This is a genomic window from Pseudonocardia sp., assembly GCF_035305885.1.
Taxonomy (GTDB): domain Bacteria; phylum Actinomycetota; class Actinomycetes; order Mycobacteriales; family Pseudonocardiaceae; genus Pseudonocardia.
Window position 1 is genome coordinate 1 of record NZ_DATGOP010000083.1, and the last position, 55155, is coordinate 55155.

Sequence of the window (55155 nt, forward strand, 5' to 3'; positions counted from 1 at the left end):
GCACCTTGACCAGCATCGACGTCCACTTGTCGCCGATCCGGTCCAGCAGCTCGCGGGTCGGGCAGGCGGGGTCGAAGAGGTCCCCGGTCACCGCGGGGTGACCTGGTGAGGGCGAAGTGCCGTCTTGTAGCCGCACGTCCCACACCGGCGGCCCGGTCCACGGGGCGTCGAGCGCGGTCTTCCAGGCGTCGGTGGCCGCGGCCGCGTCGACGCGCGGGCCGAGCGCGGCGATCGCCTCACGGGTCTCGGCGTCGTAGACCCGCAGGGAGCCACCGCGGTGGAAGCAGTGCGCGCCCGCCGCCGGCCCACCGGACGCGTCGACGCCCCGCAGCGCCACGACGAACCCGGCGAGGTCACGGGCGAACACGACGAGGTCGCGGATCCGCTCGCGCGAACTCGGCCTGCCGTCGATCCAGCGCCGGACCGACCATGGCCACGGGTACCCGCAGCCCGGCGCGCCGAGGGCGAGCGGGACCGGGATCGGCAGCGGGAGCCGCGGCGCCAGCCGGGGCAGCCAGGTGTGCTCCTTCGCCACGCTCGCCGCGTACGCCTCCGCGCTCGGCAGGCGCACCGACATCGCCTCGCCGAGGCGGAACGTCCGGTTGTCCCAGCCCGGCTGGTCCACGGGCACAACCGGCAGCCCGGCCCAGTGCGGGAACTGCGCGGCGACGAGACGGGCGGCGAGGTCGGCGTCGATCGCGTCGCGGTGCATCGCGGGCGATCATGGCCCGGCCGGGGAGCCGCGGCGCGACCGGTTTCCACAGCGCCCGCACAGTGCCGCGAGATGCCGCGGACAGGGTGGTCCGGCAGGTTCGTGGGTGTCCGGGGCACGCCGCGCCCGAAACCGGGGGGCCGGGTCGCGGCCCGGGAGGGGACCCGCCGGGGCGTCGGGGGCACCGGCGGGTCCCTGGCCGGCGGATCACGGGATGGGCCGCGGCTGGGTTCGGCGGCGCAGCGCGTCGACGTGGGCGCGCAGACCGGCCTCGAGGTCGTAGCGGCGCTCGTAGCCGATGAGCTCGGCCAGCGCGCCGCCGCAGACCTGCGACGCCAGGCCCGCGACGTCCCGTTCGCCGTTCGCGACGACCTCGACGCGCGCCTCCGGGACGATCTCCTGCAGCAGGGCGGCGAACCCGCGCATCGTGGTGGCGTCGCCGCCGGTGTTGAAGAACCAGCGGTCGGGGAAGGCCGCCGCGTCCAGCTCGACGAGGCGGGCGAACTGCTCGGCGACGTCCTCCACGTGGACGAGGTTGATCCGGGCGTCGCCGCGGTCGACCGTGACCCGATCGCCGGCCACGGCCTTCTCGACGATCCCGTTGAGCCAGCCCGAGACGCCGCGGACGCCGCCCGGCCCGTAGACCGGGCTCGGGCGCAGCCCCGCGGTGAGCAGGCCGTGCGTCGTCCGGTAGATCCGCGCCAGCTGCTCGAGGTACAGCTTCCCGGCCCCGTAGAGCGGCATGCCCGGGGCGAGGCGGGTCGCGGCGTCCTCGCACAGCGGGAGCTCCTCCGGCGCGTACGCGTCGTCCGGGCCGTACACCGCGATCGAGCTCGCCAGCACCACGCGCTGCACCCCGAACAGCCGCGCGGCCTCCAGCACCGTCGCGGTGCCCTCCACGTTGAGCCGGCTGGCGGAGTAGGGCGAGCGGTTGCTCGCCTCGCCGAGGCTGTAGGCGAGGTGGACGACCGCGTCGACGCCCTCCAGCGCGGCGCCGACGTCGGCGAACGACAGCACATCGCCCCGCACCACGTCGACGGCGCCCGCCCGCGCTGCGGCCGCGGGGTCCGGTGCGACGTCGAACAGCCGGACGGCGTGCCCCCGTTCGGCGAGCTTGCGCCCGGTCAGGCTGCCGATGATGCCGGTTCCCCCGGTGACCAGGACCCGCATGCCTCCTCCTCGTCGTCCTCGAGCGGCGTCGTGCTCAGGCGGCCATGTCGGCCGTGAGCTGTCCGGCGTAGGTGCGGAAGTCGACCTCGAGGCGGTAGCGCTCCGACCCCACGAAGGACGCCCGCACCCAGCGGCGGTGCGCGGCGATCTCGCGCTCCATCGCCTGCGGGTCGGGCAGCTCGACCTCGCCGGTCAGCACGCGTGCGATCCACCGGCCCTGGATCTCGACGAGGGGGATCGTCGGGCCGACCGGCTGCACGAGCCCGGCGAAGAACAGGCCGGGCGCGTCGGGGTGCACGATGCGCCGGTACAGCCGCGCTCCCCGGTCCGCCGCGTCGACGAGCGCCTCGGGCAGGAAGGGGAACGACGGCTCGTAACCGGTCGCGTAGATGATGACGTCGGCGGCCGTGGAGGTGCCGTCCGTGAAGCGGACCTCGCGGCCGTCGAGCCGGGCGACGTCCGGCCGGATCCGGATCCAGTCGTAGGCGACGTAGGGCAGCAGCTCCTGGCCGATCGTCGCGTGCTCGCGGTGGATCGGGTGGCGAGGGCGGGGCACCCCGTACCGCTCCTGCGGGCCGTACGCGGCCCGGGCGACCACCTTGACGAGGTTGCGCGCGACGGGGGTGGGCAGGCGCAGCTTGCGGGTGAAGAAGGCGCTCCACCGGTCGGTCGGCACCCCGAACAGGAACTTGGGCAGGACCCAGGCGCTGCGCCGCGTGGACAGGTGCACCTGGCGGGCGACCCGCGCGAGGTCCACGGCGATGTCGCAGCCGGAGTTGCCCATGCCGACCACCACGACGGTCCGGCCGCTGAACGGCTCCGGGGTGCGGTAGTCGTGCGAGTGCAGCTCCTCGCCGGTGAACGTTCCGGGGAAGTTCGGCCGCCTGGGCACGGTGAGGTGGCCGTTGGCGACGATCACGGCGTCGTAGGTGCCGGTGCCGTGCCGGTCGGTCGTCACGGCCCACCGGTCGCCCACCCGCTCCACCGCGGTGACCTCGGTCGAGGTCTGCACGAGGTCGGCCACCCCGAACTCGGCCGCGTACCGCTCCAGGTACTCCAGCACCTGGCTCGCCCGCAGGTACGCGGGCCACTCGCGCGGCACCGGGAAGTCCGGGTACGCGAGGCTGCGGGAGCTGGTGTCGATCTGCAGCGACCGGTACGCCGACGAGGTGCCGCTGTCGTTGTCGTAGCGCCACAGGCCGCCGAGCGCCGACCCCTTCTCGAACCAGTCGAACGCGATCCCGCGCTGCCGCAGGCTCTTCGCCACGGTCACGCCCGAGGCGCCCGCGCCGATGATGCAGGCCTTCACCGACATCGCCCGACCTTCACCAATATTTCTACCGTCCGGTCGGTAGAATAGGCATCAATCAAAAAGCGCGTCAACCCGACTGCTAGGATCCGGTGCGTGACCAGCGGCGGAGCGGAGAACCCGCGGAGAGCGCAGATCATCGAGGTCGCCGCCGAGCTGTTCGACAGGCGCGGTTACCACGAGACGACGATGCAGGCGATCGCCGAGCGCGCGGGAATCCGCAAAGCGTCGCTGTACTACTACTTCCGCAGCAAGGAGGACATCCTCGTCGAGCTGCACGAGACCTTGATGACCATCGTCATCACGCGTCACACCGAGCGGCTCGAGGCCGGGCGGCTCGCGCCGCGGGAGCTGCTGCGGGAGATGATGCGCGACGTCATCGGCCTGATGGAGTCCCACCCGGGCTACCTGCGCATCTTCTTCGAGAGCTACCGGTCGCTCCCGCTCGACGTGCGCAGGTCGGTCTCCGCCCAGCGCTCCCGCTACCGCCGGATGGTCACCGACGTGATCGTCGCCGGGCAGGAGAGGGGCGAGTTCGCCGACGTCGACCCGGAGCTGGCGGCCATCGCCGTGCTGTCGCTGGTGAACTGGACCTACCAGTGGTTCCGCCGCAGCGGCCCGCTGACCGCGCACGAGGTGGCCGACGGCTTCTGGCGGATGCTGCTCGACGGGCTCGCGCCCCGCTGAGCCCGTCGAGCGGCGTGGTGGGGTACTGCGGCCCGGCCCGGGACCATCCCGCTCGCGCCTGCGCCGTCGGAGGCGGCCGAGCCGATCGACCCCTTGCCCCGCAGCCGACGGCGGTGCGGTTGTCCAGCGGCATCGTGCGGTCCCTTCGGCTCGTGGGTGACGGGAAGGCCGGACAGCTGCGCGGGCGGGAATCCGCATCGGTGACAGCACTCGCTGCGGGCCGGGCGACGGCCGGATCCGGATAGGGTGACCGCATGCTGCGGGGGCGGCGCGCCGAGCAGGAGCGGATCGAGGCCCTCCTGGCCGCGGCGCGGGAGGGGATCAGCGGGGCGCTGGTCATCCGCGGCGAGCCCGGGATCGGCAAGACGGCCCTGCTCGAGCACGCGGCGCAGCGGGCCGAGGGCATGCGGGTGCTGCGCGGCGCCGGCGTCGAGTCGGAGGCCGAGCTGCCCTTCGCCGGCCTGCACCTGCTCCTGCGTCCCGCCGCAGACGCGCTGGAGGCGCTCCCCGGACCGCAGCGGCGCGCGCTCGTCGGCGTGTTCGGCCTCGGCGAGCCGGGCACGGGCGACCGGTTCCTCGTCGGCGCCGCCGTGCTCTCGCTCCTGGGCCACCTGGCCGAGGCGCAGCCGGTGCTGTGCCTCGTGGACGACGCCCAGTGGATGGACCGGCCGTCGGTGGAGGCGCTGCTGTTCGCCGCGCGGCGGCTGGACCGCGAGGGCGTCGTCGTGCTGCCCGGCGCGCTCGGCATCGCCGCGCTCGCGCAGGTCCTGCTCGGCAGGCACCGCGAGGCGTGGGTCAGCGGCAGCGAGGCGATGGCGATCGGCCGCGACACCGGCCAGCCGCTGTGGGTGAGCTACGCGGCGGGCGCGCTGGCCTCCCTGGCCGCGGTGGAGGGCGACGAGGACCGGTGCCGCGAGCACGCCGAGCTCGCCGCCCTCGACGGGCGCGTCTGCGAAAGCGCGCTGTCGGGGAAGGCGTGGGCGCAGGCCGGGCTCGCGTTGCTGGACCTCGGCGCCGGGCGGGTCCAGGCCTGCCTCGACCGCCTCCAGGCCATGGCGCGCGGCCCGAGCCGGCACTTCGCGGCCGTCGTGCGGAGCGTGCCCACCGAGATCGAGGCGGCCGTCCGGTTGGGCCGGCTCGCCGACGCGCGGGAGCCGCTGGCGCTGTTCACCCGCTGGGCGCAGATCCAGCGCCGTCCGTGGATCGACGCGCTGCTCGCCCGCTGCCAGGCGCTCACGGCACCCGACGGCGAGGCCGAGCGGCACTTCGAGCGGGCGCTCGCCCTGCACGCGGCCGCGAGCAGGCCGTTCGAGCAGGCGCGGACCGCGCTGCTCTACGGCGAGTGGCTGCGCCGGGCCCGGCGCAAGTCGGAGGCGCGGGTGCAGCTCTCCGCGGCGCTCGCGGTGTTCGAGGAGATCGGGTCGCAGCCGTGGGCGGCTCGGGCCCGGGCCGAGCTGGGCGCGTCGGGGGCGCGCACGCCGCAGGCCGCGCCGTCGACCGCGTTCGGCAGGCTCACCCCGCAGGAGCTGCAGATCACCCAGCTCGCCGCGCAGGGCCTGTTCAACCAGGAGATCGCCGCGCAGCTGATCCTCAGCCCGCGCACGGTGGCCTACCACCTCTACAAGGCCTATCCGAAGCTCGGGATCAGCTCGCGCGGCGAGCTGGCGACCCTGTCGGGAGGAACGCGATGAGCCGGACCAGCGCCAAGGCGGGCCTGTTCACCGAGTCGGTGATCCGGGAGACGTTCCGGCTGGCCGCCGAGCACGGGGCGATCAACCTGGGGCAGGGCTACCCCGACTTCCCGTGCCCGCAGGAGCTCAAGGACGCCGCGTGCGCGGCGATCACGGGCGACGACAACCAGTACCCGATGACGTTCGGCACGCCGCAGCTGCGCGCCGCCATCGCCGAGAAGACCGCGCGCACCTACCCGGGCTGGACGATCGACCCGGACACCGAGCTGTGCGTGACCTGCGGGGCCACCGAGGCGCTGGTGGCGGTGGCGTTCGCGCTGCTCGACCCGGGCGACGAGGTCGTCATGTTCGAGCCCTGGTACGAGAACTACCAGCCGGACGCGATCCTCGCCGGCGCCGTGCCGCGCCTCGTGCGGATGCACGCGCCCGACTGGACGTTCGACGAGGCCGAGCTGCGCGCCGCGTTCGGCCCGCGCACCAAGGCCGTGTTCCTCTGCCACCCCAACAACCCGACCGGCAAGGTCTACGACGCCGACGAGCTCGCCCTCCTCGCCGAGCTGTGCCAGCGCTGGGACGCGGTGCTCGTGGTCGACTCGATCTACGAGCACATCCACTACCTCGGCCCCGGCGGCTACACCCCGCCCGCGCTCGTGCCCGGGCTCGAGGACCGCACGATCACGGTGAACGCGCTGTCGAAGACCTACGCCGTCACCGGCTGGCGGGTCGGGTGGACGGTGGCGCCGCCGGAGGTCACCTCGGCGATCCGCAAGGTGCACGACTTCCTCACGATCGCCGCGCCCGCCCCGATGCAGGCTGCGGGGGTCGCGGCCATGGGGCTGCCCGACTCCTACTACGCCGACCTCGCCGCGCGCTACCGCGAGCGGCGCGACCTGCTCTGCGGGGCGCTGGAGGACATCGGGTTCGACCTGCGCCGCCCGGACGGCTCGTACTACGTGCTGTGCGACATGTCCCCGCTGGACGAGAGCGGGGACGGGGTCGCCTTCGCCCGCAGGCTCATCACCGAGGTCGGCGTCTCCTGCGTGCCCGCGGTGTCGTTCTGGCGGCCGGAGCACGCTGCGGCCGGGCGCAGCATGATCCGGTTCGCGTTCCCCAAGCGGGCGGAGACGCTGCACGCCGCCGTCGACCGCCTGAAGGGCCTGGAGCGGCGGTAGGGCTCAGCCCTTCCCGCGCGGCATCGCCGTGCGCAGCAGGTCGACGGTCTTGGCGTACGTCTCCCGCACGGCGGCCGCCGTGGCCGCCGGGTCGCCGCCCGTCTCGATCGTGACCGGACCGAACGGGACCGCGGCGCGGGTGGTCGGCAGGTCCGGCACACCCCCGACCAGGTGGCCGGCCCCCGGGAACACGAGCAGCTCGGCGCCGTGCGGGTTGCCCTCCTCGACGATCGCGTCGAACGCCCGCTGCGCCTGGGCGGCGGACGGCCACATCCCGTCGGCGTCGCCCGCGGTGAACAGCACAGGGGCGGCGATCTGCTCGACGTGGATGCCGGCCACGGCGAGCCGCCACCGCGAGGCCGCGTCCACGGCCCGCGCGTAGGCGTCCGCCGTGATGACGGGCTGGTCCGGTGGCGCCGGGGCGCGGGCCGACGACGCGGACGACCCCGACGATGCGGACGACGCGGACGATCCCGACGACGCGGACGGCGAGGCGGACGCCAACGCGCTGCGGATGGCCGAGGTGCGCAGGAACGGAACGTCGGCGCCGCCGCGGGTCCACGACGACACCTGGGTGCCCGTGCCCGCCCCCGGCCAGACGACGTCGGACGGGCCGTGCGCGACCACCGCCGCGAACCGGAACGGCTCGGTCGAGGCGAGCAGCAGCGCGTACTCCGCGCCCCTGCCGACGCCGATCACCCCGACCTTGTCCCCGGACACCTCCGGCCGTTCGGCGAGCCACCGGGCGGCCGTGAGCCCGTACTCGACGGGGATGCGGCTGAGCGTCTCCGGCAGGCCCGGCAGGCCGAAGTAGGCGAGCCCGAGGACCACGTACCCCTCGGACGCGAGCAGCGCTGCGTACGCCGGGTCGGGCCGTCCGCCCTCGGCGCCGCCGAGCAGCACCACCCCGGGCCACACCCCCGAGCCGGGTGGGAGGTAGAGGTCGCCGACGAGGCCCTCCTCGGCGATGGGCAGGACCCGTCCCAGGGGTTCGCGCACCACGCGGCGCAGCGTGGTGCGCGCCACCGTGGTGCCCTCCCGGTCGACGCCGAGCTGCACGACCACGTCGTCGGCGTCCACCAGCGGGTACGGCGCCTGCTCGCCGTCGGCGAGGCGCATCGACCAGAACAGCCCGTGCGGGTCGACGCCGGTGTACGTGCCGCCGGTCGATTCCGCGGTGGACAGGTCCACCCCGCCCACCCCGTCGGTGATGAACTCGCCGGAGGACTCCCACACCTGGCCGTTGCGGTCGTAGGTGCGGGCCCAGACGCGGACCGGATCGCCGGCGGGGAGCCCCTCGACCGTCACCTGGACGGGTATCGATATGCTGACGCCGTCGGGTCGCGCCGTGATCTGCGGACCCGACTCGGTAGCGTGCGCCGAGCAGCCGGCGACCAACAGCGCCGCAGCGCAGGCCATGCCGATCGACGTCCGCATGCCCTGGATGCTATGCGGCAAGATCGCGCACGGCTCTCCAGCTCCCTCTGTCGAGTGACACCCGGGCCACCCCCGAGCCCGTCTTCATCAGCGCGCAGCGGCGTGCGATCCTTGTCGTGCACGTGGCCGCTTCCCCCGGCCGCCGGACCTGATCGCTGGAAGGGGGAAGCCGTGTACAAGCCGTGGTCGTCGAGCGTGAGCACGCCGCCACCGCCGCTGGACCGGCCGGTGTGGGTGCACCTCGACCGCCTCTACGGGCCTCCCGACTCCCCCGGCCCCATCGCCGACCCCGTGCCCGGTGGGCTCCTCGTGGCCACCGCGACGGTGCCCGGCCTGCTCAAGCGGTGGGCCCGCGCGGTCGACGGCCGCTGGTTCGGCCGGGTCAACTTCGCCGTCTGCGACGCCTACGGGGCCGTGGTGGCCGAGCACAACGCCGTGCTCGTCCCGGCGTCGGCGCTGTCCCCGCGGGACGAGGAGCCGCGCCGGTGAGGATCAGGAGTGCATCCAGCCGCCGTCCACCACCCAGTGCTGCCCGGTGCACGAGCGGCTGTCGTCGGCGGCGAGCCACAGCACGAGCCGCGCGACGTCGGCGGGTTCCAGCCGCTGGGGCACGGCCTGTGCCGCCGCGCGGTGGGCGTCCGCCTCCGGGTTCATCCAGTTCTCGAGCTGGCGCTGCGTCATGATCCAGCCGGGCAGCACGCAGTTGACGCGCACGCCGTCGGGCCCGAACTCGCGCGACAGCGACCGGGTGAGGCCCTCGACGCCGGCCTTCGCGGTCATGTAGGCGGTGAGGTCGAGCAGGTCGACGTGGGCGGAGATCGACCCCATGTTGATGATCGAGCCGCGGCCGGCCTTGCGCATCGCGGGGGCGACGGTCTGCGCCGCGAAGAACTGGTGGTCGAGGTTCACCCGCATCCGCTCGTCCCAGTAGGACGGCGTGATGTCCTCGACGCGGTGGCGGGTGTCGTTGCCCGCGTTGTTCACGAGCACCTGGATGTCGCCCAGCTCGGCGGCGATCTCGCCGATCACGCGACGGTAGGCGTCGAGGTCGCGGATGTCGCACTCGCGGAACAGCGGGCGCGGGTGCCCCCGCTCGGCCACGGCCGCGACGAGCTCCTCGGCCGCCTCGACCGCCACGTCGACGAACCCGACCCGGGAGCCCTGGGCGGCGAACTGGCTGACGAGCTCGGCGCCGATGCCGCTCGCGCCACCGCTGATCAGGACGACCGCGTCGCGCAGGCTGGGGTAGGTGGCGTACCGGGACTCGCTGGTCATGAGGGCAGTACAACAGCGCGGCCGGTCGCGCCCGCGCCGAGGGCGCGGTAGGCGTCGGCGACGCCGTCGAGCGCGTACCGCTCGCCCAGCAGCACGTCCAGCGGCAGCCGGCCCGCCAGGTAGAGGCCGAGGATGCGGGGCAGGTCCACCGGCGGGTTCGCCGAGCCGTACAGGCTGCCGATCACGCGCTTCTGCTGCTGCACCAGCTCGTTGATCGGGATCGCCGCCGTGGCGTCCACCGAGCCGAGCCCCACGGCGATGGCGGTGCCGCCGGGGCGCAGCACCGCGAACGCCTGGCGCAGCGTCTGCGGCAGCCCCACCGCGTCGACGGCGACCTCGGCGCCCCCGCCGGTCAGCTCCTGCACCTTCGCCGGCAGGTCCTCGGCCGACAGAGCCGAGGCGTCCACCGTCTCGGCGGCGCCGAGCCGGCGGGCCAGCTCCAGCTTGTCCGCGGCGACGTCGACCACGATCGGGACCGCGCCGACGAGCACGGCGCCCATCAGCGCGGACAGGCCCACCCCGCCCGCGCCGATCACGACGAGCGGTTTGCCCGCCACCTGGCCCGCGACGTTGACCACCGCGCCGACCCCGGTGATCACGGCGCAGCCGGTGACGGCTGCGATCTCGGGCGGCACCCCGTCGGGCACCTTGACGACGGCGCGCTGCGACACGACCGCGCGCTCGGCGAAGCAGGAGACGCCCAGGAAGTGGTGCAGCGGCCCGCCGTCGAGGTGCAGCCGGGACGTGCCGTCGAGCAGGCCGCCGCTGCGCGCCTGCACCCGCCCGTAGACGCACATGACCGGTCGCCCGGTGACGCAGTACTCGCAGTGCCCGCACCGCGGCCGCCACGTGAACGCCACGCGGTCGCCCACGGCCACGGCGTCGACGCCCGCGCCGACCCGTTCGACCACGCCGCTGCCCTCGTGCCCGAGCACGATCGGCAGCGGGCAGGGGATCGCGCCCTCCATGTAGTGCACCTCGGTGTGGCAGACGCCGGCCGCCTCCACGCGCACGAGCACCTCGCCGTCGTGCGGCTCCTCCAGCTCCACCTGCTCCACGCGCAGCGGCTCGCCCGCTGCCCGCAGCACCGCGGCTCGTACCTGCATCATCAGGCCCACGCCTCCTTCGTGACGCGCACATCCTGCCCGGTGCGGGCGCTCTCACCGATCGCGAGCGAGATCGCGTGGTCCTGGCAGCCCTGCGCCAGCGGGTACGGCGGCGGCCCCTCGTCACGGGCCCACGCGCCGGTGGCCTCGAGGATGGCGGCGACGGCGATGTCGTCCTCCGACAGGCGCGTCCCGCGGAACGGGTTGCGGTACAGCACCCGCCCGTCGAGCGAGACGTGGTCGAGGTCGTTGCCCTCGAGGTTGAGGTCGATCCCGGTGCGCCGGTGGACCAACCGCGACTCCACCGGCGTCGTCGGCTCGACCACGCGGACCACGCGGTCGTCCACCAGCTCCCCGACGGTGCCGCGCACGGCGATCCGGCGGGTGAGCACGGGGTTCCACCACTGGTTCTCGGTGAAGTCGTAGAGGCCGTGGCGGCCGCCGCCGAAGTCGAGGGTGGCGATCGTCCGCGTGCGCGGCTCGGGTGCGGCGGCGGGGCGCCACCCGTCGAAGCCGAGGGGATCGACCAGCGGCGCGGTGAAGGCGCGCGCCGAGACGACGACCTCCTCCATGTCCAGGCCGAGCAGGCCCCGGATCAGCGATACCGCGTGGTAGAGGTGCGTGGAGCAGACGTGCACCGCCGTCGGCTCCCCGATGACGCCCGCGCGCACCGCGGCCAGCCGGGCCGCGTGCCCGGGCATCAGCAGGTACTGCTCGGCCACCTGCACCAGCCCGCTGTCGCCCACGTCGGCCCACAGGGCGCGCAGGCCGTCGAGGTCGGGCGCGGGCGGCGTCTCGAGCAGCACCGGCACCCCGAGCGCGACCGCGGCGCGCGCGACGTCGGGCATCTGCGGCCACGGCACCGCCGCGGCGACGAAGTCGGGGCGCTCGCCCGCGAGCAGCTCGTCGAGGGTGCGCACCGCGGGCACCCCGAGGTCCGCGCGACCGGGGTCGCGGCTCACCACGCCCGTCGCGCGCAGCCGGTCCGGCGCCGCCGCGGCGAGCCGGAGGAAGAAGCGGCTCCGCTTGCCGCTGCCCACCACTGCGAACGTCGTCGGCGCCACCGGCCAACAGTCGTTCATGATCCGGCGCGGGCGCAAGCCCGATCGTGATGGCGGTCGTCACCGGACAGAACACGAAGCGCTCACGGTCGGTTGTGATCTAGGCAACACGGGGCGAAACGTCGACAACTCGGAGTAACTCGGGCGGGACGGCCTCGTTTGATCAATTACGCGGACCGTGACCGGACAGCCATGCCGTCATCCGGTCAGGACCGTCCCTGTCGGATCAGCTCTGTTTGGGTGACATGTCACAGCAAGCCGCGCCGCCCGAAGCGGCGCCGTCGCGGGGCGCCGGCCCCGGCCCGTCCCGGCGCGGGATCCTCTTCGGGGCGATCGCCGGGGTCGTCGTCGCGGCCGCCGTCGTGGTCGGGTTCACGTTCTTCGGCGGCGACGGGTCGGGCACCGATCCGTCGTCCATCGCCGCGGGCGAGGTGCCCACGGGCGACCTCCCCCCGAGCAACACGTTCACCGAACTGACCGGCGCCCCGGCCGACCCCGACCCGATGGGGACCACCGACGGGCTCGTCGTGCACCCGATCCGGGAGACGCCGGTGCGCGACGCTCCCGACGGGCGCCCGATCGCCCGCATGGAGACCACGCAGTTCGGCGACACCTGGCTCCCCGTGATCGCCGAGGAGCCGGGCTGGGTGCAGGTGCTGCTGCCCTCGAAGCCGTCCCAGACCAGCGGGTGGATCCGCGCGGACGACGTCCAGCGGGCCATCACCCCCTACCTGATCAGGGTCAACCTCGACGAGCGCACGCTGGTGCTCGAAGAGGAGGGGCGGGTCGTCGACGAGTGGTCGGTGGGGATCGGCGCGCCCGACACGCCCACCCCGACGGGACGCACCTTCCTGCTCGGGGCGTTCAGCAACCCGAACGAGACCTACTCGTCGGTGTTCCTCCCGCTCGGGGTGCACAGCCCGACGCTGGACAGCTTCGGCGGCGGCCCGGGAACCGTCGCCATCCACGCCTGGCCCGAGGCGAGCACGTTCGGCGAGGCCGAGAGCAACGGCTGCATCCGGGTCCCCAACGACGCACTGCAGGAGCTGGCCAAGGTCCCGCTTGGCACGCTCGTGATCATCGAATGAGGAATGAGGGGTTAGCACCACAGTGAAGACGAAGAGACTCGCCGGTGCGGCAGCGGTCGGGGCCGTCACCGCGGTGACGACCCTCCTGCTCGGCGCAACTCCCGCGCTCGCGGACGAGCCGAAGGGGGACAGCGCGTTCGCGCTCTCGGCCTCCGGGCTCATCGACATCAACCCGATCTCCCAGGTGAGGTCGGTGGACGGCAAGCTGGTCCACGACGAGCTGCTGTCCATCGGCGACGTCGCCGGCAAGCACGAGGACAAGATCTCCCTCGGGCTGCTCACCTCGGAAGCGGAGTCCCACCGCGCCGAGACCGTGGTGAAGGAGGTCAACCTCCTCAACATCCTGCGGGCCGACGTCATCCGCACGTGGTGCGACGACGGCGAGGGCGGGCTGGAGATCGTCAACGGGACCATCCTCGGCCAGAAGCTCCCCGACACCGCGGTGCCCGGCTACGACCTCGACCTCTCGCCGCTGGTGAAGCTGTCGCTGAACGACCAGAAGCGCAACACCGACGGCTCCCTCTCGGTCACGGGCCTCGAACTGACCGTGCTCCCCGGCGCCGAGGTCGCCGACCCGGACGAGAAGCTCGACGCCAAGGAGAAGGCGGCCCTGCCGGTCCTCGGTGACCTGCTGGGCAAGGACCTCCCGCTCGTCGACACCGTCGGTGGGCTCGTCAACGAGCTGGGCGGCCTGACCGGCGGCGAGTCCCTGCAGACGATCACCATCGGCAACGCCACCTGCCAGGAGGGCGGCTCCGCCTCCGGCGACGGTGACGACAAGGACGACAAGGACAAAGACAAGAAGGGCAGCAAGGACGACGACGGCGACGACGACGGTGACGACGATGGTGACGACGACGGCGACGACTCCGACGTCAAGGCCGACCGCGCCCCGGCGCCGTCCGTGGTGAAGGCGGCCCTGCCGGTCACCGGCTGACGCGCACCAGCAGTACATCCCGTACATCGCCGCAGCGGGCGGGAGCCGACCGGCTCCCGCCCGCTGTGCTGTGACCCGGGTTCGCCCGTCACCCCGGTTCGGGGAGCCGCCAGCTCATCGCGACGCACGTGCCCGCGGCCTGGCGCTGCACGTCGACGCGCTCGGCCAGCCCGGCGATGAGGATCAGGCCGCGGCCGCGCCAACCCGGCTCGCGCGGCACCTGCCAGCGGCCGTGGTCGCGCACGACGACCCGGATCTCCCCGTCGACGCACGCCGCGTCCAGCTCGGCCTCCCCGCCCCCGTCGGGGTAGGCGTGGTCGGCGACGTTCGCCAGCGCCTCGTGCGTGGCGAGCACGATGTCGTCGACGGCGTCGTCGGACAGCCCGAGCCGGGCGGCCCAGGTCGCCAACTGGGCGCGGATCTCCCGGAGGCGATGCGGGAGCGACGGCGCCGGGAGCCGCAGCCTCAACGGCCCCGGCCGGCGGGCGAGCGCAGGCATCCAGTAACTCCCGATCGCGGTCCTCGAGGCGCAGACGATCCCGAGATACCCCTTGCGGCGAACGCCGAACCGGATCGACCGGATCGGGTATGGATCCGGCCGCCGAGGCGTTTGTCGGTGTTGTGGATCGACGTGCCAGCGCCCCGGACCGGACGTGGCTGATCGCCGTCGCGGCCGCGATGTGGGGCACCGACGGGCTGTTGCGGCAACCCCTCGCCAGCGAGCTCCCCGCCGCGACCGTGGTCTTCTGGGAGCACCTGCTGATCGTCGCGGCCCTGCTGCCGTTCGCGCCGTCCGCCGTGCGGGCCTTCCGGGCCGCGAGCGGGCGGGAACGCGCCGCCCTGGTGCTCATCGGCGCCGGGGCCTCGGCGGTCGCGACCGCGCTCTTCACCCAGGCGTTCCGCTACGGGGACCCGGTCACCCCGCTCGTCCTGCAGAAGCTCCAGCCGGTGATCGCGGTCGTGGCGGCCGCGCTGCTGCTCGGCGAGCGGATGCGCCGTGGGTACTGGGTGTTCGCCGTGCCCGCGCTGGTCGGGGCGTGGCTGATGGCCTTCCCCGACCCGCTCGCGGCGGCGCCGCAGGCGGTCACCGCCGCCCTGCTCGCGGTCGCCGCGGCTGCGCTGTGGGCGGTCGGCACCGTGCTCGGCCGCATGGTCAGCGTGCGCATCGCGAGCCGGGACGTCACCGTGCTGCGGTTCGGCATCGGCCTGCCGGCGAGCGCGCTCGTCCTGCTCGCGCAGGGTGCGCCGGTCGCGGTGACGGTCGACCAGATCGGACCGCTCGTGCTGCTCGCGCTCGTGCCCGGCCTGCTCGGGCTCACGCTCTACTACATCGGCCTGCGGTCCACCGCGGCCGCGCGGGCCACGCTCGCCGAGCTCGCGTTCCCGGTCACCGCGGCGCTGATCGGGGTCGGCCTGCTCGGCACCCACCTGGAGCCGAGCCAGTGGTTCGGGCTGCTGGTCGTGGTCGCCTCCGTCACCGGCCTCGGGCTGCGCGAGCGTTCGCCCGAGCCGGTGGTGCGGGTCGACCCCGCGGCCGTCTGAGCCTCAGAGCCGGCCCGCGCGGAACGCCTCGATCATGCGGCGGTCCCGCTTCGTGGGCCGCCCGGCGCCCCGCTCCCGGCGGGCGACGGGGATCAGCGCCTCGGGCGGCGGCGGGGGCGTGCGGTCGATGTAGCAGGTGGCCGCGTCCGCGGCGCCGACCCGCTTCTCGATCACGCGCACGACCTCGACCACGCGCGTGCGGTCGTTCACCCGCGCCCGCACCTCGTCGCCCGGGTGCACGGGAGTGGCCGGCTTCGCGGGCCGGTCGTTCACCCGCACGTGCCCGCCCCGGCAGGCCGCGGCGGCGTCCGACCGGGTCTTGGTCAGCCGGACCGACCACAGCCAGCGGTCCAGTCGCGTCGACTCCACGCCCCCGATGATGGACTACCGGCCGAAGCTGAACGAGACCTCGCCGAGCTCGCCGAAGTCGGCGCGCACCTCGTCGCCCGGCCCGACCGGCACGGGGGCGGTCGTCGTGCCGGTGGTGACGAGCTCGCCCGCCCGCAGCCCGCGCCCGTGGCGGTGCAGGTCCTCGGCGATCCAGGCGAGGGCGTTGCGCGGGTCGCCCAGGACGTTGCCGCCGCTGCCCGTCGCGGCCCGCTCCCCGTTGATCCACACGGAGGTCTCCCAGGTGGCGAGGTCGTGCTCGGCCCACCCCGGCACCTCGGGGCCGAGCACGAACCGGCCCGTGCACGCGCAGTCGGCGAGCAGCTGCGGGGCGCCGACCGTCTCGAAGTGCGTGAACCGGGAATCGGGCACCTCGACGGCGAGGTGCAGGCCGTCGACGGCGGCGAGGACCTCGTCCGGCCCGGCGCCGGGGGGAACGTCGGCGCCCATCAGGTAGGCGAACTCCGCTTCGACGACCCGCATGTGCATGTCGTCACTGGCGAGCACGTCGCCCGGGTCGTGCCGGAACCGTTCGAACAGCGGGCCCGGCAGCGGCCCGCTCACCCCGATGTGGGCCTGGCCCGCCGGCGTCGTCGCCGCGATCTTCCAGCCGTAGGACCGCCCGGCGTGCGCGCCCATCGCGAGCTGCGCGGCGAACCCCTCCGCGTCGTCGCGCGGGCGGATCTCCTCGGGGAGGGCGACGATCCGCTCGCCGGAGGTCCATGCCGCCCACAACGCCTCGGCCGCGCGGGCGGCGCGCTTCTCATCCGACATGGTCGTCATCCTGCACGCCGCACCGCATGCGCGCCGATCGACCGCCTGCCTAGTCCAGCAGGCGCCGCGCCACGTTGGTGGTGACCAGGTCGAGCAGCTCGTCGGCCCGCCCGGCCAGGATGGTGCGGATGGCGTAGAGCGAGAACCCCTTCGCCTGCTCGAGGGTGATCGCCGGCGGGATCGACAGCTCCTGGCGGGCGGTGACGACGTCGACCACGGCCGGGCCGTCGTGGGCGAACGCCTCGGTCAGCGCCTTCTCCAGGTCACCGGGTTCGGTCACCCGCCGTCCGAACACCCCCATCGACGTCGCGACGGCCGCGAAGTCCGGGTTGACCAGGTCGGTGCCGAAGTTGACGATCCCGGCCGCCTTCATCTCCAACTCGACGAAGTTGAGCGACGAGTTGTTGAACACGACCAGCTTCACCGGCAACCGGTTCTGGACCAGCGTCGTGAGCTCGCCGAACAGCATGGTCAGGCCGCCGTCACCGGCGAGGGCGACCACCTGCCTGCCCGGGAACGCGGTCTGCGCGCCGATGGCGTGCGGCAGCGCGTTCGCCATGGTGCCGTGGTTGAAGGACCCGATCAGCCGGCGTCGGCCGTTCATGGTCAGGTACCGCGCGGCCCACACCACCGGCGAGCCGACGTCGCAGGTGAACACCGCGTCGTCGGACGCCAGCCGGTCGACGAGCCCGGCGACGTACTCCGGGCGGATCGGCGTGCGGTCGCGGTCGTTGGCGGCGAGCGAGTCGAGCGACGCCCGGGTCCTGCGGTAGTGCCGCAGCGACCGGTCGAGGTGCTCGCGGTCGTGCTTGGGCTGCAACAACGGCTGCAGCGCCGTGAGCGTGTCCTTCACGGTGCCGCGCAGCCCGAGGTCGATGGGGGTGCGCCGGCCCAGGTGCCGGCCCCGGATGTCGACCTGGATGACGGTGGCGTCGTCGGGGTAGAACTGCCGGTACGGGAAGTCGGTGCCCAGCATCAGCAGCGTGTCGGCCTCTTTGATGGCCTTGTAGCCCGAGGCGAACCCCAGAAGGCCCGTCATCCCGACGTCGTAGGGGTTGTCGTACTCGATGAACTCCTTGCCGCGCAGCGCGTGGACGACGGGCGCCTGCAGGGTTCCGGCGAGCGTGACGAGCTCGTCGTGCGCTCCGGCGACGCCCGCCCCGCCGAGGATCGTGACGCGTTCCGCGGCGTTGAGCAGGTCGGCGGCGCGGTGCAGGGTGTCGTCGTCGGGGCGCAGCACCGACCTGGTCGGCACGATCGGGCGGATCCTCGGCTCCGAGATCCGCTGCAGGAAGATCTCGCCCGGGACGACGACGACCGCGACGCCGTTCTCCTCGACGGCCGCCCGCATGGCCAGCTCGAGGACGCGCGGCGCCATCTCCGGGGTGCTGACGAGCTCGCAGTAGACGCTGCACTCGCGGAACAGCTCCTGCGGGTGCGTCTCCTGGAAGTACTCGGAACCGATCTCGGTGCGCGGGATGTGCGCGGCGATCGCGAGGACGGGGACTCGGCTGCGGTGCGCGTCGAACAGGCCGTTGATCAGGTGCATGTTGCCCGGGCCACAGCTGCCGGCGCACACCGCGAGGCCGCCGGTGAGGGCCGCGTCGGCAGCAGCGGCGAACGCGGCGGCCTCCTCGTGGCGGACGTGCTCCCAGCTGATCTCACCGCTGCGCCGGATGGCGTCGGTGAACCCGTTGAGGCTGTCTCCCGGCAACCCGTAGACGCGCCGCACGCCGCTCGCAGCCAGCATGGCGATGATGTGGTCTGCGAAGGTCGACATCCTGCCTCTCCCCCCGTCGCTCCCTGCGTGAGCCGCTCGGCGTCGGCCACGTCGGGTGACTCTACTGAGGGAAGTCCCGCCGATCCGGGCGATCTTGCCCACCCCGCTGCAGGCGCAGCTGGTCGACCACGACGCGCACCCGCGGGTCGTCGCGCAGTTCCTCCAGCGTGACGGGCAGGGGGAGCCGCCAGTTCGGGTACTCGTCGACCGTGCCCGGGAGGTTGGGCTGGCGCACCTCGCCGACCACGTCGTAGGGCGAGACGAGGACCAGCCGCGAGCGACTGCGCGCCAGCAACGCGTGCATGGCGACGACGAGCTGGTCCTCCCCGGGATCCGGGCCCTCGACCAGGCCGTGCTCGCGCAGCAGCTCGACCAGCTCGAGCCGCTCCGCAGCGGCCTTCGCCTCCTCGGCCTGCACGTCGCCGAGCAGCCCGAGCTCCGCGCGCACCCGGACGTGCTCGCCGCGCAGGAACCCGGTCGCGGTGGGCAGGTCGTGGGTGGAGATCGTCGCCACGGACGCCTCCGGCCACCGGTCGGGCGGCAGCAGCGGTTGTCCGGGTGCGTCCAGGTCCCGGGTGAACCACATGACCGAGGAGCCCAGCATGTTCCGCTCCGCGAGCCCCTCGGTGACCTCCGGCTCGACCGTGCCGAGGTCCTCGCCGATCACCAGCGCACCCGCGCGGTGGGCTTCCAGCGTCAGCACCGCGAGCATGACCTCGGCGTCGTAGTGGACGTACGTGCCGCGGTCCGGGCCCTCGCCCGGCGGCACCCACCACAGCCGCCACAGCCCGGCGACGTGGTCGATGCGCAGTCCGTCGGCCTGGCCGAGCAGGGCGCGCAGGAGGTCGCGGTAGGCGGCGTAGCCGGTGGCGTCGAGCCGGTCGGGACGCCACGGCGGCAGGCCCCAGTCCTGGCCCTGCTGGCTGAACGCGTCCGGCGGCGCGCCCACGCGGACACCGTGGGCCAGCACGTCCTGCAGCGCCCAGGCGTCGGCGCCCTCGGGGTCGCAGCCGACGGCGAGGTCGTGCACCACCCGCACCCCCACCGCCCGAGCCGCGTCCCGGGCCGCCGCCAGCTGGTCCTGCACCTGCTGCTGCACCCACGCGTGGAACGCGATGCGCGGGGCGAGCTCCGCCTTCGCGGCCGCGACGCCGGGGCCCTGCGGCGTGCGCAGGCCGGCGGGCCACCGGCTCCAGCGCGCGCCGTAGCGCTCGGCCAGCGCGCAGTAGGTGGCGAACTCCTCCAGGTCGGTGTCGACGCCAACCGGCTGCGGCCTGCCCTCGCTGCGCCACAGCAGCTCGAGGGCGGCGCGCTTGGCCGCCCACACGCGGTCGTGCTCGATCCGCCCGCCCACCTGCTCGGGGCGGAGCGCGTCGACCTCCGCGCGGGTCGGCGCGTCGGCGTGGGCGTAGGCCGGGAGATCGGTGATCCGCAGCGCGAGCGGGGTGCCGAAGCGCCTGCTCGACGGGGTGTAGGGCGACGGCTGCACCGGGGGCACCGGGGTGATCGCGTGCAGCGGGTTGAGCAGCACCGCGGACGCCCCGTGCTCCGCGCCGGTCCACGACGTGAACTCGCGCAGGTCGCCGAGGTCGCCGATGCCCCACGACCCGGCCGAGTGCAGCGCGTAGAGCTGCAGCATCCACCCCCAGCCGCGGGGCGGCTCGGGGAGCGCGGGGGGCGCGACGACCACCGTCACCTCGCGGTCGTCCTGCTCGAGCCGGTACCAGCCCGGCTCCAGCCCCGCCGGGATCTCCGTGACGGTGCGCCGCCCACCCGCGGCGTCGACGAGGACACCGGGGGTGGGCAGGGGGCGGGGCCGGTCGGTGCGGGCCGCGATCGTCCCGGGCAGGCGCCCGGTCGCCGCCCGTTCGCGCGCGGCGGCGAGGGCCGCCCGACGCGCCTCCGGGCTGGCGGCGTCGACCTCGAGCAGGCCCAGCACCCGGACCACCACCTCGGGGTCCACCTCGACCGGGCGGCGGTCCCCGTCCCGATAGCTCGTGGCGACGCCGTGCGCTGCCGCCAGTTCGATCAGCTCGCTGTCCACGTGCTCCCCTTCCCCACGGAACCGCCAAGCATGCCGCGCGTTTCGATGACGATCACCCATTAGCCCGTGACCTGCGGCAACACGCTCCCCTTCGGTGCCTGCCCAGATCAGGATCAGGTGCTAGGTTTCCGCCGCGGGGCGAGGCGGATGCGGAGCGGAGAGCGCCGGGACATGACTGAGCGGGCGAGCGGATCAGCCACGCGACGCCCTGCGGACGGGGGAGTCCGATGAACACGCTCGTCCTGATCGGGTTGGCCCTGATCGCCGTTGGGCTCGTCCTGCTCGCCGTACGGTTCGCGCCGAGGGTGCGCCGGCAGTTCGCCGCGCAGGAGGCACGGCCCCGCACGGTCGCCGACCTCGTCCGGCTCCGCGAGCAGTCGATCGCGCAGGGCGCCCGGGCCGCGGTGGGGGACCCGCCCAAGCCCGCCGCCCAGCCCGCTGCCGCCCAGCCCGCCGAGCCGGCGGCCCCGCAGGCCGAGCGGCCCACCCCGCGGAAGCAGCCTGCGCAGGCCGCTGCGGAACCCACTTCGCCGGAGGCGCCCGCCACGCCCGCGTTCGTGCCGCCACCGCCGCGGCCGGCCCCCGTCGCGGGCCGGGTGCAGCGCGAGGCGCCCGAGCCGCCGAAGGCCGCCCTCGACGGCGACAACTCGCCCTGGCAGCGCGGCGCCCGCATGGCGGTCGGGCTCGGGGGTGGGCAGCCGTGGCGGGAGCCGCCCGCGCCGCCCGCCGCGCTGCGGGTCGTCGAGCCCGCGTCGGAGGGCTCGGGCGAGGCCGAGGAGCCCGCCGTCACGGCCGGCCCGGCGGTCCGGCTGGTGGGCGCGGAGGCGGCCGAGGCACCGTCCGCGCCGGAGGAGGCGCAGCCGCCCGCTGAGGCGGGGGAGCCCGGCGCCGGGGTTGGGGACGGTGCCGCGGGGCCGGTGGATCCGCAGCAGCAGCGGCCGGCGGGTGCGGGGTGGCCCTACACCGAGCCCGCCGAGGCGGCTGGGCGCTGCGTGGAACCCGGTTCGGAGTCGCCTGGTTCCGCCGAGGCCGATGCCGGGGACGGCTCGGCGAACGTGGGGGGCCTCGTGGGGCCGGCCGGGGCATCGCTGGGCGCGGCGGGGCCGGCGGAGGCGTCGCAGGGGCTTGCCGGAGCGAGTGGATCGGAACCTGGGGCGGCGGGCGGTTCCGCGGAACCCGCCGACGAGTCGCGCCCGGCCGCGGCGGCCGAGCCGGCGTCGCAGCAGTCGGCTGTGGGCGAGTCGGGCGGCGAGGCCGGGAGTGGTCCCGCAGACCCCGCTGGGGAGCGGCCCGCTGGAGCAGAGGTGGCGTCGCCGAGGTCGGCGGTGTGGGTCGAGCCCGGTGCCGAGGCCGCCCGGGGTTCTGCGGAACCCGCCGAGGACCGGCCTGGCGCGGCGGAGACCGCGGGGGCGGGGTCCGAGCGGCCGGCCGATCCGGTCGGACCCGGTGAGGACAGCGCGGGGAGCGTGCGGGGCCTCGTGGGGGCGGCCGGGGCGTCGGTTGCCGCTGCGGGACTGGCGGGGGTGCTGTCGCAGCGGCCTGCCGGTTCGGGTGAGTCCGGGCCTGAAGCCGCCGACGGTTCCGCGGAACCTGCTGTGGCGCCGCCCGCCGCATCGGAGGCGGCCGAACCGGTGTCGCAGCCGTCGGGGTCGGCGGTGTGGGTCGAGCCCGGCGTGGCGGGCACCGCGGGTTCTGCGGAACCCGCCGAGGACCGGCCTGGCGAGGCGGAGACCGTGGAGGCGGGGCCCGAGCGGCCGACCGGGTCGGGCGAGTCCGACCCCGCGGAACCCGCAGCGGAGCAGCGCGCCGCGGCGGGGGAGCTGCCGTCGGGGTCGGCGGTGTGGGTGGAGCCCGGCGTGGCGGGCACCGCGGGTTCCGCGGAACCCGCCGGGGAGCGGCCCGGCGCGGCAGAGCCCGGCGCCGAGCCCGGCGCCGGAAGCGTGATGGGCTTCGCAGGGCTCGCCGAGACGCCGATCGCTGCGGCCGCGCCGGCAGGTGCGCTGCCCCAGCGGCCTGCCGATGGATCCGGGCCCGAGGCCGCGGGCGATCCGGCGGAACACGCTTCCGACCGGCCCGCCGAGGCGGAGGCGCCACCGCGGTCGGCCGTGTGGGTCGAGCCCGGCACCGCGGGTTCCGCGGAACCCGCCGCCGAGCCGTCCGCCGCGGAGGCGGTGTCGCAGCAGCCGGCCGAGCCCGCCGCGTCCGGCGCCGACAGCACGGGGAACGCGAAGGGCGTCGTCGGGTTCGCCGGGGCCGCGCTCGCGACAGCGGGGGCGGCCGGATCGCAGCGCCCCGCCGGTAGCGACGAGCCCGCCGGGGGATCCGCGGAACCCACCGCCCCCGACCCGCAGGCGCCCCGCCGCCGCAGCCGCCAGACCCCCGACGAGCGGGCCGCCGAGCAGGCCGCCGCCGACCGCGCCCTGTCGCGCACGTTCGGGTTCGTCGACCGCGGCGCGCGCCCGGGCGGCGAGGGCGCGGTCGTGGAGATGGAGCAGCCCGAGCAGTCGGAGGCGCCCGCCGGCGACGGCGACGCCCTGCCCGTGCGGTACCGCGTGGTCCGCCGCGACGGCTCGGTCGTGGGCGGTGCGACCGTCACGCTGCTCGACGACCGCGGCGGCGAGGTCGCAGCAGGCGCCGCCGACCCCGAGGGGCGGGGCGTGCTCGACGCCCCGGCGCCGGGCAGCTACGTGCTCGTGTCGACCGCGCCGGGGCACCAGCCGGGCGCCGTGGCGGTCACGGTGGACGGCGCGGCGGCCGAGACCGACATCCTCATCGCCCGCTCGGCCTCCGTGTCCGGATCCGTCACCGGCGGGAACGGGCCGATCGCCGGTGCGCGGGTCACGCTCGTGCAGGACGGGGAGGCCGTCGACGCGGTGGACACCGGCGCCGACGGCACCTACCGGATCGGCGACATCGGGGCGGGCGAGTACGGGCTGTCGGTGGAGGCCGACGGGTGCGAGCCGGTGGCCGCGGTGCTCGAGGTGGCCGACGAGGCCGACGTGCGCCACGACGTCGTGCTCGCGCCCGCGGGGGGCGGCGAGCGGGTCGACGACGACGCCATGAGCGGGTTGCGCTGAAGCAGGACGTGGAGCACGAGCGGGCCGAGGGCCGGCTGCAGGGCGCCGGCGGGGTGGAGCTGTTCTGGCAGGGCTGGCTGCCGTCCGGTGAGCCGCGCGGGATCGTGCTGCTCTGCCACGGCCTCGGCGAGCACAGCGGGCGGTACGGCAACGTGGTCGGCGCGCTCGTCCCGGACGGCTGGGCGGTGTACGGCGTGGACCACCGCGGGCACGGCCGCTCCGGCGGCAGGCGCGCCCACCTGCGCCGCTACGCGGACTGGCTGGCCGACTTCGACGCGTTCCGCCGCGTGGTCGTCGCCCGGCACCCCGGCCTGCGGGTGTTCCTGCTCGGCCACAGCATGGGCGGGCAGATCGCCCTGGCCTACGCGCTGGACCACCAGGACGAGCTCGCCGGGCTCGTCCTGTCCGCGCCCGCGCTCGCCAACAGCACGGTCCCCCGGGCCGCCGTGCGGGTGCTGCGCGCCGTCGCGAAGGTCGTGCCCGTCCTGCGCCCGGTCGGGATCGACGCGACGAAGATCAGCAAGGACCCGTCGGTGTACGCGGCCTACCGGACCGACCCGCTGGTGCACCACGGCCGCCCGACCCTCGGGCTCTCCTCGGCCCTCGTCGGCCAGTTCGAGTCGCTCCCGGAGCGAGCGCGCGCCCTGCGGCTGCCGGTGCTCATGCAGCACGGCGCGCTGGACGCGATCGTCGACCCGTCCGGCTTCCGCCGGCTGGAGGCCGCCTGCGGCTCCCCGGACCTCACGGTCCGCTGGTACGAGGGCCTCTGGCACGAGATCTACAACGAGCCCGAGCGCGACGGCCCGCTCGGCGACCTGCGCGAGTGGCTAGCCGCCCACGGGTGAGCGCTGGGCCGGGCCCATCGCGAACTCGAGGTGCTCGACCACCAGCGTCGCCACCGGGCGGCGGGGAAGCCCGACGGCGCGCAGCTCGTCGGCCATCGGGTGGCCGGTGCCGAGCACGACGCGACCGCCGCCGGGGCCCAGCCGGATCCCGCCGACCCGCCCGCGGACCGGGCTCGCGAGGATCTCCCCGCCCCGCGGCGCGAGCGTGGTGAGCGCGACCGGGAAGCGGCCGGGCAGCCGCCACGGGAGCGCCCTCAGGGCGGCGGTGAGGACGTGCCTGCCGCCCTCGTCCGCGAGGTGGCAGGTGGCGTCGGCGCCGCTGATCTCGAGCTCGGCGCGGGCCAGCCACTTCGGCAGGCCCCACAGCGTCCGCCCCGCCTCCATCGTGAACGGTTGGGTCACCGGCAGCTGGTGGACGTAGACGCCGGTGCGCCCGCGGTGCCGGGCGAGCAGGGCGACGCCGACCTCGTCGTAGTCGCCGAGGTCGTTCACCCGGTAGTCGACGAGGAGCAGCACGAGCGGGGTCCGCCCGGCCGCCGAGACCAGTCGCAGGCCGGTCCCGGCGACCAGCGGCGCAGCCCGCTCGGTGCGGACGAGGTAGACCGCGCCCGCCGCGACCGCGTGCCCGATGCGCACCGGGAAACCCACCTGCCGGCCCTGGATCTCCATGTCTGGACATTGAAGCCGGTGGTCCCGGGTGGTGGGACCGGGTGGAAATGCGACCGCCGGATGTGTTCACATACGCGCATGCCGCCCGCCGCCGTACTCGGAGAGATCTGGGGGTCCCGGCGCGCGGACGCGTTCGACCAGTGCTGTTGCCCGAGCTGACCGCCCCCGTCCGCTCGATCGACACGCTGGAGCCCTCCCGTGCTGCTGCACGCCCCCACTCCGCTCGCCCTCGGTGACCTCACCGCCCTCACCCGCGACGTGGCCGCCGAGGTCCGCGCGGGCCGCCACCCCGTCCACGTCGACCCGGAGCGCCGCTGGTACCGGCTGTTGCGCAGCGACGACTACGTGGATGTCTGGCTGATCAGCTGGGCCACCGAGCAGACCGCCGAGCTGCACGACCACGCCGGCTCGCTCGGGGCGCTCACGGTCGTGTCCAGCACCCTCGTCGAGCAGCGCTGGGCCGGCCACGAGCTGCGTGCGCGGCGGGTCGGCGCGGGGCGCAGCCTCGGCTTCCCGCTCGGCCACGTGCACGACGTGGGCAACACCGAGCCGACGCCCGCGGTGTCGGTGCACGCGTACTCCCCGCCGCTGACCGCGATGTCGTACTACGCGGTGGAGCCCGGCGGGCGGCTGCGCCGCACCCGCAGCGTTCTGGTGGAATCCGGCTCGTCGGAGGGAGTGGGATGACCACCGTGGACGATCTGCTCGCCGCGGCGCGGGCGCGCCTGGAGCGGCCGGACCCGCACCGCGCGGCGGAGATGGTGCGCCGCGGCGCGATCCTCGTCGACATCCGCCCCGGCTGGCAGCGGGAGCAGGAGGGGGAGCTGCCGGGGGCGCTGGTGGTCGAGCGCAACCACCTCGAGTGGCGGCTCGACCCCGCCTCCGACGCCCGCATCTCCGAGGCGGTGGACCACGACGTCACGTGGATCGTCGTGTGCTCGGAGGGCTACAGCTCCAGCCTCGCCGCCGCCTCGCTGCAGGACCTGGGCCTGCACAACGCCACCGACCTCGACGGCGGTTACCGCGCCTGGAGGGCGGCCTTCGGCTAGCCGGCCTGGAACAGCTCCACCAGGTTGCCGGCCGGGTCCTGCAGCAGGGCCTGGCGCCCGCCCCGCCCGACGAGGACGTCGCTGCGGAACGCGGCCCCGGCCTCCCGGAGCCGGGCGACCGCGGCGTCGAGGTCGTCGACCTCGATCTGGAACCTGTTCCAGCCGCCCGGTGCGGGCACGCTCCCGTCGGGCAGCGTCTGCCCGCCGCCGCCCGCCCCCGGCGCGTTGAGCAGGAGCGTGAGCGTCTCGCGCGCGAGCATCGCGAAGCCGGGCGCGGGGCGCATCCTCACCTCGAACCCGAGGTGGGTGGTGTAGAAGGCGACGGCCGCATCCACGTCGTCGACGATGTAGCGCACGCTGGCCATCCGCCGACGCTACGCCTGATCAGGCCCGGAACAGCTCGACCAGCCTGACGAGCTCGGGCACGGTCGCGGCGTCGTCGAGCGCCTTCTTGAGCGTGGCGTCGTGCACCGGTCGGGCGCGTTCGAGCAGCTCCCTGCCCTGCTCGGTGATCTGGCTGTAGATCCCGCGCCGGTCGTCCTCGCACAGGTAGCGGCTCAGCAGCCCGCGCTTCTCCAAGCGGTTGACGAGCCGGGTGGTGGCGCTGTGGGAGAGCGCCGCCGCGCGGGCGAGCTGCTGCATCCGCATGTGCCAGCCGTCCTGCCGGGCGAGCGTGTCGAGGACCGCGTACTCCACCACCGACAGGCCGAACTCCGCCTGCAGCGCCTTCTCGAGCGCCTCCTCCAGCCGGCCGTGCAGCGCGGCGAGCGTGCGCCAGCCCTGCGCACGCACCTCGACGGCGTCGTCGGCGATCGGCATCGGCCCACCTCCTCACGTGGCACCCAGCATACCTGCTTGCCGCAATAGGCAGCGTGTGCAACTATTGCGCACGCTCTCTATCGGCGTACGTACACATCGGGAGGAACCCTCCATGCCCCTCGCCCTGTTGGCCCTCGCCATCAGCGCGTTCGCCATCGGGACCACCGAGTTCGTCCCGACCGGTCTGCTGCCGGGCATCGCCGAAGACCTCGGCGTGGACATCCCCGCGGCCGGCCTGCTGATCTCGGGTTACGCGCTCGGCGTCTTCGTCGGGGCACCGCTGCTCACGGCCGCCGCGACCCCGTTGCGGCGCAAGCCGGTCCTGCTCGGCCTGCTCGGCCTCTTCGTGATCGGCAACGTCGGCTCCGCGCTCGCGCCCGACTACGGGCTGATGATGGCCAGCCGGATCGTCGCCTCGCTGTGCCACGGCGCGTTCTTCGGCGTGGGGTCGGTGGTGGCCGCGAGCCTCGTCGCCCCGAACCGCCGCGCGGCCGCGATCGCCGCGATGTTCACCGGTCTCACCGTCGCGAACGTCCTCGGCGTCCCGCTCGGCACGCTGGTCGGCCAGGCGTTCGGTTGGCGCAGCACGTTCTGGGCCGTCGCCGCGCTGGGCGTGGTCGGCGCGCTGGGCGTGCTCGCGCTGGTGCCCGACCGCCCCGCAGACCCCGCCGCGAACCTGCGCGCGGAGCTCTCGGCGTTCCGTCGTCCCCAGGTGTGGCTGGCGCTCGGGATGACCGCGCTCGGCTTCGGCGGCCTCTTCGCCTCGTTCACCTACGTCGCCCCGCTCATGGTGGACGTCGCGGGCTTCCCGGCGGGTGCGCTGACCTGGCTCGTGCTCCTGTTCGGGGTCGGGCTCGTCGTGGGCAACCTGGTCGGCGCCCGGTTCGCCGACCGCGCCCTGATGCCGTCCATCATCTCGACGATCGGCGCGCTCGCCGTCGTCCTCGCGCTGTTCACCGTGACCGTGCACTCGCCGGTCCCCGCCGCGATCACCCTCTTCCTGGTGGGCGTCACCGCGTTCGCGACGGTGCCCGGGCTGCAGGCGCGGGTCCTCGACGCCGCGGGTAGCGCGGGCACCATGGCGTCGGCCGCCAACATCGGCGCCTTCAACCTCGGCAACGCCGTCGGTGCGTGGCTGGGCGGCGTGGCCATCGACGCCGGGTTCGGGTTCCCGGCCGCCAACGCCGTCGGCGCGGGGATGGCCGCCGCGGGCGTCGCCGTGGCCGTCTTCGCAATGGCGCTCGACCGGCGCCGCGTCCCCGTCGCCGTGTGATCGTGGGGAGCCGCGGGCCGTGCCGTAGCGTGCGGCCCCGGACGATCCGGGAGGCGAGGATGGCGGAGCGGGATCTGCCGGTGGCGGGCAGCATCGCGACGGAGGACAGCCTCGCGGTGGCGGGCAGCGTCGCCACCGCGGGCAGCGTCGCCGTCGCCGGCAGCGTGGCGACGGCGGGGAGCGTCGCGGTGGCCGGCAGCGTGGCGACCGCGGGGAGCGCGGCCGTGGCGGGCAGCGTGGCGACCGCGGGGAGCGCGGGCGTGGCGGGCAGCGTGGCGACCGCGGGCAGCGTCGGCATCGTCGGCTCGGTGCTGACGCTGCTCAGCGTGGCCCTCGCGTCGTGCATCGCCTGCCTCGGCTGCGTCGGCTGCCACCGGTGCGTGGCCTGTGTGGGCTGCGTCGACTGCGTCGGTTGCGTCGGCTGCGTGGGGTGCGTGGGCCTGCGCGGCGCCGTGGGGCAGGTCGGCGTCCGCGCCTGAGCCTCAGGCAGCGCCGACCGCGGCGGCGATCGCCTCGGCGTTGGCATCGACCCACGCCCGCGCCCGTTCCTGGCGCGCCTGCGCCCCGGGCGTCCAGTACGCCGCGAAGCCGGGCACGCCCCGCTCCGCGCCGTCCCGCACGATCTCGCACATCCAGGCGTGCGAGTCGCGCAGCGCGGTGAGGAACGCGGCGCGGCCCGCGTCGTCGAGGCCGTAGGCGTCCACCAGGATCCGCGTGCGCTCGAGTTCCCGGCCGCGGCGGACGTCCGCGGTGTCGACCGGGTCGCGCAGCGGCGCCCACAGCCTCGCGGCGGCCGCGACGTCCCAGACCGGCGAACCGGGGCCCGCCAGGTCGAAGTCGATGAGCGCAACGGCCCGGCCGTCGCGGAAGACGACGTTGTCGAGGTTCGGGTCGTTGTGGGCGATACCCCACCCGTCGAACGGGGCGGGCGCCGGGTGCGACCAGCGGTACGGCGTCGGGTCGAAGGTCGCTGCGGCGTCGTGGAAGCGGCGCAGCAGCCGCCCCACGCTCCGCAGCGCCTCGTCGGTGAGCCCCCAGGCGGGGGCGGGCGCGGTGACGGCCTGGCCGGGCACGTAGCTCAGCACCTCGCGGCCCTCGGCGTCGACGCCGAGCACCCGCGGCGCGCCGTCGAAGCCCACCCGTTCGAGGTGGCGCAGCAGCGCGTGGGTGGCGTCGCTCGTGGGCCGCATCGGGCGCCGGACGGTGTCGCCCACGCGGTGCACGCGCCCGCGATTGGCCGTGCCGCCCAGCAGCGGCACCTCCACCCTCAGGCCCCCGCTCTCATTCGCCTGCGGCCGCGATGAGGGCCTCGGCGAGCGTCGAGTGGGTCACCAAGCTGTTCACCATCCCGCCGCGGACCGCGGCGAGCACCGCACGCACCTTCGCCCCTCCGTACACGATCGCGATCACCTCGGGGATGGCCCGCATCTGCTCGGCCGTGATGCCGATCATCCGATCGGTGAGTTCGGAGCGTACGGGTTTGCCGTCGGCGTCGACGAGCACGCCGGAGATCTCAGCGCACACGCCGCGGCGCGCGAGCTCCTGCCGCTCGGCCTCGCCGGTGGCGTCGTAGAGCGTGGACTGCTCCGGTGCCCACGCCCCGACGCCCGCGACGGCGCGGGTGACCGAGTCGATGCGGGAGAACGCCTGCGCGACCTCGGGCTGGCGGCGCAGGGCCTGCGCGGTGGCGGCGTCGGGCACCGCCATGGGGGCGTAGAAGAAGTAGGCGGGCCCGCCCGCCACCCGGGCGACGTCGCGCACGACCTCGATCGAGCTGTCGTCGACGCCGGGCCGGGCGAGCGCCCCGGTGAGCTGCACGACCGGCACCGGCGCGAGCCGCTCGAGGGCGTTGGCCATGGCGCTCACCGAACGCGCCCAGGACAGGCCGAGGACGTCGTCCGGCGTGATGATCTCGGTGAGCAGCTCGGCCGCGGCGGTGCCGAGGTGGGCGCGCACGGTGGCGGGCACGTCGTCGGGCGTGTCGGTGACGACGCAGTGCTTCAGCCCCAGCGTGGACATGAGCCGGTCCGACAGCTCCACGTCGACCGAGCCCGGGTGGCCGATCTCGATCCGGACGAGCCCGCTCGCGCGCGCGTCGTCCAGCAGCCGGGCCACCTTGAACCGGCTGAGCGAGAACTCCTGCGCGATCTCGACCTTGGAGCGGCCGTCGAGGTAGTACCGGCGCGCGACCGAAGCCGTGAGCACGAGCTGCGCCGGCCCTCGCGTGCCGTGGATCGCCACTCTCGCCCTCCTCGCTCATATGAGCGGAACTTCGCCCATTCTTCCACAGGTCATTGAGTTGAGGTTGCCGGATTGCCACACTCTTTGAACGTGTGATCGGCGCTGTGCTCATCTGAGCAACCTCAGGGGGCACCGATGCGGAGGGACGCAATGAGGCGATTGAGCATGCGGACGGTGCTGCTCTCCCTCGTCGTGCTGCTGACGACCACCGCCTGCGCCGGGTGGGGCGGCGGTGTCGGCGGCGGCGGGGCGAACAGCATCAACGTGCTCATGGTCAACAACCCGCAGATGGTGGACCTGCAGAGGTTGACGGCCGAGCACTTCACCAAGGCCACGGGCATCACCGTCAACTTCACGGTGCTGCCCGAGAACGACGTGCGCGACAAGATCAGCCAGGAGTTCTCCAGCCAGGCGGGGCAGTACGACGTCGCGTCCCTGTCGAACTTCGAGATCCCGATCTACGCGCGCAGCGGCTGGATCGCGCCGATGGACCCCTACATCGCGCAGGACCCCGCGTTCGACCAGGACGACATCCTCGGCCCGATGGCCGAGTCCCTGAAGGGCCCGGACGGCCAGATCTACGGCCAGCCGTTCTACGGCGAGTCCTCGTTCCTGATGTACCGCAAGGACGTGCTGGACGCCGCCGGCATCACGATGCCCGAGCAGCCGACCTGGCAGCAGGTGGCCGACATCGCCGCCCGCGTCGACGGGGCGCAGCCCGGCATGGCCGGCATCTGCCTGCGCGGCCAGCCCGGCTGGGGCCAGGTCTTCGCGCCGCTGACCACGGTGGTCAACACGTTCGGCGGCACCTGGTTCACCGCCGACTGGCAGGCGGCGGTGAACGCGCCCGAGTTCGTCGAGGCCGTGCAGTTCTACGTCGACCTGGTGCGCGAGCACGGCGAGGCGGGTGCGCCGCAGGCCGGCTTCACCGAGTGCCTGAACAACATGATCCAGGGCAACGTCGCGATGTGGTACGACGCCACCTCCGCGGCGGGCTCCCTCGAGGCCGCCGACTCGCCCGTGCGCGGCAAGATCGGCTACGCCCCCGCTCCCGTGGTGAAGACCCCGAGCTCGGGGTGGCTGTACGCGTGGTCCTGGGGGATCCAGGAGGCCAGCGAGAAGAAGGACGCCGCGTGGCAGTTCGTCTCGTGGGCGTCGAGCAAGGAGTACGAGCAGCTGGTCGGTGAGCAGATCGGCTGGTCGAACGTGCCGGCGGGCAAGCGGGCGTCGACGTACGAGAACCCGCAGTACCTCGCCGAAGCGGGCGCGTTCGCCGAGCAGACGAAGCGGGCCATCGAGACCGCCGACCCGCGCAACCCGGGCGTGCAGCCGCGGCCCGCGCTCGGGATCCAGTTCGTCGGGATCCCGGAGTTCCCCGACCTCGGGACCCAGGTGTCGCAGGAGGTGAGCTCGGCGATCGCCGGGCTGGTCACCGTGCAGGAGGCCTTGGACCGGGGCCAGGAGCTGGCCGACGACGTGGCGGAGCGGTACCGCTCCCGGGCGGAGGGTGAGTCGTGAGTACAGCGCTCGAACCACAGACGTCCCCGGAGGCGCGGCCCGGGCTGGGGCAGGACGCCGCGCTGCGCCGGGCGGGCGACTGGGCGCGCCGCGCCCCGCTGCTGCCCGCGCTGATCTTCCTGATCATCGTGACGCAGCTGCCGTTCCTCGGCACGCTGATCATCTCGTTCATGAACTGGAACGCCTACTACCCGGACGAGGTCGGGTTCGCCGGGTTCGACAACTACCGGCGGGTGCTCACCGACGTCACCACGCGCGACTCGATCATCACGACGATCGTGCTCACCGCGTCGGTGGTGCTGGTCAGCCTGGTACTGGGACTGATCATCGCGCTCCTGCTGGACCGGGCGTTCCGCGGCCGCGGGATCGTCCGCACGATGATGATCACGCCGTTCCTCATCGTGCCGGTGGCGGCGGCGCTGGTGTGGAAGCACGCGCTCTACAACCCGGAGTACGGGCTGTTCAACGGCGTGTTGACGTGGATCTTCGGGGAGAACGCCCCGCAGCCCGACTGGATCTCGACGATGCCGCTCACGGCGGTGGTGGCGTCGCTGGTCTGGCAGTGGACGCCGTTCATGATGCTGATCCTGCTGGCCGGCCTGCAGAGCAAGCCGCTCGACGTCATCGAGGCCGCGAAGATCGACGGCTGCTCGTCGTGGCAGATCTTCCGGCACATGACGTTGCCGCACCTGCGCCAGTACCTGGAGCTGGGCGCGCTGCTCGGGTCGATCTACATCGTGCAGAACTTCGACGCCGTCTTCACGATCACCTCGGGTGGCCTGGGTACGGCCAACCTGCCCTACACGATCTACCAGATCTTCTACAACGCGCACGACTTCGGCCGGGCCTCGGCCGCGGGCGTCGTCGTGGTGATCGGAACGATCATCATCGCCACGTTCGCGCTGCGGACCGTGTCGTCGCTGTTCCGTCAGGAGGGGGCCCGATGACCGCCACCCTTGAGGCGCCGCGCACGGCGGCACCCCCGGTCAACCCGCCCGCCCGCAACGCGACCGGCACCCTGCTCACGATCCTGGCGTGGGTCATCGGCGTGCTGTTCGTGGTGCCGGTGCTGTGGATGGTGCTCACGTCCCTGCACAGCGAGGAGAACGCGGCCACCAACCCGCCGTCGGTGTTCGCGCCGCTCACCCTGGAGGGCTACGCGAACTTCTTCGGCGCGCAGACCGGCACGAGCCCGTGGCCCTCGCTGCTGAACTCGCTGACCGCGAGCGTGCTGTCCACGGCGCTGGTGCTGGTGCTGGCCATCCCCGCGGCGTACGCGCTGTCGATCCGGCCGGTGCGCAAGTGGACCGACGTGCTGTTCTTCTTCCTGTCCACGAAGATGTTGCCGGTTGTGGCCGGCCTGCTGCCGGTCTACCTGATCGCGCAGAGCATCGGGATGCTCGACAACATCTGGTTGTTGATCATCCTCTACACCTCGATGAACCTGCCGATCGCGGTGTGGATGATGCGGTCGTTCCTCGCCGAGGTGCCGGTGGAGGTGCTCGAGGCGGCCTCCATCGACGGCTGCACGCTCCCGCGCACGCTACGGACCGTCGTCGTGCCGATGGTGCTGCCCGGCATCGCCGCCACGGCGCTGATCTGCTTCATCTTCAGCTGGAACGAGCTGCTGTTCGCCCGCGTGCTCACCGCGACCGTCGCCCAGACCGCGCCGGTGTTCCTGACCAGCTTCGTCACGAGCCAGGGCCTGTTCCTGGCCACGGTGTGCGCGGCCTCGGTCGTGGTGTCGCTGCCGGTGCTGATCGCCGGGTTCGCGGCGCAGGACAAGCTGGTGCAGGGGCTCTCGTTGGGCGCCATCAAGTGAGTCGCCCCACCTAATTGGACACGGTGTCCACCTAAGGGTAGAACTGGACGCACTGTCCGGTTCTACACCTGGAGGCTGCTGTGCCCGGCCTGTTGCACCTGGACGCGAGCGCGCGTTCCCGTTCGTTCTCCCGCCGGCTCGGCGCCCGCTTCGCCGACGGCTGGCGCGCCGCCCACCCGGGCGCCCGCTACGTCCACCGCGACCTCGCCGCCGACCCCGTCCCGTTCATCGACGAGGCGTGGACCGAGTTGTGCGACGAGGTGCTGCGGCGGCGGATCACCGACCCCCGCCGCTACCACGAGGCCGTCGGGACGCCGGCCCAGCGCGCGGCGTGGGCGGTGGTGGAGCCGTTGCTCGACGAGCTGCTCGCCGCCGACGTCGTGCTGGTGGCGACGCCGATGTACAACTTCTCGGTCCCGGCCGCGCTGAAGGCGTGGATCGACCAGGTCACGTTCCCGCGCATGTCGCTTCCCGGCACGCGGTTCGTCGTGGTCTGCGCGCGCGGCGGGACCTACCTGCCCGGCACGCCGCGCGCGCCCGTCGAGCACGCCGTCACCTACCTGCGCGACTTCTTCGACGGCCACTTCGCCGTGACCGACGTCGACGTCGTGGCCGTCGAGCTGGTCAACGCGCTCGTCGACCCGGCGCTCGCGGCGCGCAGGCCGGAGCACGAGGCGTCGCTCTCGGCCGCGGAGGCCGAGATCGACCGGTTGGTCGCGGCGTCCGCCGCGGCGGTGGCATGAGGTGGCCACCCGGGAGCGCGCCCGCGAGGGGAGCAGGCGGGTGACCGGCTGGATGTGGTTGCTCGCCGCGGGCCTGGTCGAGATCGCGTGGGCGCAGAGCATCCCGCCCACGAAGGGGCTGACCCGGCTGTGGCCGAGCGTGCTGTGCATCGCGCTGTGCGCCGCGATCATCTGGCTGCTCGCGCGGGCGACGGCCGCGGGCGTGCCGGTCAGCACGGCCTACGTCGTGTTCACCGGGATGGGGGCGGCGGGCGCGGTGCTGCTCGGCCTCACCGTGCACCACGACCCGGTCACGCCGATGCGGATCGGCGCCCTCGTCCTGATCACGGGCGGGGTGCTGCTGGCCCACGCGGCTCATTAGCCTTCACCCGATGGCCGCCGTCGATCCGCCGCGCGTGGGGGCACCGCCCGCGGAACGCGCCGACGCCGCGCGCAACCGGGCGCGGGTGCTCGCCGCCGCCGCCGAGCTGTTCCGCAGCCGGGAGGACCCGCGGACCGTGACGATGGACGACGTGGCGCGCGCCGCGGGGGTCGGGCGGGCCACCCTGTACCGCCGCTACCCGGACGTCGTCTCGATCGCGGGGGCGCTGCTCGGCGAGCACGAGCGCGAGCTGCAGGAGCGGCTGCTGCGCGGCGCGCCCCCGCTGGGTCCCGGCGCCCCGCCCGCCGAGCGGCTGGCCGCGTTCTACGCCGCGATGGTGGAGCACCTGGAGCAGAACCTGCCGCTGTTGCTCGCGGTGGACGCGGGCGCGGCCCGGTTCGAGGTGGGCTCCTACGGGTTCTGGCGCGCGCACGTGCGGTCGCTGCTGGTGGAGGCGGGCGCAGAAGACCCGGACGCCGTGGTGGACGTGCTGCTCGCGCCGCTGGCGGCGGAGGTGTTCCGCTTCCAGCGCGCGAGCGGCGTGGCGCCCGCGCGGATCGCCGAGGCGCTCGGCCGGCTGGCCCACCGGGTCCTCGCGGGCGGCTGACCTGTCGGACCCCGGCCCTACGCTCCGCCGGTGACGATCATCGAGCTGCGGCAGTACACCCTGCACCCGGGCCGCCGGGACGAGCTGGTCGAGCTGTTCGAGCGGGAGTTCGTCGAGTCGCAGGAGGAGCTCGGCGCCCGCATCGTCGGCACGTTCCGCGACGTCGGCGACCCGGACCGGTTCGTGTGGGTCCGCTCGTTCCCCGACGTGGCCACCCGCCGCGCCGCCCTCGCCGGCTTCTACGGCGGGCCGGTGTGGCGCGAGCACGGCCCGGCCGCCAACGCCACGATGGTCGACTTCTCCGATGTGCTGCTGCTGGAGCCGGTCGGGCCCGGGTTCCCGACGCGCCACGGGCCGCCGTCGGGGCCGGCGCGCCGGGCCCGACGCGCGTCCTGGTCGTGGTGCGGACGGGTGCCGGCCTCGCCCCGGCCGCCGCCGACGCCGAGCGGCTGCTGGGGGTGGCGCCGGTGGTGGCCGCCACCGCGCCGCACCCCGACGACTTCCCGGCGCTGCCGGTGCGCGACGAGCAGGCGGTCGTCTGGTTCGCCTCCTACCCCGGCGCGGCGGCCGTGCGGGAGGCCCGCGACCGCCTCGCGGCCGAGCCGGGGTGGCGGGCGGGGGCGGCGTCGGTCCAGCTGCTGGAGCTGGAGCCCACCGCCCGCTCAGCCCTGCGCTGACCGGTCACGGGGCCACCCGCACCCCCACGCCGGGGCCGAGCGGGATGCCGAAGGCGTAGAAGACGGTGAGCACGAGCACCCACGCCACCCAGAACGGCACGACGAACGGCACCATCTTCGCGATCACCGTGCCCAGCCCGGCCTCGGGCTGGTAGCGCCGCACGAACGTCAGCAGCACGATCATGTACGGGTTCAGCGGCGTCACCACCTGCGTGGCGGCGTCGCCGACGCGGAAGGCGCCCTGGATGAACGCGGGCTCGTAGCCCAGCAGCAGGAACATCGGCACGAACACGCTCGCCATGAGCGTCCAGAGGCTCGACCCGGACACGACGAACAGGTTGAGCAGCGACGCGAGCACGACGAACCCGAGGATCGCCGGGTAGCCGGTCAGCCCGATGGCCTGGAGGAACTCCGCACCGGTCACGGCGAGCCACGCGCCGATGTTCGTCCAGGCGAAGAGCGCGATGAACTGGCCGAGGATGAACGCGAGCACGATGAACCCGGACAGGTCCTTCAGCGCCCTGCCCATCAGCAGCGGCACGTCCGAGCCGCGGCGGATGGTGCCCGCGTAGATGCCGAAGAACAGCGCGGGCACGAAGAAGCCGAGGAACACCAGCGTGACCACCGAGTCCAGCAGCGGCGACTTCGGCAGGTAGCCCCCGGCGTCGTTGCGCAGCGGGGAGTCCGGCGCGAACACCAGCGCCAGCACCGCCGCCACCAGCACGAGCAGCGCGACGCCCGCGGCCACGAGCCCGCGGCGCTCGGCGGGGGTGACGGCGGCGCTCGTCGGCTCCGCGGTCGGGTCCGCCTCGCCACCGCCGGCCGGGGCCTCCTCCGGCTCGGCCTCGGTGTCCGGGAAGCGGGAGCGCACCAGCCCCGGCTCCACCACGCGGTCGATGATCAGGCCCGCGATCAGGCTCAGCACGACCGCCGAGACGGCGTTGTAGAAGTAGTTCGAGATCGGGGTCACCGGCGTGCCGGAGACCGGCAGCGTGGTGGCCACCCCGTTGGTGATCCCCGCGAGCAGCGCGTCGAGGCTCGTCACGAGCAGCGACGTCGAATAGCCCGCGCCCACCGCGGCGAAGCCGCCGATCAGGCCCGCGACCGGGTGCCTGCCGGCGGCGGTGAACACGATCGCGGCGAGCGGCGGGATGATGATGAACGCCGAGTCGGCCATGACGCTGCCGCTGACGCCGACGAACCCGAGCGCGTACGGCAGAAGCCAGCGCGGCGCGCGCGAGAACACGAGCCGGATCAGCGCCGCGAGCAGGCCGCAACGCTCGGCGAGCCCGACCGCGAGCATGATCGTCACGACGGTCCGCAGCGGCGGGAACCCGATGAAGTTCTCCGCGAGCCCGGTGAAGAAGAACTCCAGCCCCGCGCCGCTCAGGGCGCCGCGCACGGGCGTCGGCTCGGCCTCGCCCGGGATCGTGACGCCCACCCCGAACGCGGCCATCACCGAGGAGAGCACCGCCACCACGAGCGTGAGCAGCACGAACAGCATGAAGGGCTCGGGCAGGCGGTTGCCGACCCGCTCGATCCCGTCGAGGAAGCGGTCGAGGCGGCCGGGTGGGGCGGACGGGCTGGTGCTCACGCGGCCTCCTTCTCGCCGGTCAGTCGAAGTACGTCGGAACGTCCAGCGGGCCGCCCGCGGCGGCGAACTCGGCGTGGACCGCCTCGCGCAGGGCGGGATCGGCGAGGTAGTCCACGGCGGTGAGGGCGAGCCCGACGGCGCCGTCGCGGACGGCGAGGTCGCCCGCGGGCCCACCGGCGGCCTCCGCGAAGGCCGCGGTGTGCAGGGCCACGGTCGGCTCGGACACCGCGATCATCGGGTGGATCGCGGGCATCCGGTAGCTGAGGTTGCCCAGGTCGGTGGAGCCGGTGAGGAACTCGGGCACGACCCCGGGCGGGAGCGGTTTGCGCCCGACCGGCTCCTGGTTGACCGCCCACCGGGCGGCGAGCGCGTGGTTGAAACGGATCGGCAGGTACGGCGGCAGCTGGTCCCAGCGCAGCTCGACGCCGCAGCCGTGCACCTCGGCCGCGCCGTGCGCGATCCGCGCCAGCCGCTCGGCGAGGTCGCGCAGCGTCTCGGGGGCCGCGGAGCGCAGGTAGAACAGCAGCGCGGCGCGTTCGGGGACCACGTTCGGCCGCTGCCCGCCGTCGGTGAAGATCCCGTGCACCCGGTCGGTGTCGGGCAGGTGCTGGCGCAGCGCGGCGACGCCCTGGTAGGCCGCGACCGCGGCGTCGAGCGCGTTGCGGCCCATGAACGGCTGCGCCGCGGCGTGCGCGGCGACCCCGTGGAAGACCATCTCGACCTGGCGGCGGCCGAGGAACGGGTGCATCGCGATGTCGTGCGTGAACGGGTGGAGCATGATCACGGCATCGACGTCGTCGAACACACCGGCGCGGGCGAGCTTCTCCTTGCCGCCGCCGCCCTCCTCGGCGGGGGTGCCGATCAGCGACAGCCGGCCGCCGAGGCGCTCGTGCACCCGGGCGGCGGCGAGGAACCCACCGACGGCGGTGGCGCAGATGATGTTGTGGCCGCACGCGTGGCCGATCCCGGGCAGCGCGTCGTACTCGGCGAGCACCGCGATGTGCGGGCCGTCCCCGCCGCGGGTCGCGACGAGCGCGGTGTCGAGGCCCCCGACACCGATCGTCGCGTCGTGCCCGTGCCGCTCCAGCAGGGCGGCCACCGCACGCACCGACCGGTGCTCGGCGTAGCCCTCCTCGGGGTGGGCGTGCAGGTCCCGGCTCAGCGCGACGAGCTCGTCGCCGTGCTCGCGCGCCGCGGCCAGCACGGCGGCGCGGACGTCGGCCGGCGCGCCGGCGTGCTCGGAGGTGATCGGCTCCGCCTCGCGGACCGCCCGTTCGGTGGCCGCCGTGAGCGAGCGCAGGTAGCTGTCGTCGGGCGGCACGGGGGTGGTGCGGTCGGGCTCGCACATGATCAGCACCCTAACCCGGGTCCACCCGTGCGTGGACCCTTCAACCGCCGTTGAAGCTTTCGCGACCGATCATGCGGGCATGACGCGTTCGCTCGGTCCCACCGACTTCGCCGCCCCGGTCGACGACCGCTGGTTCGACGACTACGCGCCCGGGGCGCGGTACTCCTACGGCTACATCGACGTCGACGAGGAGGAGATCGTCCGGTTCGCCGAGGAGTTCGACCCGCAACCGATCCACGTCGACCGCGGGTTCGCCGACGCAGGCCCGTTCGGCGGGATCATCGGCAGCGGCTGGCACTCGGCCGGGCTCGCGATGCGGCTGCTCGCCGAGCACTACCTGTCGCGGGTCGCGAGCCTCGCCTCGCCCGGCGTCGACGAGCTGCGCTGGCGGGTGCCGCTGCGACCGGGGGACCGGGTGCACCTGCGCGCCACCGTGGTGGAGGCGCGGCCGTCGCGCTCCAAGCCCGACCGCGGCCTGGTCGTCACCGACGTCGAGCTGGTCAACCAGGACGGCGGGGTGCCGATCTCCTTCCGGGCCATGAACCTGCTCGCCATCAGGCCAGATCGTCGAGCGCCTTCTGGATCCGCTTGATCGAGACCGGGTACCGGGTGCGCATCGGCTGGGCGTACAGGCCCACCCGCAGCTCCTCGATCATCCAGCGGATCTCGCGCAGCTGCGGCGACGGCTCGACGCCCGGGGGCAGCGTGGCGAGCTCGGCGGCGTACTCGTCGGCCACCGCGCGGACCTGCGCGGTCCACTCCGCGTCGCGGGCCGGGTCGGCGCGCAGCTTCTCGATCCGCCGCTCGACGGCCTCCAGGTAGCGCGCGATGTCGGGTAGCCGGGCGGCGCCCGCCTCGGTGACGAAGCCCGGCTTCACCAGGGCGTCGACCTGGGCCGTGATGTCGGCCACACCGTCGGCGAGCACCGGGGCGCGCAGGTCGGCGAGCTGCGCCTGGACACGGTGCCAGACCACCAGCACGCCGCGCACGGCCCGCAGCACCTGCGTCGTGGTGGCCGCGAGCCGGTCGCGGTGCAGCGCCCGCAGCCGCGCGTAGGAGCGCTCGTCCCAGGCCGGGCCGCCCGCGGCGGCGATCAGGTGGTCGGAGGCGGCCGTGACGCAGTCGTCGAGCAGCGCGGCCACCGACCCGTGCGGGTTGCGGGAGAGGGCGAGCTTCGCGGCGTTGTCCAGGTCGCGCTGCACCTGCCGCACCGGCGAGGGCGTCTCCAGCAGCAGGAGCCGCCGGACGCCGCGGTGGTGGGCCGGATCGCGCTCGGCCGCGGTGGGGAACACCCGGACGTCGACGCTCGTGCCCCGGTCCACCAGCCCGGGGTAGCCGGTGACGGTGTGCGCGCCACGCCGGATCGGGTGCTCGCGCGGAAGCGTGCCGAACGACCAGGTGGTGGCGCCGGTCTTCTCGATGTCGACGCCCGCGGCGGCGAGCTCCGCGCGCACCTTCGGGGCGAGCTGACGGCGCAGCGCCTCCAGGTCGGTGTCGCGGGCCACCTCGTTGCCCGCCTCGTCGACCACCCGGAACGTCACCGTGAGGTGCTCGGGCAGCCGGTCGAGCTCCCACGCCTCGCGCGGGATCTCCACACCGCGCATCCGGCCGAGCTCGCGTTCCAGGGCGTCGAGCAGCGGCTCGCGCCCGGCCTGCACGCGCGCGAGCACCGCGCGGGCGTGGTCCGGGGCGGGGGAGAACAGCCGGCGCAGGTGCTTGGGCAGCGTCCGGATCAGGGCGGTGACCAGCTCCTCGCGCAGCCCGGGCACCTGCCAGGTGAACGGGGTGGGGTCGACCTGGTGCAGCGCCGCGACCGGCACGTCCACGGTGACGCCGTCGCGGTGCGCGCCCGGCTCGAACGCGTACGACAGCGGCAGGGTGAGCCCGCCCGCCTCGACGTGGTCGGGGTAGGCGGAGCGGTCGACGTCCGCGGCCTGCTCGGTGCGGAGCATCTCCTCGGTGAAGTCGAGCAGGTCGGGCCTTTTCCGCGACTCCTTCTTCCACCAGGAGTCGAAGTGCCGCCCGGAGACGACGTGCTCGGGGATGCGTTCGTCGTAGAACGCGACGAGCGTCTCGGAGTCGACGACGAGGTCCCGGCGGCGGGCCCGGTGCTCCAGCTCCTCGACGTCTTCCAGCAGCTCCCGGTTGGCGTGGAAGAAGCGGTGCCGGGTGTCCCAGTCGCCCTCGACGAGGGCGTGCCGGATGAACAGCTCGCGCGAGGTCTCGGGGTCGATGCGGCCGTAGTCGACGGTGCGGCCGACGACGATCGGGATCCCGTACAGCGTGACCCGCTCGGTCGCCACGGCCGCGGCGCGCTTGCGGGACCAGCGCGGCTCGGAGTACGAGCGTTTGACCAGGTGCCCGGCGAGCGGCTCGATCCACTCGGGCTGGATGCGGGCGGTGGTGCGGGCGAACAGCCGCGACGTCTCGACGAGCTCGGCGGCCATCACCCACCGCGGCGGCCGCTTCGCGAGCGGCGAGCCGGGGAAGATCATGAAGCGGGCGCCCCGCGCCCCGAGGTACTCCCGGCCCGCGCCGCGCCGGTCCTTGCCGCGGTCACCGCGCTCGGGGCCGTCGTCGCGCAGCCCGATCTGCGACAGCAGGCCCGACAGCACCGAGATGTGGATGCGGTCGGGGTCGGCGTCGGTGTCGTTGGGGGTGAGGCCGGCGTTGCGGGCGGCCTGCCGCAGCTGCGCGTGCAGGTCCCACCACTCGCGGACCCGCAGGTAGTTCAGGAACTCCTCGCGCAGCAGGCGGCGGAACCTGTTGCCGGACAGCTCCTCGCGCTTCTCGGCGAGGTAGCGCCACAGGTTGAGGAAGGCGAGGAAGTCCGAGCCCTGCGCGTCGAGGGTGACGCCCTGTGCGGTGAACTCCCCGCTGAACCGGGCGTGCTTCGCGTCGGCCGCCTGGCGCTGCTCGGCCGGCCGCTCGCGCGGGTCCTGCACCGACAGCGCGGCGGCGATGATCAGCACCTCGCGCAGGCAGCCGTTGCGGTCGGCCTCGACGAGCATCCGGCCCAGCCGCGGATCGACGGGCAGGGCGGCGAGCGCCCGGCCGATGGGGGTGAGCTTGCGCCCGTCGAGCGCGCCCAGCTCCTGCAGCAGCGCGATGCCGTCGGCCACCGCGCGCGGGTCCGGGCGCTCGACGAACGGGAAGTCGGTGAGCTCGCCCAGGTCCAGCGAGATCATCTGCAGCACGACGGAGGCGAGGTTCGTGCGCAGGATCTCCGGGTCGGTGAACTCCGGGCGGGCGTTGAAGTCGTCCTCGCTGTAGAGGCGGATGCAGATGCCGTCGGCGACCCGGCCGCAGCGGCCCGCCCGCTGGTTGGCGCTGGCCTGCGAGATCTTCTCGATCGGCAGCCGCTGCACCTTGAGCCGCCGCGAGTAGCGGGAGATGCGGGCGGTGCCGGTGTCGATCACGTAGCGGATGCCGGGGACGGTGAGCGAGGTCTCCGCGACGTTGGTCGCGAGCACGATCCGGCGGCCGGGGTGCGGCGCGAACACCCGGTGCTGCTCCGCGGTGGACAGCCGCGCGTAGAGCGGGAGGATCTCGGTGTTGCGGAAGTCGCGCCTGGCCAGCGCCTCCGCGGCCTCGCGGATCTCGCGCTCGCCGGGCAGGAACACGAGGATGTCGCCGTCGCCCTCGCGCTGCAGCTCGGCCACGGCGTCGCCGATGGCGTCGAGCTGGTCGCGGTCCGGGTCGTGGTCGGGGTCGTCGAGGTCGACGACGGGGCGGTAGCGGATCTCCACCGGGTAGCTGCGGCCGGAGACCTCGACGACCGGGGCCTTGAAGTGTTCGGCGAACCGCTCCACGTCGATCGTCGCCGAGGTGATGATCACCTTGAGGTCGGGGCGGCGGGGGAGCAGCTGCGTGAGGTAGCCGAGGATGAAGTCGATGTTGAGGCTGCGTTCGTGGGCCTCGTCGATGATCAGCGTGTCGTACTGGCGGAGCATCTTGTCGCCGGCCAGCTCGGCGAGCAGGATGCCGTCGGTCATCAGCTTGACCAGCGTCCGCTCGCCGACGTGGTCGGTGAAGCGGACCTTCCAGCCGACGATGTCGCCCAGCTCGGTGCCCAGCTCCTCGGCGATGCGGGTGGCGACGGTGCGCGCGGCGAGCCGGCGCGGCTGGGTGTGGCCGATCAACCCGCGCCGGCCGCGGCCGAGCTCGAGGCAGATCTTCGGCAGCTGGGTGGTCTTCCCGGAGCCGGTCTCGCCCGCGACGATCACGACCTGGTGGTCGCGGATGGCCGCGGCGATGTCGTCGTGGCGGGCGCTGACCGGCAGCGACTCCGGGTAGCGGATGGTGAGCTCGGCGGATCGCCGCGCCTCCATCCGCCGCTCGGCGGCCTCGACCTCCGCGACGAGCCCGGCCGCGGCGCGGGCGCGCGCAACGGCGTTGCGGGTGCGCCGCACCGTCTCGAGGCGGCGGCCGAGCCGATGCTCGTCCTGCAGCGAGAGGGCCGGGATGCGTTCGGCGAGCGCGTCCAGCTCCGCGTCGTCGACCGGGCGGACCTCGCCCGTGGGTACCGGTACGCCTTCGCCGGCGGCGCCGGGGCGGGGCCTGCGCCTGCCGCGGCGGCGGGGACGGGCCGGGCGCCCACCGTCGCGGGAGGGGACGGCGGGCGTGGAGGACTGATCCGAGGGCCGGGCGTCAGGGCGCGCGTCGGCGGCTCGGGCCGCGGGAGAGGACATCGATGCGGAAGTCTGCCTGGGTCGGGGGTCAGACCGAGCGTAGGGCGGGGACGAGCTCGTCCGCGACCGGGTTGTCGGTGGCGGGGTGCTCCACCAGCGCCAGCACGCGGTTGGCGAGGAACCGGGCCGTGCGCACGGTGGTGCCGCCCCGGGTGATCTCGCTGACCTCGACCACACCGCGCCCGTGCGTGACGACCACCTTCCTGCCCGCGCGCGTGGCCTCGATCTCGTAGGTGCGCGTGGTGCCGCTGCCGGCGTCGATGACGATCTCTACCCGGTCGCCCTTCATGGCGATCGCCGCCCTTGCTGTTGGTGGGACTCGGTTCCTACAACTCGCTCCTCCCGTCACGTATTCCCAGTTCAGCGAGTCGAACCACGCGGTCGGCGTAGGAGTTCACGCGCGCCCGGTCGTGGCTTGCGACCACCACGGCGCACCCGCGGTCGGCGACCTCCCGCAGCAGTCGGGAGACGCCCGCCGCGACGGTGGGGTCGAGCGCGGCGGTCGGCTCGTCGGCGACGATCAGCTCCGCCCTGCCGGCCAGCGCCCTGGCGATCGCGACCCGCTGGCGCTGTCCACCCGAGAGCTGGTGGGGGCGCGCGCCGAGGTGACGGTGGTCCAGGCCGACGGCGGCGAACAGCCGCTCGACCTCGGCCCTCGTCGCACCCGCCTCCGCCACCGACCGCCAGGCCGGCCAGCGCGGGTCGAGGCTCGCCGCCACGTCCTGGAAGATCGGCATCACGAACCCGGGCCGCGGCCTGCGCGGCCGCCTGCCGCTCCAAACGTCGACGCCGCCGAGCCGGACCGTGCCCGACGCGGGTCGGTGCAGCCCGGCGAGCGCCCGCAGCAGCGTGGTCTTCCCGCCACCGGACGGTCCGTGGACGCCGAGCACCTCGCCCGCCCGCACCTGGAGGTCCACGTCGACGAGCACGGGCCCGCTGCCCGGGTGGGCCAGCGTGACCCGCTCCAGGGCCGCCACGGGGGCGCCCCGGGTCGCAGCATGGTGGCCGTGCGGCAACCGGGCGGCGGCGCCCGGGAGCGCGGCGAGCAGCTCGCGGGTGTGCGGGTGGCTCGCCCGCGCGGCCAGTGCCGCCACCCCGCCGCGGTCGACCCGGACCCGCTCGACCACCCGGCCGCGCTCCAGCACGTGCACCTCGTCGGCGTGGCGGGTCAGCAGGGCGAGGTCGTGGCCGGCGACGAGCACCGAGCGGGCGCTGCGGACGAGGGTGGTCATCGCGGCCTCGGCGGCGTCCGCGTCGAGGGCGGAGGTGGGTTCGTCGGCGAGCAGCAGCGGGGGCGCGTGCGCGGTCGCCGCGACGAGGTCGGCTCGCTGCAGCATCCCGCCCGACCAGGTGTGCGGCCTGCGGCGCAGCGCGCCGGGCGCGACGCCGAGCGCGGCGAGCCGCCGGGCGATGTGCCCGCGCGGCGGGCGCTGCCCGTGCGCCCGCCAGGCCTCGGCGACGTGGTGCCCGACCGGCCACACCGGGTCGCACGAGCCGAACGGGTCCTGTGCGACGTAGCCGACCTCGACGCCGCGCCGCAGGCGGTCGGGCCGGATCGTCCCGGACACCGCCGCCGACGCCGGCAGCACCCCGAGCACCGCGTCGAGCAGCGTGCTCTTGCCCGAGCCGGACTCCCCGATCAGCGCGACGACCTCGCCGTCGGCGACGGTCAGGTCCACCTCGCGCAGGGCGGTGACGTTCCCGTAGCGCACCGAGAGGCGCTCGACGGCGAGCCTCACGGGGCCTCCCGGGCGAGCGCGTCGCCGAGCAGCGACGCGCCCGCCACGCTGAGCACGATCAGCGCGCCGGGCACGACCACCAGCCACGGCGCCTGCCCGGCGACCGTGGTGCTCTCGGCCACCATCTGCCCCCACTCCGCCGTGGGCGGCGCGACGCCCAGCCCGAGGAACGACAGACCGGCCAGACCCAGCACCACCTCGCCGAGGCCGAGCGTGGCCACCGCGGCGACGCCACCCGCCGTCGCGGGCACGACGTGGCGCAGCGCGGCGACCGGGCGCGCCACCCCGGCGAGCTCGGCCGCCACGACGTAGGGCCGGTGCAGCAGGCCGGCGGCGAAGGTGCGGGCGTAGCGGGCGAGCGGGGCCCACCCGGCGAGGGCCATCGCGACGACGAGGTTGGTCAGGCCGGGGCCGAGCACGCCCACGACGGCGAGCGCGAGCACGAGCTGGGGGACGGCGAGGACGACGTCGACGACGCGGGAGAGCACGGTGTCGACCCACCCGCCCGCCACGGCGGCGGTCACCCCCACGAGGAGGCCGACCGCGGCCGAGACGGCCGTGACGACGACCGCGGCGCCGAGCGAGGTGGGCACCCCGGCCGCGGCCCGCGCCAGCACGTCCCGCCCGGCCTGGTCGGTGCCGAGCGGGTGGGACGGGCTCGGCGCGGCCAGCCGGTTCGCGTAGTCGGTGGCGTCCGGGTCCGGGCCGAGCAGCGGGACGGCGAGCGCGGCCACGGCGAGGAGGACGAGCACCGCCGCCCCCGTCCACAGCTCGGCGCGCCTGCTCATCGGGCCCTGCCCGGGTCGACGGCGGCCGCGGCGAGGTCGGCGAGCGTGTTCGCGACGACGTAGGCCAGCACGCCGAGCAGCACGGTGCCCTGCACCACCGGGACGTCCCGCGCGACGATCGCCTCGACCAGGTACGGGCCGACGCCCGGCCACGTGAAGATCGTCTCGACGACGGCGGCGCCCGCGAGCAGCGAGCCGACCGTCATCCCGATCGCGGTGAACAGCGGCGGGCTCGCCCCGGGCAGGACGTGCACGAGCAGCACCCGCAGCCGCCCCGCGCCGCGCGCCCGCGCCACCTGGACGTGCCGCCGCGCCCGGACCTCCAGCATCGCGGCCCGCAGCACCCGCGCCCACACGGCGGCCGCGGCGAGCGCGAGCGGGACGGCGGGCAGCACCGCCCCGCCCCACGAGCCGTCGGCGAGCACCCGCCCGATGCCGAGCCGCACCACGACGACCTCCAGCAGCAGGGTGCCGACCACGAAGCTGGGCACCGCGGCGCCGAGGAACACCAGCCCGCGCGCGGCGAGGTCGGCGCGGCGGTGCTGCGCGATGAGCGCGAGCGGCACCGCGAGCAGCAGTGCGAACCCCAGCGCGACGGCGGCGAGCCGCAGCGTGGCCGGGAGCCGGTCGGCGAGCTCGGCGGCGACCGGGGCGCCGCTGCGCCACGACCGGCCGAGGTCGCCCGTCGCCGCGGCGAGCAGCCACCGCCCGAGGCGCACCGGGGCGGGCTCGTCCAGCCCGAGCTCGGCGCGCAGGGCGGCGACCTGGGTGGGGGTGGGGTTGCCCACGCCGTTCGCGACGAGCACGCGGCGGGCCGGGTCCCCGGGGGCGAGCAGCTGCAGCGACCACACGAGGACCGCCGCCCCGACGAGCGTGACCGCGGCCTGCGCGATGCGGCGGCTAGGTCCGCGCACCGAGGTGGTGGAGGACCGACGACGGCCGGTAGCCCGCGAAGGTCTCGCCGACGATCGCGGGCGACGCGCGCTGGGCGACGATCACGACGTAGGCGTTGGCCGCGATGATCTGCTGCGCCCGCTCGAGCAGGGGTCGGCGCGCCGCCTCGTCCGGGCTGGCCTCGAGCTGGGCGACGAGCGTGTCCAGCTCGGGGTCGGCCACACCGCCGAAGTTGCGTTGCGCGCCCGTGGTGAGGAACGACCGCAGCGGGCCGATCGGGTCGTAGGTGTAGCCGAGGGTTCCGTCGAAGCTCAGCCCGACGTCCCACCCGGCCGGGTCGCGCATGGCCGCGTAGTTGTCGTCGACGCTTGCGATCGCCACGTCGAACCCCAGCGGGCGCAGCTGGGACTGGAGCGCGACGGCGACGGTGCGGGTATCGGGCTGGGATCCGTAGGTCAGCACCGTGATGGCGAGGCGCACGCCGTCGCGCTCCCGGACGCCGTCCGGGCCGGGGGCCCAGCCCGCGGCGTCGAGCAGGCGGGCGGCCTCGGCCGGATCGGTGCGCTGCGTGGGCAGCGCGTAGTCGACGACGTCGGGGAACAGGCCGGTGGGCGTCCGGTAGGGGACGCCGAGGACGTCCTCGGCGAGCCCGCGGTAGTCGACGCCGAGCGCGAACGCGCGCCGGACGGCGAGGTCGTCCATCGGGGCCTTGCGCAGGTTGGGGATCGCGCGCAGGTGCTGCAGCGGCTGGGCGGCGACGGCCACGGACGGCCCGCCGCCGTCGGCGAACCGGGCGAGCGCCTCGGTGGGCGGGTAGAGCGCGATGTCGGCCTCCCCGCTGCGCACGGCGAGCACGCGGGCCTGCGGGTCCGGCACGAACCGGACGCGGGCGCCGTCGAGGCGGACCTCGCCGCCCCAGTACTCCGGGTTGCGCTCGAGCACCAGCTCGTCGGCGGTGAGGCTGCGCACCCGGAACGGGCCGGTGTAGATGTCGCCCGCGGGTTCCGAGGCGGTGGGGTCGAAGACCGACACGCCCTGCTCGTCGGCGAGCAGGTGGGGGAGGTTCCCGACCGGCCTCGGGGTGGTGAGCTGCACCGTGCGCTCGTCGACCACCCGCACCTCGCCGCCGCCGAGCGCGTCGCGGACGAGCGCGTTCTCCGCGAGGTGGCGGTGGAGGACCGCGGCGAGCGCCTCGGCGGTCAGCGGGTTGCCGTTGGCGAAGCGGACGCCGGGGCGCAGGCGCAGCAGCCAGGACGTCGGCGACTCCGGCTCGAGCGACTCCAGCAGCCACGGCTCGACGCGGCCGTCCTCGGTGGCGCGCATGAGCAGCTCGCCGTAGCCCCACTCGGGTGACCACAGGCCCTGCGCGATCGGGTCGAGGCTGCGGACCGTGTACGGGGTGACCACCCGGACGACGGCGTCTTCCCGCGGTGGGGCGTCCGGTGTGCCGCACGCGGCGAGGACCAGGGGTACGACGAGCACGGAGAGCCATCGGCAGGCCACGGACGGGCACTGCACTACAGATGACAATGATTGTCAAGAGTGGGGGCGGCGCTGTCGGGGGCAGCGCCGCCCGGGCAGCCGCATCAACGGCGGCGGGATACGCCGGACGCGGCAGGTCGAGGGGATGGAAGTCGTCCGAGCCGGGCGCCGGTCGCCTCACGGCGCGCGGCACGCCCCGCGGGGCGGCGAAAGGGTGGGACCCGGGGACTCGGGTCGCCCGGCGTCGGACGCTTCTTCCAACCATCCCGAGCCGGGATCTGTTCCCAGCTCGTGAGGGGTGTCCGGACCGAGCGCTGGTCGCCTCGCGGCGCATGGCGCAACACGGCTCCAGCCGAACGGTATTCCGTGAAGGCTCTTGATATGTGAGACCCGGGGACACAGGTCGCCCGGCCCGGACACGCTCTACAACGGGCGACCGCCGCGGATGATTCCCGGCCACCCCCGTCGAGCCGGGGTCCTACCCGGCGTGATCATCGTCACCCGTCCCGGAGGGCGGCGAGGACCCCGTCGGTGTAGCGGGGCCACGCCTCGACCGCCCAGCGGCCGAAGTCGCGGTCGGTCAGCACCACGCACGCGGTCCGCACGTCGGGGTCCACCCACAGGAACGTGCCGGACTGGCCGAAGTGGCCGAAGGTGCGCGGTGAGCTGTTCGCGCCGGTCCAGTGGGGCGACTTGCCGTCCCGGATCTCGAAGCCGAGGCCCCAGTCGTTGGGCGTCTGTCGGCCGAAGCCGGGCAGGACGCCGTCGAGGCCGGGGAAGGCGACCGTGGTGGCCTCGTCGAGGGTCTCGCGGTGCACGAGGGTGGGGGAGAGCAGCTCGGCGGCGAACCGGGCGAGGTCCGCGGCCGTCGACACCCCGCCGGCGGCGGGGGAGCCCTCGAGCCGCGTGTTCGCCATGCCGAGCGGGGCGAGCACGGCCTCGTGCAGGTACTGCGCGAACGGCATCCCGGCGGCCTCGGCGATCGTCTCGCCCAGCACCTCGAACCCGACGTTCGAGTAGATCCGCCGCGTGCCCGGCTTCGCCTGCACGACGCCGTCGGAGTACGACAGCCCGGAGGCGTGCGCGGCGAGGTGGCGGACCGTCGAGCCCTCGGGGCCCGCGGGCGTGTCCCACTCCACCGCGCCCTCCTCGACGGCGACGAGCACCGCGTAGGCGGCGAGCGGCTTCGTCACCGATGCGAGCGCGAACTCCCGCTCCGTCTCGCCCGCGGTGGCGAGCACCCCGGACGGGTCGACCACCGCGGCGGCGGCGTGGCCCACCGGCCAGTCGAGCACGGCACCGACGGCCGTCCGCAGCTCAGGCATCGCCGTACACCGGGATCGCGGCGCCGCTGATCGGGGCGGCGTCCGGGCTGCAGAGGAACGCGATGACCTTCGCGATCGCCTCCGGCGCGACCGCGCGCTCGATCTGCTTCGGGGTCATCCACTCGCGGTTGGCGGGCGTGTCGATCGTCGAGGGCAGCACCGCGTTGACGCGGATGCGGCCGGCGCGCAGCTGTTCAGCCAGCACCGTGGTGAGCCGCACGACCGCGGCCTTGCTGGTGGCGTGTGCGATCGTGGCGGGGCCGCTCACGGCGGTGCGCGACCCGACCGTCACGATCGCGCCGCCGCCCCGCGCCGCGATCCGCGGCGCCGCCGCCTGGGCCGCCCACAGCGCGGTGGAGAAGTTGGAGTGCCACAGCGCCTCCATCCGCTCCTCGTCGATCTCGGCGAGGGAGCCGGGTGCGAACCCGCCCGCGAGCGCGACGAGCGCGTCCGGTTCGACGGGCAGCGCGTCCACCTCGGCGAACGCGGCCTGCACCGCGGCGCGGTCGGCGAGGTCGACGGGGACGGCGTGCACGCCGTCCCGTCTGCCGAGCGCGTCCAGCCGTTCGCCGGGCCGGGCCAGCGCCACCACGGGGCGGCCCGCGGCGCGGAACTCCGCCACCACGGCGTGCCCCAGCGCGCCCGCCGCCCCCGTCACGATCACTGCGCCGGTGTCCACCCGGCCATCCTGCCCCGGCCCTGGAATGCTCGCGCGGGTGGCAGGGGTTTGGGTCGGAACCTCGGGCTGGCGGTACCCGCCGTGGCGCGGCACGTTCTACCCCCGGGGCCTCGCGCAGCGCCGTGAGCTGCAGTACCTGTCGCGGCGGGTCAGCAGCATCGAGATCAACGGTTCCTTCTACTCGCTGCAGCGGCCCGAGTCCTACCGCGCCTGGGCCGCCCAGACGCCCGACGACTTCGTCTTCTCCGTGAAGGGTGGGAGGTTCATCACCCACCTCAAGCAGCTGCGCGAGGTGGCGACGCCGCTCGCCAACTTCTTCGCCTCCGGGGTGCTCGCGCTGGGCCGGAAGCTGGGCCCGGTGCTGTGGCAGCTGCCGCCGCGCATGCCGTTCGACCCGGCGCGCCTCGAGCCGTTCCTCGCCATGCTGCCGCGCAGCACGGCGGCCGCCGCCGAGCTCGCCGCCCACCACGACGAGCGGCTCGACGGCAGGGTGCACCTCGAGGTCGACGACGACCGGCCGCTGCGGCACGCCCTCGAGGTGCGGCACCCGACGTTCTGCCGCCCCGAGTTCGTCGAGCTGCTGCGCGAGCAGGGCGTCGCGCTCGTGGTCGCCGACACCGCAGGCACGTGGCCGCACCTGGAGGACGTGACCGCCGACTTCGTCTACGTCCGCCTGCACGGCGACACCGAGCTCTACACCAGCGGCTACACCGCGGAGGCGCTCGATGCGTGGGCGGCGAAGGTGCGGGCGTGGCGGGACGGGCGCGCCCCGACCGGCGAGTTCACGGTGGCGCCGCCGGCGGACGAGGCGCCCGGGGGCCGCGACGTCTTCGTCTACTTCGACAACGACGTCAAGGTGCACGCGCCGTACGACGCCATCGCCCTGATGCAGCGGCTGGCCGAATGATCGGTCGCGCCCGCGGGTACGGGACGCGGGTGCAGAACGAGGCCCGGGACCGGCTTGCGGACGAGATCTCGAAGGCGGCGCGGCGCCGCGGCGTCACCGTCGCCGTCGCCGAGTCGCTGACCGGGGGGATGGTGGCCACGGCGCTCGCCGCGGCCGAGGCGGCGAGCGAGTGGTTCCGCGGCTCGCTCGTGGCCTACTCGAGCGAGGTCAAGCACGACGTGCTCGACGTCCCCGACGGGCCCGTCGTGAGCCCGGAGGCGGCCGAGGCGATGGCGGCGGGAGTGCGCCGGCTGCTCTCGGCGGACCTCGCCGTCGCCGTGACCGGCTCGGGCGGGCCGTCGGCGCAGGACGGTCAGGAGCCGGGCACCGTGTTCGTGGCCGTCGACGACGGCTCCCGCACCAGCGTGCAGCGCCTCGACCTCGACGGCGAGCCGGGCGAGATCTGCGCCGAGTCGGCCGAGCACACGCTCCGCCTGCTGCTCGCGGGGCTCGAGGGCTGGCTCGGGGGCTAACGCGTCGCGAGCTGCTCGGCGCCCTCCCGGTGGGCGATCAGCATCCGCCTGCCGAGCACCATCAGGACGCCGGCCAGCAGCATCGCCGCCGCGGCCGCGAGCCACGCCACCGGGAACGACGCGCGCGCGGCGATGAACCCGAACGCGATCGGCCCGGCGAACCCGCCGCCGTACACGCCGACCTGGACGATCGACGTCGCCGCCGCGGGCGCCGACGGGTGCAGCCGCACCACCGCGAACTGCAGCAGTCCCGGCCACGACCAGCCCAGCCCGAAGCCCAGCACCGTGCCGATCACGAGCGCGGCCGGGGCGGGCACCGCGAGCAGGACCAACCCCGCCGCGCCGAGCATGAGGCTCCCGGCGACGACCGCGATGTGCCCGCCCGACCTGCGGTCGGCGAGCCAGCCGTTGACCAGCCGCAGCGTGAGGCCGACCACGCTGCCCATGGTCAGCGTCAGCCCGGCGAGGCCCGGGTCGATGCCGCGGTCGACGGCCGCCGCCACCAGGAAGATGCCCAGGGCCGTGGCTGCACCCGCACCGAGCCCGGCGGCCAGGCCGATCACGCTGAGCGCACCCGTCGCGCGCTCGCCCGCCGCGGCGGAGCCGCGCTCCCGGCCGTCCGCCCCGCGCGGGGCCAGCAACAGCGCGCCGAGCGCGAGCGCCGCCCCGATCACGTACGCCCACCGCCAGCCGATCGTCAGCGCGACGGCGGGCACGGCCGCGCCCGACAGCAGCGTCGCGATCGGGATCGCGGCCTGTTTGATCCCGAACGACAGGCCGAGCCGGGTGGCGGGCACGTGCCGGGCGAGGGTCAGGTTCGACGAGAGCTGGCCCAGCACGTTGCACCACGCGCAGCACAGCAGCATCGTCACCAACGCCGGGTAGGAGCGGGCGAACGCCGCGATCGCCGACATCGCGCACGCGGTGCCGAGCACCGCGACGCGGCTGGTGACCCCGGAGCCGTACCGCTCGACCAGCCAGCCGCACGGCAGCGACGCCACCGCGCTGATGCCGAAGTAGAGGGCGACCACCAGGCCGAGGCCCGCGGGGTCGAACCCCAGCTCGGCCGAGATCTGCACCGTCAGCGCGCCGGTCAGGAAGACCGGCAGGACGGACGCCGTCGTGGTGGTGACGGCGCCGATCGCCGCTCGCAGCGGACGAGCCATATGAGCAATGCTAAGCGCTTGGGCGGTCCGGGCCGGTGTGAGCGCGCACCCAGCCCGCGACGCACGCACATCCAGAACGCGACTCGCCGAGTGCGTCGGCGAGTCGCGTTCTGCGTGTCGGCGAGTCGCGGGCCGGGTGCGGGTGAGTCGCGCTCAGCCGCGGATGCGGGACGCGTGTCCCGACCACTCCTTCTCGCGCAGCTCGAACTTCTGCACCTTGCCCGTGGACGTCTTGGGCAACCGGTCGACCAGCTCGACGACCTTCGGCGCCTTGAACCGCGCGATGCGGTTCTTCACGTGCTCGATCAGCTCCTCGGGCGTGGCGGTCTGCCCGTCGGCCAGCACGACGAACGCCTTCGGGCGCTCGCCCCACCGCTCGTCCGGGATGCCGATGACCGCGGCCTCGAGCACCGCCGGGTGGGACACGATCGCCTGCTCGACCTCGATCGTCGAGATGTTCTCCCCGCCGGAGATGATCACGTCCTTGGCGCGGTCGCGCAGCTCGACGTAACCGTCGGGGTGCATGACGCCCAGGTCGCCCGAGTGGAACCAGCCGCCCGAGAACGCCTTCTCGGTGGCGGCGGGGTCCTCGAAGTAGCCGAGCATCACGTTGTTGCCCCGCATCACGACCTCGCCCATCGTGGTGCCGTCGGCCGGGACGTCGTTCATCCGCTCGTCGACCACGCGGAGCCTGTCCGCGCACAGCATCCCGACGCCCTGGCGGGCCTGCTTCTTCGCCCGCTCCTCGGTGGACAGGTCGTCCCACGCGCGCTGGTACTGGTTCACCGAGTACGGCCCGTAGGTCTCGGTGAGCCCGTAGACGTGCACGATCCGGAAGCCCATCCGCTCGGCGTGCCCGATGGTGGTGGGGCTGGGCGGGGCGCCCGCGGTCGTGATCGTGATCGGCCGGTCGAGCTCGCTCGCCTCGGGGGCGCGCAGGATCGTGGTGACGACCGTCGGGGCGCCGTTCAGGTGCGTGACGCCGTGCTCGCGGATGAGGTTCCAGATCACGTCGCCGCGCACCTCGCGCAGGCACACGTGGGTGCCGCCGACCGCGGTGACGGCCCACGGCGTGCACCAGCCGTTGCAGTGGAACATCGGCAGCGTCCAGAGGTAGACGCTGTCGAACGTGTGGCCGGAGTGGACGATCTCGCCGAAGGAGTTCAGGTAGGCCCCGCGGTGCGAGTACATCACGCCCTTCGGCCGGCCCGTCGTGCCCGACGTGTAGTTGATCGAGATGCAGGCGTTCTCGTCCCCGACCTCCCAGGCGAGCGGCTCGTCGCTGCCCCTGGCGAGCAGGTCGTCGTAGGTGATGCCGCTGCCGGTGCCGTCGCCCGGCTGGGCCGGGTCGACGATCGTGATGATCTCGTCGACGGTCTTGAGGTTGCGGGCGAGCGGCGCGACGGTCGGGTAGAGCGCCGCGTCGACGACCAGCAGCTTCGCCCCGGAGTGGTCGAGGATGTAGCGCACCTCCTCGGTGGCGAGCCGCGTGTTGATCGCGACGAGCACGGCGCCGGCGAGCGGCACGGCGAAGTGCGCGACCAGCATCTCGGGCACGTTGGGCAGCAGGTACGCCACCCGGTCGCCCGGGCCGATCCCGGAGCCGCGCAGGGCGTGTGCCACGCGCGTGACCTCCGCTGCGAACTGCGCGTACGAGTGCCTGCGCTCGCCGTAGACGATCGCGGTCTTGTCCGGGAAGACCTCGGCCGAGCGCTGCAGGAACGCCAGCGGGGTGAGTGGGGTGTGCCAGACGGCGGTCATCTCGCCTCCTTGCGCGGGGTGCGGCTCCAGATCCTCGGCGCTCGCGGGCGGCTCGACAACCACCCAATCGCGAGCCGCGGCCCGGGCACGCGCGAGTCGCGGCGTGGGTGCCCGCGAGTCGCGGTCTCGGTGCGCACGAGTCGCGGGGCCGGGTGCGTGGCGGCCGCGGGTCCGCCCACGGGGTCAGCAGCGGCCGCCGCGGGCTCGGCGCACGCCACGGCGGCGGTGCGCGGTCCGCGGCGGCGCGGGCCGGAAGAACGCGGGTCCGGGGTGGGTTCCGGTGCCGGCTAGCTGTCGTCCTCGTCCTCGACGAGCTTGATGGCCGCCCGCGGGCACGAGGCCACGGCCTGCTCCAGCCGCGGGCGGAGCTCCTCGGGCGGGTTCTCGTCGAGGATG

The 55155-nt window shown here is 74.6% G+C and carries 52 protein-coding genes and 3 pseudogenes (1 of these 55 only partly in view); 24 read left to right on the forward strand and 31 right to left on the reverse strand.

Annotated elements, in window-relative coordinates; all coding sequences use genetic code 11:
• The 4 genes and pseudogenes from VKZ81_RS35320 to VKZ81_RS17245 form a co-directional block, all read right to left on the reverse strand.
• Positions 1-91 (reverse strand): annotated as a pseudogene (locus VKZ81_RS35320) (winged helix-turn-helix transcriptional regulator); the annotation flags it as partial.
• Positions 92-199: 108 nt separating this feature from the next.
• Positions 200-712 (reverse strand): annotated as a pseudogene (locus VKZ81_RS17235) (phosphotransferase); the annotation flags it as partial.
• A gap of 207 nt (positions 713-919) precedes the next feature.
• Positions 920-1882 carry an NAD-dependent epimerase/dehydratase family protein gene (locus tag VKZ81_RS17240; RefSeq protein ID WP_324242600.1) on the reverse strand — a complete coding sequence of 321 codons (963 nt, stop codon included), beginning with the start codon at positions 1880-1882 and terminating at the stop codon, positions 920-922.
• Between the two features lie 34 nt (positions 1883-1916).
• The gene (locus VKZ81_RS17245) at positions 1917-3197 is read right to left on the reverse strand and encodes a flavin-containing monooxygenase (RefSeq protein ID WP_324242601.1); all 1281 of its coding nucleotides are present in this window, start codon (positions 3195-3197) and stop codon (positions 1917-1919) included.
• 90 nt (positions 3198-3287) lie between these two features.
• Between VKZ81_RS17245 and VKZ81_RS17250 the strand changes: the two genes are divergently transcribed.
• The 3 genes from VKZ81_RS17250 (at position 3288) to VKZ81_RS17260 (ending at position 6741) form a co-directional block, all read left to right on the forward strand.
• Positions 3288-3878, forward strand: coding sequence for a TetR/AcrR family transcriptional regulator (locus VKZ81_RS17250; protein ID WP_324242602.1), 591 nt, complete (start codon positions 3288-3290; stop codon positions 3876-3878).
• 254 nt (positions 3879-4132) lie between these two features.
• A complete protein-coding gene (locus VKZ81_RS17255; RefSeq protein ID WP_324242603.1) occupies positions 4133-5569 on the forward strand; it encodes an AAA family ATPase in 1437 nt (478 codons plus the stop codon).
• Positions 5566-6741 (forward strand): pyridoxal phosphate-dependent aminotransferase, encoded by a 1176-nt coding sequence (locus tag VKZ81_RS17260; protein WP_324242604.1) that lies wholly within the window; start codon positions 5566-5568, stop codon positions 6739-6741. Before VKZ81_RS17255 ends, VKZ81_RS17260 begins: the two co-directional genes overlap by 4 nt.
• Positions 6742-6744: 3 nt before the next feature.
• Here the strand turns inward: VKZ81_RS17260 and VKZ81_RS17265 are convergent, their stop codons facing one another.
• Positions 6745-8178, reverse strand: a complete 1434-nt coding sequence (locus VKZ81_RS17265) for an acyl-CoA thioesterase/bile acid-CoA:amino acid N-acyltransferase family protein (RefSeq protein ID WP_324242605.1) — start codon at positions 8176-8178, stop codon at positions 6745-6747.
• Positions 8179-8349: 171 nt separating this feature from the next.
• On the opposite strand from VKZ81_RS17265, the gene VKZ81_RS17270 reads away from it, so the two are divergent.
• Positions 8350-8667 carry a hypothetical protein gene (locus VKZ81_RS17270; RefSeq protein ID WP_324242606.1) on the forward strand — a complete coding sequence of 106 codons (318 nt, stop codon included), beginning with the start codon at positions 8350-8352 and terminating at the stop codon, positions 8665-8667.
• Positions 8668-8670: 3 nt separating this feature from the next.
• Here VKZ81_RS17270 and VKZ81_RS17275 read toward each other — a convergent pair whose 3' ends face one another.
• Genes VKZ81_RS17275 through VKZ81_RS17285 form a run of 3 tightly spaced genes read right to left on the reverse strand, consistent with a single transcriptional unit; the run spans position 8671 to position 11623 of the window.
• A complete protein-coding gene (locus VKZ81_RS17275) occupies positions 8671-9453 on the reverse strand; it encodes an SDR family NAD(P)-dependent oxidoreductase (RefSeq protein ID WP_324242607.1) in 783 nt (260 codons plus the stop codon).
• Entirely contained in the window at positions 9450-10562 is a 1113-nt protein-coding gene (locus VKZ81_RS17280) for a Zn-dependent alcohol dehydrogenase (protein ID WP_324242608.1), read from the reverse strand. The genes VKZ81_RS17275 and VKZ81_RS17280 overlap by 4 nt, the downstream gene beginning before the upstream one ends.
• Positions 10562-11623, reverse strand: coding sequence for a Gfo/Idh/MocA family protein (locus VKZ81_RS17285; RefSeq protein WP_324242609.1), 1062 nt, complete (start codon positions 11621-11623; stop codon positions 10562-10564). The genes VKZ81_RS17280 and VKZ81_RS17285 overlap by 1 nt, the downstream gene beginning before the upstream one ends.
• Before the next feature lie 242 nt (positions 11624-11865).
• On the opposite strand from VKZ81_RS17285, the gene VKZ81_RS17290 reads away from it, so the two are divergent.
• Together VKZ81_RS17290 and VKZ81_RS17295 are read left to right on the forward strand one after the other, a co-directional pair.
• The gene (locus VKZ81_RS17290; protein ID WP_324242610.1) at positions 11866-12708 is read left to right on the forward strand and encodes a L,D-transpeptidase; all 843 of its coding nucleotides are present in this window, start codon (positions 11866-11868) and stop codon (positions 12706-12708) included.
• Positions 12709-12730: 22 nt separating this feature from the next.
• Complete coding sequence (locus tag VKZ81_RS17295; RefSeq protein ID WP_324242611.1) at positions 12731-13645, forward strand: choice-of-anchor P family protein; 915 nt, start codon at positions 12731-12733, stop codon at positions 13643-13645.
• 88 nt (positions 13646-13733) lie between these two features.
• Here VKZ81_RS17295 and VKZ81_RS17300 read toward each other — a convergent pair whose 3' ends face one another.
• Positions 13734-14144: an ATP-binding protein gene (locus tag VKZ81_RS17300; protein WP_324242612.1), complete on the reverse strand. Its 411-nt coding sequence runs from the start codon at positions 14142-14144 to the stop codon at positions 13734-13736.
• Between the two features lie 89 nt (positions 14145-14233).
• Here VKZ81_RS17300 and VKZ81_RS17305 point away from each other — a divergent pair, with 89 nt between their 5' ends.
• Positions 14234-15187: a DMT family transporter gene (locus tag VKZ81_RS17305; protein ID WP_414709398.1), complete on the forward strand. Its 954-nt coding sequence runs from the start codon at positions 14234-14236 to the stop codon at positions 15185-15187.
• A 3-nt stretch (positions 15188-15190) separates the two neighbouring features.
• Here the strand turns inward: VKZ81_RS17305 and VKZ81_RS17310 are convergent, their stop codons facing one another.
• The 4 genes from VKZ81_RS17310 to malQ form a co-directional block, all read right to left on the reverse strand.
• Entirely contained in the window at positions 15191-15556 is a 366-nt protein-coding gene (locus VKZ81_RS17310; protein ID WP_324242614.1) for an RNA-binding S4 domain-containing protein, read from the reverse strand.
• A 15-nt stretch (positions 15557-15571) separates the two neighbouring features.
• Positions 15572-16348: a 2-keto-4-pentenoate hydratase gene (locus tag VKZ81_RS17315; RefSeq protein ID WP_324242615.1), complete on the reverse strand. Its 777-nt coding sequence runs from the start codon at positions 16346-16348 to the stop codon at positions 15572-15574.
• A 49-nt stretch (positions 16349-16397) separates the two neighbouring features.
• The gene (gene poxB / locus VKZ81_RS17320; RefSeq protein ID WP_324242616.1) at positions 16398-18128 is read right to left on the reverse strand and encodes a ubiquinone-dependent pyruvate dehydrogenase; all 1731 of its coding nucleotides are present in this window, start codon (positions 18126-18128) and stop codon (positions 16398-16400) included.
• A gap of 61 nt (positions 18129-18189) precedes the next feature.
• A complete protein-coding gene (gene malQ / locus VKZ81_RS17325) occupies positions 18190-20172 on the reverse strand; it encodes a 4-alpha-glucanotransferase (RefSeq protein WP_324242617.1) in 1983 nt (660 codons plus the stop codon).
• Positions 20173-20399: 227 nt separating this feature from the next.
• On the opposite strand from malQ, the gene VKZ81_RS17330 reads away from it, so the two are divergent.
• Both VKZ81_RS17330 and VKZ81_RS17335 read left to right on the forward strand, forming a co-directional pair.
• On the forward strand, positions 20400-23249 hold the full coding sequence (locus tag VKZ81_RS17330) for a carboxypeptidase regulatory-like domain-containing protein (protein ID WP_324242618.1): 2850 nt from the start codon (positions 20400-20402) through the stop codon (positions 23247-23249).
• Positions 23250-23257: 8 nt separating this feature from the next.
• A complete protein-coding gene (locus tag VKZ81_RS17335) occupies positions 23258-24094 on the forward strand; it encodes an alpha/beta hydrolase (RefSeq protein ID WP_324242619.1) in 837 nt (278 codons plus the stop codon).
• Here the strand turns inward: VKZ81_RS17335 and VKZ81_RS17340 are convergent.
• Positions 24077-24763 carry an acetoacetate decarboxylase family protein gene (locus VKZ81_RS17340; protein WP_324242620.1) on the reverse strand — a complete coding sequence of 229 codons (687 nt, stop codon included), beginning with the start codon at positions 24761-24763 and terminating at the stop codon, positions 24077-24079. The genes VKZ81_RS17335 and VKZ81_RS17340 overlap by 18 nt on opposite strands.
• Positions 24764-24961: 198 nt before the next feature.
• On the opposite strand from VKZ81_RS17340, the gene VKZ81_RS17345 reads away from it, so the two are divergent.
• Entirely contained in the window at positions 24962-25450 is a 489-nt protein-coding gene (locus tag VKZ81_RS17345; RefSeq protein ID WP_324242621.1) for a cysteine dioxygenase, read from the forward strand.
• Positions 25447-25812 carry a rhodanese-like domain-containing protein gene (locus tag VKZ81_RS17350; protein WP_324242622.1) on the forward strand — a complete coding sequence of 122 codons (366 nt, stop codon included), beginning with the start codon at positions 25447-25449 and terminating at the stop codon, positions 25810-25812. Before VKZ81_RS17345 ends, VKZ81_RS17350 begins: the two co-directional genes overlap by 4 nt.
• Here the strand turns inward: VKZ81_RS17350 and VKZ81_RS17355 are convergent.
• Positions 25809-26177, reverse strand: a complete 369-nt coding sequence (locus tag VKZ81_RS17355) for a VOC family protein (RefSeq protein ID WP_324242623.1) — start codon at positions 26175-26177, stop codon at positions 25809-25811. The genes VKZ81_RS17350 and VKZ81_RS17355 overlap by 4 nt on opposite strands.
• 19 nt (positions 26178-26196) lie before the next feature.
• Entirely contained in the window at positions 26197-26631 is a 435-nt protein-coding gene (locus VKZ81_RS17360; protein ID WP_324242624.1) for a MarR family winged helix-turn-helix transcriptional regulator, read from the reverse strand.
• Positions 26632-26743: 112 nt separating this feature from the next.
• Here VKZ81_RS17360 and VKZ81_RS17365 point away from each other — a divergent pair, with 112 nt between their 5' ends.
• Positions 26744-27904, forward strand: coding sequence for an MFS transporter (locus tag VKZ81_RS17365; protein WP_324242625.1), 1161 nt, complete (start codon positions 26744-26746; stop codon positions 27902-27904).
• 59 nt (positions 27905-27963) lie between these two features.
• Complete coding sequence (locus tag VKZ81_RS17370; RefSeq protein ID WP_324242626.1) at positions 27964-28383, forward strand: hypothetical protein; 420 nt, start codon at positions 27964-27966, stop codon at positions 28381-28383.
• Positions 28384-28386: 3 nt separating this feature from the next.
• Here VKZ81_RS17370 and VKZ81_RS17375 read toward each other — a convergent pair whose 3' ends face one another.
• Together VKZ81_RS17375 and VKZ81_RS17380 are read right to left on the reverse strand one after the other, a co-directional pair.
• Positions 28387-29094: a phosphotransferase enzyme family protein gene (locus VKZ81_RS17375; RefSeq protein ID WP_324242627.1), complete on the reverse strand. Its 708-nt coding sequence runs from the start codon at positions 29092-29094 to the stop codon at positions 28387-28389.
• Between the two features lie 91 nt (positions 29095-29185).
• Positions 29186-30145, reverse strand: coding sequence for a sugar-binding transcriptional regulator (locus VKZ81_RS17380; protein ID WP_324242628.1), 960 nt, complete (start codon positions 30143-30145; stop codon positions 29186-29188).
• Positions 30146-30310: 165 nt separating this feature from the next.
• Between VKZ81_RS17380 and VKZ81_RS17385 the strand changes: the two genes are divergently transcribed.
• From VKZ81_RS17385 to VKZ81_RS17420, 8 genes and pseudogenes are all read left to right on the forward strand, one after another.
• Positions 30311-31663, forward strand: coding sequence for an ABC transporter substrate-binding protein (locus tag VKZ81_RS17385; RefSeq protein WP_324242629.1), 1353 nt, complete (start codon positions 30311-30313; stop codon positions 31661-31663).
• The gene (locus VKZ81_RS17390) at positions 31660-32610 is read left to right on the forward strand and encodes a carbohydrate ABC transporter permease (protein WP_324242630.1); all 951 of its coding nucleotides are present in this window, start codon (positions 31660-31662) and stop codon (positions 32608-32610) included. The genes VKZ81_RS17385 and VKZ81_RS17390 overlap by 4 nt, the downstream gene beginning before the upstream one ends.
• The gene (locus VKZ81_RS17395) at positions 32607-33485 is read left to right on the forward strand and encodes a carbohydrate ABC transporter permease (RefSeq protein WP_324242631.1); all 879 of its coding nucleotides are present in this window, start codon (positions 32607-32609) and stop codon (positions 33483-33485) included. The genes VKZ81_RS17390 and VKZ81_RS17395 overlap by 4 nt, the downstream gene beginning before the upstream one ends.
• 80 nt (positions 33486-33565) lie before the next feature.
• Positions 33566-34228 carry an FMN-dependent NADH-azoreductase gene (locus VKZ81_RS17400; RefSeq protein WP_324242632.1) on the forward strand — a complete coding sequence of 221 codons (663 nt, stop codon included), beginning with the start codon at positions 33566-33568 and terminating at the stop codon, positions 34226-34228.
• Between the two features lies 1 nt (position 34229).
• Positions 34230-34589: a DMT family transporter gene (locus VKZ81_RS17405; RefSeq protein ID WP_324242633.1), complete on the forward strand. Its 360-nt coding sequence runs from the start codon at positions 34230-34232 to the stop codon at positions 34587-34589.
• Positions 34590-34599: 10 nt separating this feature from the next.
• Entirely contained in the window at positions 34600-35196 is a 597-nt protein-coding gene (locus VKZ81_RS17410; protein WP_324242634.1) for a TetR/AcrR family transcriptional regulator, read from the forward strand.
• Between the two features lie 30 nt (positions 35197-35226).
• A pseudogene (locus VKZ81_RS17415) lies at positions 35227-35424 on the forward strand (NIPSNAP family protein); the annotation flags it as partial.
• Between the two features lie 173 nt (positions 35425-35597).
• Entirely contained in the window at positions 35598-35873 is a 276-nt protein-coding gene (locus VKZ81_RS17420) for a hypothetical protein (protein ID WP_324242635.1), read from the forward strand.
• 4 nt (positions 35874-35877) lie between these two features.
• Here the strand turns inward: VKZ81_RS17420 and VKZ81_RS17425 are convergent, their stop codons facing one another.
• Positions 35878-37467 (reverse strand): AbgT family transporter, encoded by a 1590-nt coding sequence (locus VKZ81_RS17425; protein WP_324242636.1) that lies wholly within the window; start codon positions 37465-37467, stop codon positions 35878-35880.
• A gap of 19 nt (positions 37468-37486) precedes the next feature.
• On the reverse strand, positions 37487-38815 hold the full coding sequence (locus VKZ81_RS17430) for a M20 family metallopeptidase (RefSeq protein WP_324242637.1): 1329 nt from the start codon (positions 38813-38815) through the stop codon (positions 37487-37489).
• A 79-nt stretch (positions 38816-38894) separates the two neighbouring features.
• Between VKZ81_RS17430 and VKZ81_RS17435 the strand changes: the two genes are divergently transcribed.
• Positions 38895-39407 carry a MaoC family dehydratase gene (locus VKZ81_RS17435; protein ID WP_324242638.1) on the forward strand — a complete coding sequence of 171 codons (513 nt, stop codon included), beginning with the start codon at positions 38895-38897 and terminating at the stop codon, positions 39405-39407.
• On the opposite strand, the gene hrpA is transcribed toward VKZ81_RS17435, so the two are convergent.
• From hrpA to VKZ81_RS17475, 8 genes are all read right to left on the reverse strand, one after another.
• Complete coding sequence (gene hrpA, locus VKZ81_RS17440) at positions 39370-43506, reverse strand: ATP-dependent RNA helicase HrpA (RefSeq protein ID WP_324242639.1); 4137 nt, start codon at positions 43504-43506, stop codon at positions 39370-39372. The genes VKZ81_RS17435 and hrpA overlap by 38 nt on opposite strands.
• 28 nt (positions 43507-43534) lie before the next feature.
• Positions 43535-43795, reverse strand: a complete 261-nt coding sequence (locus VKZ81_RS17445; protein ID WP_324242640.1) for a DUF8836 family protein — start codon at positions 43793-43795, stop codon at positions 43535-43537.
• Between the two features lie 37 nt (positions 43796-43832).
• Entirely contained in the window at positions 43833-45245 is a 1413-nt protein-coding gene (locus VKZ81_RS17450) for an ABC transporter ATP-binding protein (protein WP_324242641.1), read from the reverse strand.
• Positions 45242-46033: an ABC transporter permease gene (locus VKZ81_RS17455; protein ID WP_324242642.1), complete on the reverse strand. Its 792-nt coding sequence runs from the start codon at positions 46031-46033 to the stop codon at positions 45242-45244. Before VKZ81_RS17455 ends, VKZ81_RS17450 begins: the two co-directional genes overlap by 4 nt.
• A complete protein-coding gene (locus VKZ81_RS17460) occupies positions 46030-46947 on the reverse strand; it encodes an ABC transporter permease (RefSeq protein ID WP_324242643.1) in 918 nt (305 codons plus the stop codon). The genes VKZ81_RS17455 and VKZ81_RS17460 overlap by 4 nt, the downstream gene beginning before the upstream one ends.
• Positions 46934-48409, reverse strand: coding sequence for an ABC transporter substrate-binding protein (locus VKZ81_RS17465; RefSeq protein ID WP_324242644.1), 1476 nt, complete (start codon positions 48407-48409; stop codon positions 46934-46936). The genes VKZ81_RS17460 and VKZ81_RS17465 overlap by 14 nt, the downstream gene beginning before the upstream one ends.
• Positions 48410-48906: 497 nt before the next feature.
• The gene (locus tag VKZ81_RS17470; protein WP_324242645.1) at positions 48907-49734 is read right to left on the reverse strand and encodes a serine hydrolase domain-containing protein; all 828 of its coding nucleotides are present in this window, start codon (positions 49732-49734) and stop codon (positions 48907-48909) included.
• The gene (locus VKZ81_RS17475) at positions 49727-50413 is read right to left on the reverse strand and encodes an SDR family NAD(P)-dependent oxidoreductase (protein ID WP_324242646.1); all 687 of its coding nucleotides are present in this window, start codon (positions 50411-50413) and stop codon (positions 49727-49729) included. Before VKZ81_RS17475 ends, VKZ81_RS17470 begins: the two co-directional genes overlap by 8 nt.
• 25 nt (positions 50414-50438) lie before the next feature.
• Here VKZ81_RS17475 and VKZ81_RS17480 point away from each other — a divergent pair, with 25 nt between their 5' ends.
• Together VKZ81_RS17480 and VKZ81_RS17485 are read left to right on the forward strand one after the other, a co-directional pair.
• Positions 50439-51320 (forward strand): DUF72 domain-containing protein, encoded by an 882-nt coding sequence (locus tag VKZ81_RS17480; RefSeq protein ID WP_324242689.1) that lies wholly within the window; start codon positions 50439-50441, stop codon positions 51318-51320.
• 29 nt (positions 51321-51349) lie between these two features.
• Positions 51350-51832, forward strand: a complete 483-nt coding sequence (locus VKZ81_RS17485) for a CinA family protein (RefSeq protein WP_324242647.1) — start codon at positions 51350-51352, stop codon at positions 51830-51832.
• On the opposite strand, the gene VKZ81_RS17490 is transcribed toward VKZ81_RS17485, so the two are convergent.
• From VKZ81_RS17490 to VKZ81_RS17500, 3 genes are all read right to left on the reverse strand, one after another.
• The gene (locus VKZ81_RS17490) at positions 51829-52998 is read right to left on the reverse strand and encodes an MFS transporter (protein WP_324242648.1); all 1170 of its coding nucleotides are present in this window, start codon (positions 52996-52998) and stop codon (positions 51829-51831) included. The two genes, VKZ81_RS17485 and VKZ81_RS17490, sit on opposite strands and share 4 nt — an antisense overlap.
• 153 nt (positions 52999-53151) lie before the next feature.
• The gene (locus tag VKZ81_RS17495; protein ID WP_324242649.1) at positions 53152-54759 is read right to left on the reverse strand and encodes an acyl--CoA ligase family protein; all 1608 of its coding nucleotides are present in this window, start codon (positions 54757-54759) and stop codon (positions 53152-53154) included.
• 287 nt (positions 54760-55046) lie between these two features.
• Positions 55047-55155 carry the 3' portion of a ferredoxin gene (locus tag VKZ81_RS17500; protein WP_324242650.1) on the reverse strand. It continues 98 nt past the right edge of the window, so only the last 109 of its 207 coding nucleotides appear in the window; its start codon lies off the right edge, out of view; the stop codon is at positions 55047-55049.

What these genes read in the sequence shown, in the direction of transcription:
- VKZ81_RS17240 (WP_324242600.1), bottom strand. Translation starts at nt 1,882, where the DNA reads ATGCGGGTCCTGGTCACCGGGGGAACCGGCATCATCGGCAGCCTGACC.
- VKZ81_RS17245 (WP_324242601.1), bottom strand. Translation starts at nt 3,197, where the DNA reads ATGTCGGTGAAGGCCTGCATCATCGGCGCGGGCGCCTCGGGCGTGACC.
- VKZ81_RS17255 (WP_324242603.1), top strand. Translation starts at nt 4,133, where the DNA reads ATGCTGCGGGGGCGGCGCGCCGAGCAGGAGCGGATCGAGGCCCTCCTG.
- VKZ81_RS17260 (WP_324242604.1), top strand. Translation starts at nt 5,566, where the DNA reads ATGAGCCGGACCAGCGCCAAGGCGGGCCTGTTCACCGAGTCGGTGATC.
- VKZ81_RS17265 (WP_324242605.1), bottom strand. Translation starts at nt 8,178, where the DNA reads ATGCGGACGTCGATCGGCATGGCCTGCGCTGCGGCGCTGTTGGTCGCC.
- VKZ81_RS17275 (WP_324242607.1), bottom strand. Translation starts at nt 9,453, where the DNA reads ATGACCAGCGAGTCCCGGTACGCCACCTACCCCAGCCTGCGCGACGCG.
- VKZ81_RS17280 (WP_324242608.1), bottom strand. Translation starts at nt 10,562, where the DNA reads ATGATGCAGGTACGAGCCGCGGTGCTGCGGGCAGCGGGCGAGCCGCTG.
- VKZ81_RS17290 (WP_324242610.1), top strand. Translation starts at nt 11,866, where the DNA reads ATGTCACAGCAAGCCGCGCCGCCCGAAGCGGCGCCGTCGCGGGGCGCC.
- VKZ81_RS17300 (WP_324242612.1), bottom strand. Translation starts at nt 14,144, where the DNA reads ATGCCTGCGCTCGCCCGCCGGCCGGGGCCGTTGAGGCTGCGGCTCCCG.
- VKZ81_RS17305 (WP_414709398.1), top strand. Translation starts at nt 14,234, where the DNA reads ATGGATCCGGCCGCCGAGGCGTTTGTCGGTGTTGTGGATCGACGTGCC.
- VKZ81_RS17315 (WP_324242615.1), bottom strand. Translation starts at nt 16,348, where the DNA reads ATGTCGGATGAGAAGCGCGCCGCCCGCGCGGCCGAGGCGTTGTGGGCG.
- poxB (WP_324242616.1), bottom strand. Translation starts at nt 18,128, where the DNA reads ATGTCGACCTTCGCAGACCACATCATCGCCATGCTGGCTGCGAGCGGC.
- VKZ81_RS17330 (WP_324242618.1), top strand. Translation starts at nt 20,400, where the DNA reads ATGAACACGCTCGTCCTGATCGGGTTGGCCCTGATCGCCGTTGGGCTC.
- VKZ81_RS17340 (WP_324242620.1), bottom strand. Translation starts at nt 24,763, where the DNA reads ATGGAGATCCAGGGCCGGCAGGTGGGTTTCCCGGTGCGCATCGGGCAC.
- VKZ81_RS17350 (WP_324242622.1), top strand. Translation starts at nt 25,447, where the DNA reads ATGACCACCGTGGACGATCTGCTCGCCGCGGCGCGGGCGCGCCTGGAG.
- VKZ81_RS17355 (WP_324242623.1), bottom strand. Translation starts at nt 26,177, where the DNA reads ATGGCCAGCGTGCGCTACATCGTCGACGACGTGGATGCGGCCGTCGCC.
- VKZ81_RS17360 (WP_324242624.1), bottom strand. Translation starts at nt 26,631, where the DNA reads ATGCCGATCGCCGACGACGCCGTCGAGGTGCGTGCGCAGGGCTGGCGC.
- VKZ81_RS17365 (WP_324242625.1), top strand. Translation starts at nt 26,744, where the DNA reads ATGCCCCTCGCCCTGTTGGCCCTCGCCATCAGCGCGTTCGCCATCGGG.
- VKZ81_RS17370 (WP_324242626.1), top strand. Translation starts at nt 27,964, where the DNA reads ATGGCGGAGCGGGATCTGCCGGTGGCGGGCAGCATCGCGACGGAGGAC.
- VKZ81_RS17375 (WP_324242627.1), bottom strand. Translation starts at nt 29,094, where the DNA reads ATGCGGCCCACGAGCGACGCCACCCACGCGCTGCTGCGCCACCTCGAA.
- VKZ81_RS17385 (WP_324242629.1), top strand. Translation starts at nt 30,311, where the DNA reads ATGCGGACGGTGCTGCTCTCCCTCGTCGTGCTGCTGACGACCACCGCC.
- VKZ81_RS17395 (WP_324242631.1), top strand. Translation starts at nt 32,607, where the DNA reads ATGACCGCCACCCTTGAGGCGCCGCGCACGGCGGCACCCCCGGTCAAC.
- VKZ81_RS17410 (WP_324242634.1), top strand. Translation starts at nt 34,600, where the DNA reads ATGGCCGCCGTCGATCCGCCGCGCGTGGGGGCACCGCCCGCGGAACGC.
- VKZ81_RS17430 (WP_324242637.1), bottom strand. Translation starts at nt 38,815, where the DNA reads ATGTGCGAGCCCGACCGCACCACCCCCGTGCCGCCCGACGACAGCTAC.
- VKZ81_RS17435 (WP_324242638.1), top strand. Translation starts at nt 38,895, where the DNA reads ATGACGCGTTCGCTCGGTCCCACCGACTTCGCCGCCCCGGTCGACGAC.
- hrpA (WP_324242639.1), bottom strand. Translation starts at nt 43,506, where the DNA reads ATGTCCTCTCCCGCGGCCCGAGCCGCCGACGCGCGCCCTGACGCCCGG.
- VKZ81_RS17445 (WP_324242640.1), bottom strand. Translation starts at nt 43,795, where the DNA reads ATGAAGGGCGACCGGGTAGAGATCGTCATCGACGCCGGCAGCGGCACC.
- VKZ81_RS17455 (WP_324242642.1), bottom strand. Translation starts at nt 46,033, where the DNA reads ATGAGCAGGCGCGCCGAGCTGTGGACGGGGGCGGCGGTGCTCGTCCTC.
- VKZ81_RS17470 (WP_324242645.1), bottom strand. Translation starts at nt 49,734, where the DNA reads ATGCCTGAGCTGCGGACGGCCGTCGGTGCCGTGCTCGACTGGCCGGTG.
- VKZ81_RS17480 (WP_324242689.1), top strand. Translation starts at nt 50,439, where the DNA reads ATGCTCGCGCGGGTGGCAGGGGTTTGGGTCGGAACCTCGGGCTGGCGG.
- VKZ81_RS17490 (WP_324242648.1), bottom strand. Translation starts at nt 52,998, where the DNA reads ATGGCTCGTCCGCTGCGAGCGGCGATCGGCGCCGTCACCACCACGACG.
- VKZ81_RS17495 (WP_324242649.1), bottom strand. Translation starts at nt 54,759, where the DNA reads ATGACCGCCGTCTGGCACACCCCACTCACCCCGCTGGCGTTCCTGCAG.